Source organism: Pseudomonas hunanensis (assembly GCF_013393325.1).
In the GTDB taxonomy this organism is placed as follows: domain Bacteria; phylum Pseudomonadota; class Gammaproteobacteria; order Pseudomonadales; family Pseudomonadaceae; genus Aquipseudomonas; species Aquipseudomonas putida_P.
Genome location: NZ_QJRC01000097.1, coordinates 1 through 57,032 on the forward strand (window position 1 = coordinate 1; position 57,032 = coordinate 57,032).

Here is a 57,032-nt window from a genome sequence, read left to right on the forward strand (position 1 = left end):
CATCTTTAATGCAGCTATTGCCGGGGCCGCTTTGCGGCCCTTTCGCGACACAAGGCCGCTCCTACAGGGAATCGGTGCAACCTTGACTACCAGCGCCCCGCCGCATCCTGGTCACTCTGCTTCCCTTCCACCCACCGCGGCCCTTCCTCGGTATTCTCCTTCTTCCAGAACGGCGCCCGGGTCTTCAGGTAGTCCATGATGAAGTTGCAGGCATCGAACGCCGCCTGCCGATGGGCACTGGCCACACCGACGAACACGATCGGCTCGCCCGGCTCCAGCGCACCGATACGGTGCAGCACCTCCACCTTCAGCAGCGGCCAGCGCTGCTCGGCCTCGACCACGATCTTGGCCAGCGCCTTTTCGGTCATGCCGGGATAGTGTTCGAGGAACATCCCCGCCACTTCGCGGCCATCGTTGAAATCCCGCACATAGCCGACAAAACCGACCACCGCACCCACGCCGACGTTGGCCGCATGCATGGCATTGACCTCGGCCCCCGGGTCGAACGCGCCTTGCTGCACTCGCACTGCCATGTTCAGCCTCCGGTCACCGGCGGGAAGAATGCCACTTCATCACCCTCTTCCAGTGGCTCATCCAGCTTGCACAGCTCTTCGTTGCGCGCGCACATCAGGTTCTGCTCGGCCAGCACTTCGTACTGCCCGCCCTTGGCCACCAACGCCTGGCGCACATCGTCGAGCACCTTGAACGCCCCCTCCACACGTTCGGCATCCACGCCCAACAGCTCGCGGTAACGGGCGAAGTACATCACCTTGATCTTCATTACGCCTGCACCTTGTAGTGACCGCTCTTGCCGCCGAGCTTTTCCAGCAGGCGCACTTGCTCGATGACCATGCCCTTGTCCACCGCCTTGCACATGTCATAGATCGTCAGCGCCGCCACACTGGCTGCGGTCAGCGCTTCCATCTCCACACCGGTCTGCCCGGCCAGCTTGCAACGGGCGACGATACGCACAGCGTCCTGGCCCTCGGCACTGAGTTCGACCTTGACGCTGGTCAGCATCAATGGGTGGCACAGCGGGATCAGGTCGCTGGTCTTCTTCGCCGCCTGGATCCCGGCAATGCGCGCCACGGCGAACACGTCGCCTTTGGGGTGTTCACCGTCGACGATCATCTGCAACGTCTGCGGCAACATGCGCACCCGCGCCTCGGCGGTGGCCTCGCGCTCGGTCACGGCCTTTTCAGTGACGTCGACCATGTTGGCCCGCCCCTGGGAATCAAGATGTGTCAGCACTGCTCTGCTCCTGTGAAGGGAACAGCCAGTGTAAACCCGTGGGTCAGGTTTGAGCAGAGGGTTTGACCGCGAAGAGGCCGGGCGGCGAACCGCCCGGCGGCAAGGGTTACAGATGCGACTCGGCGTACTCGGCCAGCACCGAGCGTGGCACGCCCTGCAGGGTGATGTGCACGCCGTGGGGGAAGTCCTTGAAACGCTCGGTCAGGTAGGTCAGGCCCGAGCTGGTCGCGGACAGGTAGGGGGTGTCGATCTGCGCCAGGTTGCCCAGGCAGACCACCTTGGAACCGGAGCCGGCACGGGTAATGATGGTTTTCATCTGGTGCGGCGTCAGGTTCTGGCACTCGTCGATCAGGATCAGGCTTTGCTGGAAGCTGCGGCCACGGATGTAGTTCAGCGACTTGAACTGCAACGGCACGCGTTCGAGGATGTACTCGACGCTGCCATGGGTACTTTCGTCATCCATGTGCAAGGCTTCGAGGTTGTCGGTGATGGCGCCCAGCCACGGCTCCATTTTCTCCGCTTCGGTACCCGGCAGGAAGCCGATCTCCTGGTCCAGCCCCTGCACGCTGCGGGTGGCGATGATGCGCCGGTAGCGCTTGCTGACCATGGTCTGCTCGATGGCCGCAGCCAGGGCCAGGATGGTCTTGCCGGAGCCTGCGGCGCCGGTCAGGTTGACCAGGTGGATGTCCGGGTCGAGCAAGGCGAACAGCGCCAGGCTTTGGTGGATGTCGCGTGGTTTCAGGCCCCAGGCTTCCTGGTGCAGCAGCGGTTCCTGGTGCAAGTCGAGCAGCAGCAGTTCGTCGTTGCGGATGCCCTTGATCCAGCCGACGAAGCCCTGCTCATCGATGATGAACTCGTTGATATGCACGGCTGGCAAGTTGTCGATCATCTGCACCCGATGCCAGGTACGGCCACGCTCCTGGCGGGTATCGACCTTGCTGACGCGGTCCCAGAACGAGCCGGTGACCGAGTGGTAACCCTTGGACAGCAAGGACACGTCATCGACCAACTGGTCGGTGCTGTAGTCCTCGGCCGCAATGCCACAGGCGCGCGCCTTCAGGCGCATGTTGATGTCTTTGGTGACCAGCACCACGTCCAAGTCGGTGCGCCGGCTGCGTACGTCGAGCAGGGTGTTGATGATGATGTTGTCGTTGAGGTTTTCCGGCAGCAACTTGCTGGGCTCGTTGCGCGGGCTCATCAGGATCGACAGGAAGCCCTTGGGCCCGCTTTTGTTGCGCTGGATCGGCACGCCCTGCTCGACATCGCTGGGCGAAGCGTCACCAAGGGTCTGGTCGATCAGGCGGATGGCCTGCCGGCATTCGGCGGCGATGGTCTGTTTACCGGTCTTGAGCTTGTCGAGTTCCTCCAGCACCGTCATCGGAATGGCGACATGGTGCTCCTCGAAGTTCAGTAACGCGTTGGGGTCGTGAATCAGGACGTTGGTATCGAGCACATAGAGGATTGGCTTGCTGGAGGAAGGGTTGCGTCCTTGGTCATCCATACTCGGTCACCTTATGTCGAAGCCATACGGCGCGGTCTGTTGCGCCGCAAAGTGACTGCCGCTGTTCCCGTATCCGCGTTGTTACGGGCGGGAAGCGAACCTGGCAAGGTGGGCCTGGATGACGCCACCTGTGCTGCAGGAATCGGCTGTCTGGTTTCTTCATACCGCAAAAACCATGACCAAAAAAAGCATTTTTACGTGTTTTTGAACTTTATTTTTCTGATTGACGAAGCCCTCTTGGCGGCAGGGCCAGAGGGGTCTACGCTCAGAAGTCATACCCTCTATTCGCTATATCCATATTCTCGGCAACTCTCCCAGCCAATCCCGCTCTGGGCGGTATTGCGCAGCACCCATTCCACCGCCGGCTGCGCCTTGGGCAGGCTGTCATGGAACTGGATCACGCCCTTGCGCCACAGCAGCATCAGGGTCAGTACACGCTGCGCCGACGCCTCTGCGCTCAGTGCGCCGTCATCCTGGGCATCGATATCCCATAACGATACCCGCAGCTGTTGGCTGGCCATGAACGCCTCGCCGTCGGCCCGGCGCTGGCCATAAGGCGGGCGGAACAGCGGCACATACTGTTCCGGCAAGTCGGCCTGCACCCGCGCCTGGCTGCGCCGCAGCGAATCCTGCCAGTCGGTCCACTGCGCATGGGAGCGGTACTCCCAACCCTGGATGCCCACGCACTGGCCGCCATAGAGCCGGCGCAAGGCGTTCGCAGCCCCGCCATCCCGGCGTTGCTGCAGACGGTTGCCGAGCACGAAGAACGTGCCTTCGAGCTTCTGCCGGCGCAAGTAATCGGTGAGTAAATCGGTACTGCCACTCTCAGGCCCGGGCCCGCCGACGAAGGTCAGCAGGAACATACGGTCGTTCAATTCGTCGCCATTGCGCTCGCGCGAAGACAACCGCTCGATTTCGCTACTGGTCTGCGGCAACAACGCCGCCTTGCGCAGCTGCTCGTCCAGATAGCGCACATGAAACTGATGGCTTGGCTCGACCCAACCGGTATAGAACGTGCCGACATCAGCAGCGAACGTGGCTGCCTGCGTGCGCAACTCCGCCATCGACGTAACCGGGTAGCAGAACGACGCGTCCTGCTCGCAACTGCGCTGCGCCTGTTGATAACCTGCCCACAACCGCTGCCACATACGTGCCCGCACCTGGCGCACCTTCTGCAGGTTGATCTGCCGCAGCCCCAGCCTCGCCGCCAGCGCCGAGTCATCCAGCAACTCGCTTTCGTGCAGCACCTGGGCGAACGAAAGGATTTCCGCCCGCGAGGCCACGTCGAACAGCGCCGGGCTGTTCAGTTGCTCGGGCCACAGGCTGCGGTCCAGGCTGACCTGGGGTGAAGGGGCGGCTTGCACGGCCAGGCTCAGCAGAGCGGCCAGCAAGGCAAAGGCAGTGCGCACGGTCGAAGGCTCCGCAACGGCAAAACGCGAACTATAGCGCCTGCATCGGCCATGGTCTGTGACTATCGTCGCCATAGTTTGGACTTGCACCGCCCAGCCCGTAGAATCCTCGGCCAACGATGCCAGGAGCCGACCCGATGCTGACGGTGATTTCCCCCGCCAAGACCCTCGACTACGACACCCCGCCAGTAACCGAGCGTTTCACCCTGCCCCAGTACCTGGATGACTCCCAGGCGCTGATCCAGCAGCTGCGCGAACTGTCGCCAGCGCAGATCAGCGAACTGATGCACCTGTCCGACAAGCTCGCGGGCCTGAATGCCGCTCGTTTCGGCAGCTGGACCCCAGACTTCACCCCCGCCAATGCCAAACAGGCGCTGCTGGCGTTCAAGGGTGACGTGTACACCGGCCTCGACGCCGAAAGCCTGGCTGAAGACGACTTCAGTTACGCACAAGACCACCTGCGCATGCTTTCTGGCCTGTACGGCCTGCTGCGCCCGCTGGACCTGATGCAGCCCTACCGCCTGGAAATGGGCACCAAGCTGGCCAACGCACGCGGCAAGGACCTGTACGCCTTCTGGGGCACACGCATCAGCGAATGGCTGAACGAGGCCCTGGCCGAACAGGGTGATGACGTGCTGCTGAACCTGGCCAGCAATGAGTACTTCAGCGCGGTGAAACGCAGCGCGCTGAAGGCCCGGGTGATCAATGTCGATTTCAAGGACCTGAAGAACGGCCAGTACAAGATCATCAGCTTCTACGCCAAGAAAGCCCGCGGCATGATGAGCCGCTTCGTCATCCAGCAGCGCATCAGCGACCCAGAGCAGCTCAAGCAGTTCGATGTGCAGGGCTATTACTACAGTGCCGAGCAGTCCAAGCCGGACCATCTGGTGTTCCTGCGCGATCACCCTGCCGATTAAGCCTGCAAAGCCCTCTTCGCGGGCGTGTCCGCGAAGGGGCCATCAGCCAAGCCCCATCCCCTCCGCCCTGCAACAGGGCACGATGCAAATCGCCATCACGCCATAAATCAGGCGCCAACAAATCGACACGCCTACCTTTATCGCCAAACGCCATAAGACCGTTCATACCTTTTTTGACGAATTTTGAAAAATATTTTCCGATACTGGCATAAAAACATCTCGTAACAGTTACACCCTTGATACACGGGGGTGAAACACCCGCGTGCTATCAAATTGAAACTGCCTACAACTGAATAAATATTTAGAAATCTTTCATCCGAGCGAAACCGGCTCAGGAACTTCTGCTAGGAGCAATCGCTCATAGTGCCGTAACGATTTTCCTGCCTGTGGGCTGTGAGAGATGACTTACAGATGACAATGGCAGGTATCCACTACCGTGCCCTTACAACTTCGACAGGTACTACGGGAACACCCCAAGACCGTGTCCATGCTGGAGATACGCGCCCCTTAAAAATCGTCCTAGTGGTTGATTTCAAAGGATTTATCCACTTGAAAAAACAAGCACAGCAACGCGCCAAGTAGCGCATTGCAATAAAGACGGCTGCATTTCAGGGCACGTTTTTTAATTGATGGCTTTTTACTGCCAACTTTGAGCGCATAACTTTTTGCGCTCCGGATTTATTTTGCCTGCGCTCGGCGAAGTGTGCATTCGCCATGGATCCGTGCGCCCGAAAACTGTTGTTAATCAACCCAGCCCGGCACTCTGCGGAGGCGCCGGCGTGATAAACACATGAGGTGATAGCGATGCGTATCAGCATCTTTGGTTTGGGTTATGTGGGTGCAGTCTGTGCAGGCTGCCTGACGGCGCGTGGCCATGAAGTGATCGGTGTGGACGTGTCCAGCACCAAGATCGACCTGATCAACCAGGGCAAGTCGCCCATCGTCGAACCTGGCCTGGAAGCACTGCTGCAACAGGGCATCGCCAATGGCCGCCTGCGTGGCACCACCGACTTCGCCGAAGCCATCCGTGCCAGCGATGTGTCGATGATCTGCGTGGGTACGCCCAGCAAGAAAAACGGCGACCTGGGCCTTGAGTACATCGAATCGGTGTGCCGTGAAATCGGCTACGTGCTGCGTGACACCACCCGCCGTCACACCATCGTGGTGCGCAGCACCGTGCTGCCGGGCACCGTCAAGAATGTGGTCATCCCGATCCTCGAAGACTGCTCGGGCAAAAAGGCCGGCGTCGACTTCGGTGTCGCGGTCAACCCGGAATTCCTGCGTGAAAGCACCGCCATCAAGGACTACGACCAGCCACCGATGACGGTTATCGGCGAACTGGACAGCGCCAGCGGCGACATCCTCCAGGCCCTGTACGAAGAGCTTGACGCCCCGGTCATCCGCAAGCCGATCGAGGTGGCCGAGATGATCAAGTACACCTGCAACGTGTGGCACGCCACCAAGGTCACCTTCGCCAACGAAATCGGCAACATTGCCAAGGCGGTAGGCGTTGATGGCCGTGAAGTGATGGACGTGGTCTGCCAGGACACGGTGCTGAACCTGTCCCAGTACTACATGCGCCCAGGTTTCGCCTTCGGCGGCTCGTGCCTGCCCAAGGACGTGCGTGCCCTCACCTACCGTGCTGCCAGTCTCGATGTGCGCGCACCGCTGCTCGACTCGCTGATGCGCAGCAACGAATCGCAGGTGCAGAACGCTTTCGAGCTGATCGAAGCCCACGACAAGCGCAAGGTCGCCCTGCTGGGCCTGAGCTTCAAAGCCGGCACCGACGACCTGCGCGAAAGCCCACTGGTCGAGCTGGCCGAGCGCCTGATCGGCAAGGGCTACCAGTTGGACATCTACGACGAGAACGTCCAGTACGCCCGCGTCCACGGCGCCAACAAGGACTACATCGAATCGAAGATCCCGCATGTGTCGTCGCTGCTCAATGCCAACTTCCAGCAGGTGATCGACAACGCCGACATCATCGTCCTCGGCAACCGTGACGAGCAGTTCCGCGCGCTGGCCCAGCAAGCGCCAGCTGGCAAGCAAGTAATCGACTTGGTCGGTTTCATGAGCAAACCAACCTGCACCACCAGCCGTACCGAAGGCATCTGCTGGTAAGTGCCTGACCGGGCAGCGCAAGCCCTCCCCACTTGCGCTGCCCACCCTCCCCCGAATTCTCGACGGATGCTGAACATGCAAAGGCTCCAGACCGTGCTGTTGCAGTGCGCCGGGTGGCTGCTCTACATGAGCCTGCTCATGCTGATCGCCCTGGCCCTGCCAGCCGATATCTTCGACTCGCAATCGAAGCACTTCATCTTCCTGGTCGGCGCAGTCGGCATCTGGCGCTATTCCATGGGCGCCACCCATTTCATCCGCGGCATGATCTTCCTCTACGGCGTGTACCCGTACCTGCGCCGCAAGGTGCAGAAAATGGGCACTGCTGCCGACCCGTCGCACGTTTACCTGATGGTGACCAGCTTCCGCATCGAAGCGCTGACCACCGCCCAGGTGTACAGCTCGGTGATCCGCGAGGCGATCAACTGCGGCTTCCCCACCACCGTGGTCTGCTCACTGGTGGAAATGTCCGATGAGCTGCTGGTGAAAAGCCTGTGGGCCAAATACAACCCACCAGCCCATGTGAAGCTGGACATCGTGCGCATCGCCGGCACCGGCAAGCGCGATGGCCTGGCCTACGGCTTCCGCGCCATCTCACGCATGCTGCCGGACGAGAACGCCGTGGTGGCGGTGATCGACGGGGACACCGTGCTGGCCGATGGCGTGGTACGCAAGACCGTACCGTGGTTCAAGCTGTTCCCCAACGTCGGTGGCCTGACCACCAACGAATTCTGCGAGGTGCGCGGCGGCTACATCATGAGCGAGTGGCACAAGCTGCGCTTCGCCCAGCGCCACATCAACATGTGCTCGATGGCACTGAGCAAGCGCGTGCTGACCATGACCGGCCGCATGTCGATGTTCCGCGCCAGCGTGGTGACCAACCCCGAATTCATCGCCGATGTTGAAAGCGACTCGCTGATGCACTGGCGCCTGGGCCGCTTCAAGTTCCTCACCGGTGACGACAAGTCCAGCTGGTTCAGCCTGATGCGCCTGGGCTACGACACGTTCTACGTGCCGGACGCGGCCATCAACACGGTCGAGCACCCGCCGGAAAAAAGCTTCTTCAAAGCCAGCCGCAAGCTGATGTACCGCTGGTACGGCAACAACCTGCGGCAGAACTCCCGCGCACTGGGCCTGGGCCTGGGCCGCCTGGGGTTGTTCACCAGCATCGTGCTGTTCGACCAGCGCGTGTCGATGTGGACCAGCCTGCTGGGCCTGACCGTGGCGGTGATCGCCAGCCTCAAGTTCGGCCTGGCCTTCCTGCTGGTGTACCTGCTGTGGATCGGCATTACCCGCCTGATCCTCACCATCATGCTGCTGTGCTCCGGCCACAACGTAGGCCCGGCCTACCCGCTGATTCTCTATTACAACCAGATCATCGGCGCGCTGATGAAGATCTACGTGTTCTTCCGCCTCGACAAACAGTCGTGGACGCGTCAGCCCACCGCTCTCAAGCGTGACCTCGCCAGCTTTCAACAATGGTTCAACACCTGGTCCTCGCGGACCATGACCTTCTCGGCTGCCAGCATCTTCGTTGCTGTGCTGTTCATGGTCGTGTGAGCCCAACCCGGATCGGATCTAACAGGAACAAACCACCATGAATACCGCCGTGAACGTCAATGTCGTGCATGAGTCCGAAGCCCAGCGCCAACACGCCCGGGTACGCATTCCCGCCAAGCTGCGCTTCCTGGACGCCCAGCGCCAGACCCACGAAGTGAAGGTCGACGACCTTTCCGCCGGTGGCCTGAGCTTCCACACCAAGCAGCAGCTGACGGTAGGCGATGTACTGCGCGGGCGCCTGCAGTTCGTGGTCGACAACCTGGGCCTGTCGATCGACATCGAGTTCCAGGTGCGCTCGTACAACCCGGACAATGGCCGTACCGGCGCGCAGTTCCAGAACCTTGAACCACGCGACATCGCCACGCTGCGGCACATCATCACCAGCCACCTGTCCGGTGAGCTGATCAGCATCGGCGACGTGCTCAGCACCCTGCAGCGCGACAACTTCACCAAGGCGCGCAAGCAGAAGGACGGTGGTTCGGGCCTGAGCGCCTTCGGCCGGCTCAAGGCCGTTACCGTCACCCTCGGCGTGTTCGTGGTCGGCGTTGCAGCTTTTGGCTTCGTCGCCAAGTCGCTGTACGGCATGTACTTCGTCAGCCATGCCGAAGCGGGTGTGGTCGCGGTACCGACCACCACCGTCACCATGCCGCGCGACGGCACTGTGAGCAGCCTGGTCGAAAGTGGCGGGCAGATCGCCAAGGGCGCGCCACTGGCCAGCTTCACCACCAGCATGCTGGACATGCTCAAGGGCAACCTTGAAGACGCACAGCTGGAGCCGGCGAAGATCGAAGAACTGTTCGGCAAGCAGCTGTCCGGCACCCTCACCAGCCCCTGCGATTGCGTGGTCGCCCGCCAGTTGGTGGACGATGGCCAGTACGCAGCCAAAGGCCAGGCGATCTTCCAGCTGATCCCGCGCACCACCACGCCGATGGTCGAGGCCCGCTTCAGCTACCGCCAGTTCGACGAGGTCAAGCCGGGTACCCGGGTCAACTTCCAGGTCGCCGGCGAAGACGAAGTGCGCACCGGCCAGATCGTCAGCAGCACCAGCCTCAACAGCGAAGACCTGTCCTCCGACATCCGCGTGCAGATCAAGCCTGACACTGGAATGCCCGCCGAACTGGCCGGCCGCCCGGCTTCGGTCAACAGCGACCGTGGCCCGTCTATGAACTGGCTGATCGACAAAGCAGTGGCCCGTGGGCTGTAAGAGGAACTTGCGATGACTAGCATGCCGCCGTTGCGAGGGCTTTGCCCTCGATCGCGACACAAGGCCGCTCCTACAGGGTCCGAGTCGTTCTCCCATCTGTCGCCTGGCACTCAACCTGTAGGAGCGGCCTTGCGTCGCGATCGAGCGCGCAGCGCTCGCCCATTCGCATGGTGCACACTCGCCCTGGCCATTACCCTGGCCGGCTGTGCCGGCCTGCCTGACCAGCGCCTGGCCAACGAAGCCATGAAGCGCGGCGACACGGCTTTGGCCGAGCGCAACTACAAGGCCCTGGCCGACCTGGGCTACAGCGAAGCACAAGTAGGCCTGGCAGACATCAAGGTGGCCACCCGCGACCCATCGCAAATCAAGGAAGCCGAGGCCACCTACCGCGCAGCGGCGGCCACTTCGCCCCGTGCCCAGGCGCGCCTTGGCCGCCTGCTGGTGGCCAAGCCCGACAGCACCCAGGCCGAACGCGAAGAAGCCGAAACCCTGCTCAAGCAGGCTGCGAAGCAGGGCGAAAGCAATACCCTGATTCCGCTGGCAATGCTCTACCTCAGCTACCCGCAGAGCTTCCCCAAGGTCAATGCGCAGCAGCAGATCGACCAATGGCGCGCCGCCGGTAACCCGGAAGCGGGCCTGGCCCAAGTGCTGCTGTACCGCACCCAGGGCACCTACGACCAGCACCTGGGCGACGTGGAGAAAATCTGCAAGGCCGCCCTGAACAGCACCGACATCTGCTACGTCGAACTGGCCACCGTGTACCAGAAGCGTGGCCAGGCCGACCAGCAAGCCGCCCTGCTCGCCCAGTTGAAGTCCGCCTACGCCCGTGGCGCGGTGCCGGCCACTCGAGTCGACAGCGTTGCCCGGGTGCTGGCCGACCGCAGCCTTGGCCAGACCGACGAGAAAACCGCCAAGGACCTGCTTGAGCAGGTGGCCCCCGCCAACCCGGCATCCTGGGTCAGCCTGGCGCAACTGCTGTACGACTTCCCCGAACTGGGCGATACCGACCAGCTAATGGCTTACATCGACAAGGGCCGCGAGGCCGAACAACCACGCGCCGAACTGTTGCTGGGCCGCCTGTACTACGAAGGCAAAACCCTGCCAGCCGACGCGAAAAAAGCCGAGCAGCACCTGCAAGCCGCCGCCGACGCTGGCGAAATCAGCGCCCATTACTACCTGGGCCAGCTGTACCGCCGTGGCTACCTGGGCAATGTCGAGCCGCAGAAGGCCGTCGATCACCTGCTGGCCGCCGCCCGTGGCGGGCAGAACAGCGCCGACTATGCCCTGGCCCAGCTGTTCAGCGAAGGCCACGGCATCCGCCCGCAACCGGGCAACGCCTGGGTGTTCGCCCAGCTGTCGCAGGCCAACCCGACGCCGCAATCGAGCGAACTGCTGCAGCAACTCGACCAGCAACTCACGCCTGACCAGCGCAGCCAGGCCCAGCAACTGTTGGGCCAGGAAAAGCGCGCACGCGGCAGCATGGCGCAGGGCGCGAACAGCACCCTGGCCCTCGAAGCCCTGCAAGACGACGAAAAAGAAGTAGACGGTGAGGACTCGCTATGACGCTCAATCCCTTCGTGAAAGCCGGCATCGGCCTGAGCTTCGCCCTGCTGTGGTCCTGCCCGACCCTGGCGGAAATGACCGCTGAAAAGAATTTTGGCCTGGACGTGAAAATCACCGGCCAGTCGGAAGACGACCGCGACCTGGGCACCCGCCCTGGCGGAGACGTCAACGGCCTGGGCCTGGACCTGCGCCCTTGGGTGTACGGCGAGCGCGGTAACTGGAGTGCCTATGCCATGGGCCAGGCCGTCGCCGCCACCGACACCATCGAAACCGACACCCTGCGCCAGAACGACGACGGCACCAGCACCGAAACCGGCGACGATAGCCGCCAGCCGGACAAAAGCTACCTGGCCATGCGCGAGTTCTGGGTCGGCTACAGCGGCCTCACCGCCTACCCCGGCGAGCAACTGCGCTTCGGCCGCCAGCGCCTGCGCAGCGACGATGGCATGTGGCGCGACACCAACATCGAAGCATTGAACTGGACCTTCGACACCACCCTGCTCAAGGCCGACCTGGGCGTGGCCCAGCGCTTCAGCGAGTACCGCACTGACCTCACCGAACTGGCCCCGGAAGACAAGGACCGCACCCACATCTACGGCAACGTCGCCACGCAGTGGACGCCTGGCCATTGGGTTGGCGTGCGGGCACACCATACGCACGACAGCGGCAGCCTGAAAAACCCCGGCGAAACCGTCGACGCGCTGGACAAGACCCGCACTGGCGACTTGACCTGGCTGGGCCTGGAAGCCAACAGCGACGCCTACAACTGGCGCAACGACCACACCGTCAACTACTGGGGTAGCGTCACCTGGCTGACCGGTGACCGCGACACCCTCAGCAGCCAGGCCGTCGGCAACGATCAGGTTGCCACCGGCAAGCAGAGCGGCGACGTCAATGCCTGGGCCACCGACCTTGGCATTCGCCTGCGCCTGGACCCGCAATGGCAGGTCGGTGCGGCCTACGCCCGTGGCAGCGGCGGTGGTGGCGACGACGGCTCGAACAACTTCGAGCAGACCGGCCTTGAGAGCAACCGCTCCAACTTCACCGGCACCCGCTCGCGCGTGCACCGCTTCGGCGAAGCTTTCCGTGGCGAGCTGGGCAACTTGCAGGCAGCCACCCTGTTCGCCTCCTGGCAGCTGCGCGACGACTACGACGCTAGCCTGATCTACCACAAATTCTGGCGGGTCGACGGTAACCAGAACATCGGCTCCAGCGGCATCAACGCGGTGGTCAACGACAACGGCGTGAACCGCCCGTTGGTCGACGGCGAAAAAGACCTTGGCCAGGAAATGGACGTGGTCGTGACCAAGTACTTCAAGCAAGGCCTACTGCCGGCATCGATGAGCCAGGCCATCGACGAGCCGTCCGCTCTGGTGCGCCTGCGTGCCGGTGTATTCAAGCCGGGCGATGCCTACGGCAAGGAAGCGGACTCGTACATGCACCGCGCCTTCGTCGATGTGATCTGGCGCTTCTGAGGCCGGTAGGGGACTGACCGTTATGAACCTTCACCCGCACTTACGTCACAGCCTGTTGGCCAGCGCCTTGCTGCTGGCCAGCGGCCTGGCCGCTGCCGCAGAACCCCAGGTGATCGCCAAGGAGCTGCAGCAGGCCAAGACCTACACAGTGGCCAGCGCACCGATCGAACCGCTGCAGATGGACCCGCCAAAGCTGCCCGACTTGACCGGTTTCACCGCCGAGGCGGTGCAGAAGAAGATCGACCGTAGCCACAAAGGCAAGGTCAGCCTGCGCCGCATGTTCCAGGAGGACACCCTCAAGGAGTTCGTCGGCGGCGACAACAAGGCAGCCGAGTGGGTGCAGCGCCAGCACGGCATTCCGCAGGCGATCTTCGTCGATGACGGCCATGTCGACCTGGTCGAGCTGAGCAAGAAGGTGCCCAAACAGTACCTCAGCGAAGTCGAGCCCGGTGTGTACCTGGCGCGCCTGCCGATCGTGGTCGGGCAAAAGGGCATCCTCGAGATCGACGGCAAGGTCAAGCAGCTGCGCCTGTCCCAGGAGGGCGGTTCGTTCCTGGTCAACGACGGCAAGCTGTTCGTCACCGACACCCAGGTGACCGGCTGGCGGGAAAAGGACAATGGCCCGGCCACCTTCCGCTCGCCCAAGGAATTCCGCCCGTTCCTGCTGTCGTGGGGCGGCACCGAGACCTACATCATCAACACCAGGATGGCCAGCTTCGGCTACGCCAAGTCCAAGTCGTATGGCGTGAGCATTTCGCAGTACACGCCGAACATGGCCAAGCGCATGGGCCGCCCGGAACCCACCGGCTGGATCATCGGCTCGGAATTCAGCGACATGTGGTACGGCTTCTATTGCTACGAAACCCAGGATTTCGTGGTCAAGGACAGCACCTACCGCGACAACATCGTCTACGGCATCGACCCGCACGACCGCTCGCACCGCCTGATCATCGCCGGCAACACGGTGTACGGCACCAAGAAGAAGCACGGCATCATCGTTTCGCGTGAGGTCAACGACAGCTGGATCATCAACAACAAGAGCTACGACAACAAGCTCTCGGGCGTAGTGATCGACCGTAACAGCGTCAACAACTTGGTGGCCTACAACGAGATTTACCGCAACCACACCGACGGCATCACCCTGTACGAAAGTGGCGACAACCTGATCTGGGGCAACAAGCTGATCAACAACCGCCGCCACGGCATCCGCGTGCGCAACAGCGTGAACATTCGTCTGTACGAAAACGTCGCCATGGCCAACGGCCTGGTCGGCGTGTACGGCCACATCAAGGACCTGTCCGACACCGACCGCGATATTGCCCTCGACCCGTTCGACACCAAGGTGTCGCTGATCGTGGTGGGTGGCGAGCTGGCGGCCAATGGCTCCGGCCCGCTGTCGATCGACTCGCCGCTGTCGGTCGAACTGTACAAGGTGTCCATGCTCGCCCCACGCAAGGCCAGCGGCATCAGCCTCAATGGCGTGCTGGGCGAGCGCCAGGACGAAATCCTCGACCTGCTGGTACGCCAGCAGAAGGCTGTGCTGATCGACCCGGTCGAACGCCAGACCGAAATGATCGATTAAGGAAGCCCAGACCATGACTCCACACCTGATGAAACTGCTGGGCCTGTCCGCCGCCCTTCTGGCGATCAGCCAGGGCGTGCGCGCCGAAGACGTCAAGGCCCCGACCTTCAGCGCCGAGCCCTGCTGCCAGCTGTGCCCCGAAGCGCACGATGCCAGCCGCTACACCACCCGCTACCAGCAGAACTTCACCACGCTGGTGCAGGCCAAGGGTGACTGGCTGTTCCGTACCCGCGAAGACCTGCGCACCGAGTTCACCACCACCCCGGCCGGCTACAAGCGCCTGCAACAAGTGCACGACGCGTTCAAGAAGCGTGGCGTGGAACTGGTGGTGGTGTACCAGCCGACCCGTGGCCTGGTGAACCGCAACATGCTCAACCCGGCCGAGAAAGCCGCCTTCGACTACCCAAAGGCCCTGGGCAACTACCAGGCCATGCTCAAGCGCTTCGCCAGCATGGGCTACAACGTGCCCGACCTGTCGCCGCTGACCAACGAGCAACTGGCCGCCGCCGACCAGGGCAAGGACTTCTACTTCCGTGGCGACCAGCACTGGACGCCCTATGGCGCCGAGCGCGCGGCAAAAATCGTGGCCGACACCGTGCACAAGATGCCGGCCTTCGAAGGCATACCGCGCAAGGAATTCGAGACCAAGAAGTCCGGGCGCATGGGCAAGACCGGCACCCTGCATAACGTAGCCGGCCAGCTGTGCGGCACCAGCTACGCGGTGCAGTACATGGACCAGTTCGCCACCGAGCCGAAAGGTTCGAGCGGCGGCGACGACCTGTTCGGTGACGGCGGCAACGCGCAGATCACCCTGGTCGGCACCAGCCACAGTGGCAAGAACTACAACTTCTCGGGCTTCCTCGAGCAATACATCGGCGCCGACGTGCTCAACGTCGCCTTCCCTGGCGGTGGCCTGGAGGGCTCGATGATCCAGTACCTGGGCAGCGAGGAATTCCAGAAGCACCCGCCGAAGATCCTGGTGTGGGAGTTCTCCCCGCTGTACCGCCTGGACCAGGAAACCATCTGGCGGCAAATCCTTGGCCTGCTCGATGACGGCTGCGACGACCGCCCTGCCCTGATGAGCGCCAGCACCACCCTCAAGCCCGGCAAGAACGAGCTGATGGTCAACGGCAAGGGCGGCGTGATCAAAGACTTGATCAACCGCAACCTGCAGATGGACGTGAAGTTCGAAGACCCGTCGGTGAAGGTGTTGCAAGCCACCCTCTGGTACCTCAACGGCCGCCACGAGGACATCAAGCTGGAAAAACCGGAAACCTCCGACACCGACGGCCGCTTCGTCTTCCAAATGCGTGAAGACGAAGACTGGGCCAGCCAGGGCCTGCTGGCGTTCGAGGTACAGGGGCCGGAAAGCGGCACCCAGAAGGTCGAGGCCAAGCTCTGCAAACGCAACAACTTCGCCGTGCCTGCGCAGACCGCGCAGGCCGGCCAGTGAGGCGATCCATGACCCTATTGAAGCGAATTTCCAGCCCCGCCCTGCTCGCTTTGGCCCTGTTTGGCGGTGCCGCGCACGCTGCGCTGGTACCCCCGCAGGGTTACTACGAGGGGATCGAAAAGCTCAAGACCGGCGACGGCAATTTCCGCTGCGAAGCGGCGCCCAAGCCGTACACCGGCGCGTTGCAGTTTCGCAGCAAATACGAAGGCTCTGACAAGGCGCGGGCAACGCTCAATGTTGCCTCGGAAAAGGCCTTCCGCAAGTCGACCGAAGACATCACCACGCTTGAGAAAGGCGTGAGCAAGATGGTTGGCCAGTACATGCGCGATGGCCGCCCGGCGCAGCTCGATTGCACCTTGGCCTGGCTGGGCACTTGGGCGCGCGCCGACGCATTGCTGTCCACCGACTACAACCACACCGGCAAGTCGATGCGCAAATGGGCACTGGGCAGCATGAGCGGCTCGTGGCTGCGCCTGAAGTTCTCCCACTCGCAGCCGCTGGCCGCGCACCAGGCTGAAGCCGAAGTCATCGAAAAATGGTTCGCCCGCCTGGCTGAACAGACCGTGCGCGACTGGAGCGACCTGCCGCTGGAGAAGATCAACAACCACAGCTACTGGGCGGCCTGGTCGGTCATGGCGACCGCTGTCGCCACCGACCGTCGCGACCTGTTCGACTGGGCCGTGAAGGAATACAAGGTGGGCGCCAACCAGGTGGATGACCAGGGCTTTCTGCCCAACGAAATCAAGCGCAAGCAGCGCGCACTGGCCTACCACAACTATGCCCTGCCGCCACTGGCGATGATTGCCAGCTTTGCCCAGGCCAATGGCGTGGACCTGCGCAAAGAGAACAACTTCGCCCTGCAGCGTCTGGGTGAAGGCGTACTGGCCGGTGCCCGCGACCCGAGCCAGTTCAAGGCCCGCACCGGCGAGAAGCAGGACATGAAGGACCTCAAGGTCGACAGCAAGTATGCCTGGCTCGAACCCTGGTGCGAACTGTACCACTGCGTCGGCGACACCCTGCAGCGCAAGCACGGCATGCAGCCGTTCAACAGCTTCCGGCTGGGCGGCGACCTGACCCGGGTCTACGACCCGAACGCAGAGAGCAAGAAATAGATGTCGCCTGGGTTAGGGCCGCTTTGCGGCCCATCAGGAATGAAGTGACAACGGTTTCCTCCAGCTTTTTGCTGGGGGGTTTGGGGGGCGCTTTGCCCTGGATGCTGTGAACAAATTAGGAGAACCGGGATGGTCTTCTCGTCCAACGTGTTCCTGTTCCTGTTCTTGCCGATCTTCCTCGGCCTGTACTACCTGAGCGGGCAACGTTATCGCAACCTGCTGCTGCTGATCGCCAGCTACATCTTCTATGCCTGGTGGCGGGTGGACTTCCTGGCCCTGTTCGCCGGGGTCACCCTGTGGAATTACTGGATCGGCCTCAAAGTGGGTGCCGCCGGTGTGCGCACCAAGCCCGCCCAGCGCTGGCTGCTGCTTGGCGTGGGTGTCGACCTGGCGATTCTCGGCTACTTCAAGTACGCCAACTTCGGCGTCGAAAGCCTCAACGCGATCATGGCCTCGTTCGGCCTTGAGCCGTTCATCCTCACCCACGTGCTGCTGCCGATCGGTATCTCGTTCTACATCTTCGAGTCGATCAGCTACATCATCGACGTCTACCGTGGCGACACCCCGGCTACTCGCAACCTGATCGACTTCGCCGCGTTCGTGGCCATCTTCCCGCACCTGATCGCAGGCCCCGTGCTGCGCTTCAAGGACCTGGTCGAGCAATTCAACAACCGCACCCACACCCTGGACAAGTTTTCCGAAGGCTGCACCCGCTTCATGCAGGGCTTCATCAAGAAAGTGTTCATCGCCGACACCCTGGCCGTGGTCGCCGACCACTGCTTCGCCCTGCAAAACCCGACCACGGGCGATGCCTGGCTGGGCGCGCTGGCGTACACCGCACAGCTGTACTTCGACTTCAGCGGCTACAGCGACATGGCCATCGGTCTGGGCCTGATGATGGGCTTCCGCTTCATGGAGAACTTCAAGCAGCCATACATCAGCCAATCGATCACCGAGTTCTGGCGGCGCTGGCACATCAGCCTGTCGACCTGGCTGCGCGACTACCTGTACATCACCCTGGGCGGTAACCGCAAAGGCACCTTCAACACCTACCGCAACCTGTTCCTGACCATGCTGCTGGGCGGCCTGTGGCACGGTGCCAACTTCACTTACATCATCTGGGGCGCCTGGCACGGCATGTGGCTGGCCATCGAACGCGCGCTGGGCATCGACACCAACCCGCAGCGCTTCAACCCGGTCAAATGGGCCTTCACCTTCCTGCTGGTGGTGGTCGGCTGGGTGATCTTCCGCGCCGAGAACCTGCACGTGGCCGGCCGCATGTACGGCGCCATGTTCAGCTTCGGCGACTGGCAGCTGTCGGAACTCAACAGTGCCCAGCTGACCGGCCTGCAGGTGGCGACCCTGGTCATCGCCTACCTCACCCTGGCGTTCTTCGGCCTACGCGACTTCTACCGCAATGCCAAACCGACGCCCAAGGCAACCCCGGTGCAGGTGAACAGCGATGGCTCGATCGGCCTGGACTGGACCCGGGTGATGACCCGCGCCCTGATTCTGCTGCTGTTCGTCGCCTCGATCCTCAAGCTTTCGGCGCAGAGCTACTCGCCGTTCCTGTACTTCCAGTTCTGAGGCCGATGACATGAACCGCACATTACGCATCACTTATTCCCTGTCGTTCCTTGGCTTGCTGGTGGGCATGGGCGTGTGGTCCACCGGTGGCCTGCAAAGCTTTCAGCGCACCGAGCAGATGACACTGCTCAACGGCAAGCTGGCCAAGGCCGCCGAGACCCACTACGACGACGAGTTCCCGATCAAGCGCCTGGGCACGAACCTTTGGGCGGCCATGGACTTCAAGCTGTTCAACGAGGGCCGCCCCGGTGTGGTGCTGGGCCGCGACCAGTGGTTGTTCAGCGACGAAGAGTTCAAGCCCACCGCCGGTGCCGAACAACTGATGCAGGAAAACCTGGCGCTGATCCGTGGCGTGCGCGACACCTTGCAGCAGCACGGTAGCCAGCTGGTGCTGGCGATCATCCCGGCCAAGGCGCGCCTCTATTCGGAATACCTGGGCAAAGAGCAACCGGCCAGCCTGCACGATGACCTGTACAACCAGTTCCACGCCCAGGTACGCCAGGCCAACGTGTTCGCCCCAGACCTGCAAGCGGCCATGGAACAAGCCAAAGCCCGCGGCCAGGTATTCCTGCGCACCGACACCCACTGGACACCAATGGGCGCCGAAGTCGCCGCCCAGACGCTGGCCGAGGCGGTAAGCCGGCAGAACCTGCTCAACGGTGACCCGCAAACCTTCGTCACCGAAGCTGGCAGCACCGCGCCCTACAAAGGCGACCTGACCAACTTCCTGCCACTGGACCCTTTGTTCAGCAACCTGTTGCCGGCCCCGGACAACCTGCAGCAGCGCACCACCCGCCCGGTCGATGCCGAGGGTGACGCGGGGGACGCACTGTTCGCCGATAAGCAGATTCCGGTTGCGCTGGTGGGTACCAGCTACAGCGCCAACCCGCACTGGAACTTCCTTGGTGCCCTGCAGCAGGCCCTGAACAGCGACGTCGCCAACTACGCAGAAGACGGCCATGGCCCGCTGCTGCCAATGCTCAAGTACCTGCAAAGCGATGCCTTTAAAAACGCCGCACCGCAAGTGGTGGTGTGGGAATTCCCCGAGCGTTATCTGCCCATGAAAAACGACCTCAGCAGTTTCGATCCGCAGTGGATCGCGCAGCTGAAGAACACCCGTAAAACCGAAGAAAACCTGGCCTTGTCGTCCAACCAGACGCGCCACTGATCGATAGAGAGGAAACGCACATGACTACCAAGACTTCCATTGCCAAAGCCCTCACCCTCGCGGCCGGCCTGTCCCTTGCTTCCATGCAGGCCTTCGCCGGCGCGGATGCCGCGCTGTATGGCCCGAGCGCGCCGAAAGGCTCGACCTTCGTGCGCCTGTACAACGCGGCCAGCGCACCGGCCGCCGCCTCGGTCGGCAACACCCAGATCAAGCAGGTTGGCGCCCAGGCCAGCAGCGACTTCAGCTTCCTGCCAGGCGGCGACTACACAGCCCAGGTCGGCGGCAAGAGCGTGCCGGTCAAGCTGGCCTCGGACAAGTACTACACCCTGGTCAACAGCAGCAGCGGCAACCCGCAGTTGATCGAAGAACCACCGTTCAAGAACAAGCAGAAAGCCCTGGTGCGCGTGCAGAACCTGAGCGACCAGCAGCTGACCCTGAAAACCGCCGACGGCAAGACCGAAGTGGTCAAGCCGGTGGCCGCAAACGGCCGGGGGGAACGCGAAATCAACCCGGTCAAGGTCAACCTGGCGCTGTACCAAGGTGACAAGAAAGTGGGTGACGTGAAACCCGTCGCCCTGGAGCGCGGCGAAGCCGCCGTGCTGTATGTAACGGGTTCCGGCAACGCCTTGTCGCCGGTGTGGGTAACTCGCCCCGTGGCTAGCAACTGATCCCCCTGCCTTTAACGACTATTGGAGAAACATGATGATCCCGGTAATTCTTTCTGGTGGTAGCGGTTCGCGTCTGTGGCCTCTGTCGCGCAAGCAGTTCCCAAAACAGTTCCTGGCCCTGACCGGCGAACACACCCTGTTCCAGCAAACCATCGAGCGCCTGGCGTTCGAAGGCATGGACACACCGATCGTGGTCTGCAACAAGGACCACAAGTTCATCGTCCAGGAACAGCTGGCTGCGCTGAAGCTGGAAACCCAAGGCATCCTGATGGAGCCGTTCGGCCGTAACACCGCGCCGGCCGTGGCCATGGCCGCCATGAAACTGGTCAACGAAGGCCGCGACGAGCTGATGCTGGTGCTGCCAGCCGACCACGTGATCGACGACCAGAAGGCCCTGCAGCGCGCCCTGGCCCTGGCCACCATCGCCGCCGAGCGTGGCGAGATGGTGCTGTTCGGCGTGCCGGCGACCAAGCCGGAAACCGGCTACGGCTACATCCGCTCCAGCCAGGATGCCCTGCTGCCCGAAGGCGTGGCACGCGTGGCCCAGTTTGTCGAGAAACCCGATGAGAAACGCGCCGCCGAGTTCGTCCAGGCCGGTGGCTACTTCTGGAACAGCGGCATGTTCCTGTTCCGCGCCAGCCGCTTCCTCGAAGAGCTGAAAAAGCACGACGGCGACATCTACGACACCTGCGTGCTGGCGCTGGAGCGCAGCGAGGAAGACGGCGATGTGCTGAGCATCGACGAAGCCACCTTCGCCTGCTGCCCGGACAACTCCATCGACTACGCGGTGATGGAAAAAACCCAGCGCGCCTGCGTAGTGCCGATGTCGGCCGGCTGGAGCGACGTGGGCTGCTGGTCATCGCTGTGGGAAGTGCACGAGAAGGACGACAACGGCAACGTCACCAAGGGCGACGTGGTGGTGCAGGACAGCCGCAATTGCATGATCCACGGCAACGGCAAGCTGGTGTCGGTGATCGGCCTGGAAAACATCGTGGTGGTCGAAACCAAGGACGCCATGATGATTGCCCACAAGGACAAGGTCCAGGGCGTCAAGCAGATGGTCAAGACCCTGGACGAGCAGGGCCGCACTGAAACCCAGAACCACCTGGAAGTGTATCGCCCGTGGGGCTCGTACGACTCGGTGGACATGGGTGGCCGCTTCCAGGTCAAGCACATCACCGTCAAGCCGGGTGCCAGCCTGTCGCTGCAGATGCACCACCACCGCGCCGAGCACTGGATCGTGGTGTCCGGCACCGCCGAGGTCACCTGCGACGAGAACGTGTTCCTGCTGACCGAAAACCAGTCGACCTACATCCCGATCGCATCGGTGCACCGCCTGCGCAACCCAGGCAAGATCCCGCTGGAGATCATCGAAGTGCAGTCCGGCAGTTATTTGGGCGAGGATGACATCGAGCGCTTCGAGGATGTGTATGGCCGGACATCGACGCCGGTGGAGCGAGGTGTTTCGGTCAAGACGATTGCGCAGTAAGTAAACCCCTGGGGCCGCTTTGCGGCCCTTTCTCGACACGAGGGCGAAGCCCTCGCGCTTTTGAGCCCTCCCCCATTTCAGGCTACGATGGTCAGACCCCGCGCAACCAAGGTCTTCAAGCCCAATGATCATCGGTGCCTTCCTCATCCTCACCTGGCTGGTGCTGCTGTTGCGCTACCCGGCCAAGGCCTTGCCGATTTCGCTGGCCGCCGTTTGCGGCCTGGGCCTGGTAGCCCTGTTCGTTGCCTGGCAGGAAAACCGCGAAGCCTCGCAATTGGCCCGCCTGGACCTGCGCCTGAGCTACGCTCCCGAGCAGTGCCCTGCCGACCGCGCCCTGCAGGTACGCATGAAAAACGGCAACAAGGCCCCGCTCACCGAGCTTCGTTGGCGGGTAGCGGCGTATGCGCCGGGCGATACCGTGAACCTGGCCGAGAATACCTACAACGCCCCGCGTTACCGTGGACCGGGTGAGTTGCAGCCGGGAGCCGAGTGGAAAGATTGCCTGCCGGTGCCGCCGCTGCGCTCCGGGTACCGGCCACAGACCCTGGAATTTCGTGCCGAGCACCTGCAAGGTACATTCGCCAATTAATCGAAGGCCTCTCCCATGCCCACTGTCCTGATCACAGGTTGTTCCAGCGGCATCGGCCGCGCCTTGGCCGACGCTTTTCGCGATGCCGGCCACCACGTCTGGGCCACTGCCCGCAAGCCTGAAGATGTCGAGCAACTGAGCGCCGCCGGCTACACCGCCCGGCAGTTGGATGTGAACGACGGCGAGGCGCTGGCCCGCTTGGCCGACGAACTGGAAAGCCTCGACATCCTGATCAACAACGCCGGCTACGGCGCCATGGGCCCGTTGCTCGATGGCGGCGTGGATGCCCTGCGCCAGCAGTTCGAAACCAACGTCTTCGCCGTAGTCGGCGTTACCCGTGCGCTGTTCCCGCTGCTACGCCGCTCACGGGGCCTGGTGGTGAACATCGGCAGCGTCTCCGGCGTGCTGGTCACGCCATTCGCCGGTGCCTACTGCGCCTCGAAAGCCGCCGTGCATGCGCTGAGCGATGCCTTGCGCCTGGAGCTGGCACCGTTCGGTGTGCAGGTGATGGAAGTGCAGCCGGGGGCGATTGCCACGCAGTTCGCCAGCCATGCCCAGCGCCAGGCCGAGCAGGTGCTGGCGGCGGATTCACCGTGGTGGCCGCTGCGCGAGCATGTGCAGGCACGGGCGCGGGCTTCGCAGGACAGGCCGACTTCGGCGGCGGTGTTTGCCCGGGGGGTGTTGGCGGCAGTCGGCAAGTCGCCGGTACCGGGGGTGGTGCGGTTGGGCAATGGCAGTACGGCGTTGCCGTTAATGGCCCGGTTGCTGCCAAGACGGTTGCTAGACTGGGCATTACGCAAGCGCTTTGGCCTGCTACGCCCCCTCTGAGTTTTCGGGTGCCCTGGGGCTGCTTTGCAGCCCATCGCGACACAAGGCCGCTCCTACAGGCAGTCGCGGTCTCCTGTAGGAGCGGCCTTGTGTCGCGATGGGCCGCACAGCGGCCCCGCTTTCTAGGCTTTGTTCGCTGGCTGCTCATCAAACGCCTGCCAGCCACCGCCCAAAGCCTTGTACAAACCCACCAAGGCCTGCGACACCGCTGCCGAGCTGTCGATCCACTGCTCCTCGCTGGCCAGCAATGCCCCTTGCACTGTCAGCACATTGAGAAAGTCCACTGCCCCTTCCACATACTGGCGCTGGGCGGTTTCCAGGGCGATGCGGTTCTGCCGCACGGCCTCGGCCAAATGGTCACGGCGTAACTGGCTGGCGTTGTACAGGCGCAGCACATCGTCAATTTCATGCCAGGCCCCCAGCACCACCTTGCGGTAGTTCAGCGCGGCCTCCTGCTGCTGCGCCTCGCGCAGTTCCAGGGTGCCCTTGAGCCGGCCACCCTCGAAGATCGGCAGCGACAGCTGCGGCCCGAAAGCAAACCGACGCGAATCCCAGCCACCGAAATCAGACAGCTGCATGGCCTGGAAACCGACACTGCCCGACAGCCGGATGCTCGGGTAGAAATCTGCCTTGGCCACACCGATGCTGGCGGTGGCGGCATGCAGGCGGGCCTCGGCCTGGCGGATGTCCGGGCGGCGCTCGGCCAGTTCGGACGGCAAGCCAATGGCAAACTTCTGCTGCGGCGCGGGCAGCTCACCGCCCTGCAGCAATTCGGCCTGCAAACTGCGTGGCGGTTCGGCAGCGAGCAGGCTGAGGGCGTTGATCAGGTCATCACGGCGGGCTTCCAGGCTGGGCAGTCGCGACTCGATCGACGCGACCTGAGCGCTGGCCTGGGCCACATCCAGGCGCGTGGCAACGCCTTCGGCCTGGCGGTCTTCGGACAGCTTCAGGCTGTGCCGGGCAACCTTGAGGTTGTCCTGCGTCACATCCAGGGTGTGCTGCACCGCGCGCAGCTGGATGTAGTTGCCGGCGGTTTCCGACAGCAGGGCAAGCAGCACCCCACGGCGGTCGTTCTCAGCCACTTCGACGCTGGCATCGGCAGCCTCGACCTGGCGTCGTACGCGGCCCCAAAGGTCCAACTCCCAACCTGCCACCAGGTCGCCTTGCCAGAGGTTGTACGCCGCTTTACCCGCTTTGCCGGACGGGTCGCTGAGGCCTTCGGCGCTGTTACGCGCGCGGCTGTAGCCGGCGTTGGCGTCCACCGACGGCATTTCGTCGGCGGCCACGGTGCTGCGCAGGGCACGGCTTTGCAGCAACCGTGCGCTGGCCATCTGCAGGTCGAGGTTGCGTTCGGCGACGCGCTGGATCAAGGCGCTGAGCTGGGCATCGTGAAAGGATTCCCACCAGCGCAACTCCAGCGGTTCGGCCTGCGGCTGGCTGGCCGCTGCCTCACCCTGCAGCGGCGCCCACTGTTGCGGTGCCTGGCTGTCGGGGCGCAGAAAGTCCGGGCCCATGGTGCAGCCGGCCATCAGTACGGCCAGCAATAAAGGGCTCAAGCGAAATGCCGATTTCATCGTGCACTTACCTCTTTGCCGTCCAACTTGTCACCACGGGTGTCGATGGTCGCTTCCACCGACATGCCCACACGTAGACGGCTGAGCAGCGGCTGCCCATCATCGAAGACGATTTTCACCGGGATGCGCTGCACCACCTTGGTGAAGTTGCCGGTGGCGTTGTCCGGTTTCACGGCAGCGAAGGTGACGCCGGTGGCAGGAGCGATACTTTCTACATGGCCGTGCAGCTTTTCGCCGGAGAAGGTATCGACGCTGATGCTCACCGGCTGGCCCGGTTGCACGTGGGTCAGCTGGGTTTCCTGGAAATTGCCGACCACATAGGCCTGTTGCAACGGCACCACCGACAGCAGGCGGGCGCCTGGGTTGACGTAGGCGCCGACGCGCAGGGCGCGCTCGCCGACCATACCGTCCACCGGTGCAGTGATGCGGGTGTAGGACAGGTCGAGCTGAGCCTTTTCCAGCCCCGCTTCGGCACGTTTGAGCTGGCCATCGGCGCTGGCCACCTGAGCGGTGAGAATGTCCACTTGCTTGCGCGCCGCCACCAGCGCCGCCTGGGCATTGGCCAGGCGAGCACGGGCCTGGTCGACACCGCTGCGCGCCTGTTGGGCGTTCTGCACGGTACCGGCGCCCTGCTCGGCCAGGCGGCTGTAGCGGTTGACTTCATGGTCGGCGAACGCCGCTTCGGCCTGGGCCGCTTTGACAGCAGCCTCGGCCTGGGCAATCAGCGCCGCCTGGCGCTCCAGGGTGGCACGGGCATCGGCGCTTTGCGCCTGGGCTACCAGCAACTGCGCCTGCGCGGCATCCAGCGCGGCCTGGTAGTCACGGGCATCGATGGTCGCCAGCAACTGGCCTGCGGTGACGTGCTGGTTGTCTTCCACCAGCACGTCCTTGATGAAACCGGCGACTTTGGGCGCGACCACGGTGTAGTCGGCGATCACATAGGCGTCATTGGTGCTCTGGCGGTGGTCACTGCCCAACATCCAGGGGCCGACGATGCCAGCCAGGACGGCCACGGCCAGCACCGAGCCGATGAACAGGGTTTTGCGGTTGTTGGTCATTTCAGCGGTTCTCGAATTCATCCAGGGTTCAGGCCACCGCACGCGGCGGATAGACCCGGGTAGGCACGAAAGGAATCAGGCAGATCAAGGCCACGGCAATGCAGGCCATGACGAGGTACAGGTCGGCCGAGGTCAGGACCAACGCCTGGTCGTGGATGCGCTTGGCCAGGCCTGCAGCGCTGTCGTCGACCAGCGGGGCGTTGCCCAGGCTGTCCACCAGGTGGTTGGAATGGAAGTGCCGGCGCAGGGTGCCAAGGGCGTCCAGCAGGCCACCGGCGATCACGGCGGCCAAGCCCTTCACGGTGTTGAACCAGCTGGAGGCGAACGGGCCTTCCTGCGGGGTCATGCCATTGGTGGACAGCATCAGCAACGGCAGCACGGCCATCGGCTGGCCGAACACCTGCAGCAGGTAGAACGGGTAGAAGTCGCCACGGATCCATTCGCTGGTCAGCAGGCTGCTGCCGACACAGGACACCGCCAGCATCGCCAGGCCGATACCCAGCACCCAGCGGCAGTCCACTGCACGGATGTTGCACAGTGCCGCCGTCAGCGGCAGGGCGATCAGTTGAGGCATGGCCACCAGCATCATCAGCGGGCTGGTCTGTGCCGGGCGGTAGCCTTGGATCTGCGCCAGGTAGGCCGAAGGAATGCTGCCCACGCCCGAGAGCACGATCAGCACACCGGCCAGTGTCACCAGCGCGAAACTCAGGTTGCGCCGCTGCAACATGCGCAACTGGAAGAACGGCAGCGGTTCGGACCACTCGTTGAACATGAACAGCACCAGCAACACCAGGCCACCGCCCAGCAGCCAGCAGATCAGCGGCGAATCGAACCAGCCCCAGCGGTCGCCCAGCGACAGGCCCAGTACGATGCAACTGATGGCGGGGAGGCCGAGCAGCACGCCACGCCAGTCGAACTGCTTGAAACGTTCCAGGCGCAGCGGGTCCTGCGGCAGGCCCCAGCCGACGCAGACGATGGCCAGCAGCGAGGGCAGAATGATCTGCCAGAACGCCCATTGCCAACCGACATACTCGGTCCACAGCCCCGCCAACGGCGTGCCAAGGTTGGGGCCGAAGGTGGCAGTCAGGGCATAGCAGGCCAGGCCGTAGACCTTGATGCCCGGTGGCAGGAAGCGCAGGGCCACACTCATCAGCATCGGTGGCAAGGCCCCCGAAGCAAAGCCCTGCAGCACGCGCAGCAGCATCAGGCTGTGCAGGTTGGGGGCGAACGGTTGCAGCAAGCCGAGCACGGCGAACAGGCCGATGGCGCTCATGGTGAAGCGCCGCAGCGAGAAGGTGGTGGCCAGCCACGGCGCAAAGGCCATGGCCGAGACCGAGGCGGCGCTGTACACCGCCAGCAGCCAGGCACCTTCGTCAGCACCGATGCCCATGGCACCGCGGATATCGGCGAGGGAAATCTTGGTAACCGACTCGTTGAGGCCTGCGCACAGCACGGCCAGCAACACACCGAACAGCCCCACTACCACCTGCAGGCCAAACGCCGTCTGCGCAGGCGCGGCCGGCGCGGGGGCGGCGGCCAGCGCCGCAGGGGGCGCGGTCAGGGAACTCATGGGAATACATCTCCAGCAACAATTTCAGGGCTGGAGCAAGTTTAAGAAGGTCGAATGCTGACGAAAACTGACTTGTTGGCAGTTTTATATTGCGTCAGACGCAATCAATGGCGACATCACGGGTCAATGCGCCCACACGCTTTCAACGTCTGGCGCAGCCAACGGTGTGCGGGGTCGTTGTCGAAACGCGGGTGCCACGCCTGCTTCACATTGACTTTCTCCAACGGCACCGGGATTTCGAACGAGCGCAATGGCAGCTTCAGCCGCTGCACACTGTTGAGGATGTTGGCGGGTATCGGCAGGATCAAGTCCGAATCCGGCAGCGAGAACATCGCCGAGTGAAAGCTGGTGGTGATCAGGGCCACCCGCCGCTCTACCTTGTGGTTGGCCAACGCCACATCGATCGGCCCATTGGCCCGGCCGCGCCGCGATACGCTGATCTGCGGGTAGGCGGCAAAACGCTCTGGGGTGATCGGGGCGTCGAAAATCGGGTGCCCCACACGCGCCAGGCCCACGAAGTAGGTGCTGAACAGGCTCTGCACCTTGATTTCCGGGCCAAGTTCAACGGCCGAGCTGATGATCAAATCGATATGCCCGTTGCGCAGCACCGCATCATCGTCACCGCTGCCCTCCGGGACGAACCGCAACACGGTACGCGGCGCCTGGGCCAGCATCATGCTCAGCAATTGGGCGCCGTACAGGGCGATGAACAGGTCATTGGTGCGTATGTTGAAGGCACGGTCCAGGTTCACCAGGTCTACATCGTCGCGGCTACGGAACACCTGCCCGGCTTGCTCTACCAACCCATGCACCTGCTCGCGCAGGGCCAGCGCCCGCGGCGTGGGCACCAGGCCACGACCGGCACGCACCAGGATCGGGTCACCCATGGCTTCGCGAATGCGCCCCAGTGTCCGGCTCATGGCCGCCGGGCTCAGGTTCATTCGCTGAGCTGCGCCGACCACGCTGCCCTCGTCGAGCAGGACATCGAGGGCGACGAGCAGGTTCATGTCCGGGAGTTGCATGGCCGTTTTCCGTTACAGCTGTGGGAATGGCGATGGTAACAGGTTGCTCGATTGCACCAGACGCAATGCGCTCGTGCGTTGTGGGGCATTTATTCACTGACCGTGTTCGGCCTTAAATAGAGCATTGGCAGGATCGGCCCTTTCGCGGGCGTGCCCGCGAAAGGGCCGATCCTGCAGATACACCCGCCAGCCATTGCCAAGGATCCTACATGCCCAGCTCCGTCCTGATCGCCATCGACGCCTCCCCGGCTTCCAGTGCCCTGCTGGCCCTCGCCCGCCGCTACTGCCGCCCTGGCGAGCACGAATTGCACGTGCTGCTGGCCATCGATTCCACCTTCGCCGTGCATGAGCAACCAGCGCCCTATACCACCGAAGAGCTGGAGGAATACCCCGCCGCCTGCGAGGAACAGCAGCATGCCGACCACGCCGTGACCGAGGCCGTGCGCGAACTGCAGCAAGCCGGCTTTGCCAGCCGGGGTTGCATGGTGGCTGGGCAGCCGGTCGATGTGATCGTGATTAAGGCGCACGAACTCAATTGCGAGCTGATCATCATGGGCCACCGTCACCTGTCGCGGCTGGGACGGTTGCTCGACCCTTCCATCAGCGCGAAGGTGATTGACCAGGTGAAGGTGCCGGTGTTGGTGGGGGCGGCGGGGTAGAAATCACAGAAGATTGGACGCTTGGCTCTGAGCTTCATTTGGGCATGCAGGTGCTCGCCATGATTTTTACAGCGCCTTTGAGATCGAGCGCCGCGCGGGCGGCGCTCGATGTTCCTGACTACAAATCTCTCAAGGCGAACTCGGCTTCACCACCACCGTACACGTCGTCCCCGCCGCCAGCAAAAACCCTTCCGGCACTTCATCGATGTGAATACGCACCGGCACCCGCTGCGCCAGCCGCACCCAGTTGAACGTAGGGTTCACATCGGCAATCAGCTCGCGGCTTTGCGGGTTGTCGCGGTCGTAGATGCCACGGGCGATGCTCTCCACATGCCCCTTGATGCGCTCGCCGCTCATCATCTGCAGCTCGGCCTGGTCACCCACCTTCACGTGCGGCAGCTTGGTCTCTTCGAAGAAGCCGTACACCCAGAACGAGTTCTCATCGACCACCGCCATCACCGCCTCACCGGTACGCGCATAGTCGCCCTTGTGGATGTTCAGGTTGGTCACATAGCCATCCACCGTGGCCACGATATGCGTGCGCTTGAGGTTCAGTTCGGCTGCGGCCAGTTCAGCAAGGGCTTGCTGGTAATCGGCTTGGGCAGCGTTGGCAATGTTGCTGGCATCGTCGCGGTTTTCCTTGGAGATCACCAGGTTGTCCATGTCGGCCCGGCGCTTGGCGTTGACCTTGCGCATTTCCCAGGTGGCCTTGCGCGAGGCGACCAGCGCCTTGGCCTGGTCGACCGCCAACTGGTAGTGCTCGGGGTCGATCTGGATCAGCAGGTCGCCCTTCTTCACCCGCTGGTTGTCCTTGACCGGTACGTCCACCACGTAGCCGGGCACGTCGGCGGCGACGTTGATGATGTCGGCACGCACGCGGCCGTCGCGGGTCCATGGGGTGGTCATGTAGTGCAACCACAACTGGCGACCGATGGCCACGGCAGCGACCAGCACCAGCAGGGTGGCGATCAGGCTGAAGAACTTTTTCATCGAAGGTTTCTCACCAGTAGACAGTAAGCGCCATGGCGCCGAACAGGCAGACGAACAGGCTCAGGCGCAGCAGCGCCGGGTGCCAGAAGAAACGGTAGCCATCATGGCTGGCGATGAACCGGTCCAGGCCCCAGGCCAGGCCCAGGGCGAACAGGAACATCAAGGTCATGGTGGGCATGTACACGCCATGGAAGGCGATTTCACGGGGCATGGTGCAATCCTTTCGCCGGTGCCAGTGGCGACTGTGGGTCCAGCAGGGAAGAACGGATGAAGTGCAGGTAGCTTTGCGCACGGCGCAGCACCGAGGTGTCGAAGTGCCGGGCGAACGGCTCGTCGGTGGCCTGCACGCGGGCGATGGCATGGTCCACGGCCACCAATGCACGCTCGTGGTTGCTGGCGCTTGGCTGCAGGAACAACCGCGCCAGGGCACGGCCCATGACGCGAATCGCCTGGCGCCACGGCTGCGACTCTGCGTAGGCCGGGTGCACCGGCGCACGGGCCTGCTCCTTGCGCAACTCGATCACGGCGTGGCCGATTTCCAGCACGGTGAACATCCAGCCCATCAACTGGCTCTGCACCTGCGGCTTGCCCGCCGCCAGGCCATAGGCCTGGTGCAACAGGTCGCGGGTGCGGCTTTCGAACGCCGTGCCGATGCCGCGCAGGCGACCACTGATGGCGAACAGCACCTGCTCGCGCAGCTCTTGTTCCAGGCGGCTCCACAACCAGCGGCTGTTGGGCGGCAGGATGATCGCCCCGGCGGCGGCACAGACGAACATGCCGATCACCATGCCGATGTAGTCGTTGATGAAGGTGTAGGGGTCATACACGGTGAGGTTGTTCGGCACCGAGCCAATCGCAAAAAACACCAGCAAGCCGATGCCGTAGCCGGCATAGGCCGGGCGCGACGACAGAAACGCGCCCAACACGAACACGGGTGCCAGCACCATGCACAGCAGCGGGAAACCGTCGATCCAGGGGAACACGAAGAACGTTTCGAAGAACCCGACAAAAGCACCGATGGCCGTGCCGCAGGCCATCTGGAACGACATGCGCTTGGGGTTCGGCGACGCCGCCGAAAGGCCCACGGTGACGGTGGCGATCAGGGTCATCATGGCGCCGCTGGGCCAGTCACTGAGTAGCCAGTAGCTACCCAGCAGCAACAGCACCGCCGAGGCACGCACACCGGCGGCCAGCGACACCAGCCAGCTGGTCTGCGCCACGTAGGGCTCGTCCCACTGCTCGCGCTGGTGCGTGTGCGCGGCCAGCGAGGCATGGGTTTCGGCGTAGCTGAACATCTCGTCGACGAAGCGATACAGCAGTTCGAACGCGGTGTGAAAGTCGAGCAAGTCGGATTCACTGGGGTCGGTCGCCAGGTATTCGGCCCGCAAGCCGCGCACCTGGGCCTGCAGGCCTTCCTTGTAGGCGGCCAGCTCCAGGGTCAGGCGCAGTGCATCGGCGTCGGTCAACGCCCGCCCCACGTAGGGCTGCAGCAGCTCCACCAAGGTATTCAGGCCCGGCTCGATGGCACTGACAATCTGTAGCGGGCCACGGGCACGCAGCCGCTCCAGCAAGCGGTGCAGGGCGTTGAAGCGCGTGGTGATGGCCATGAACTCACTGTTCATCCGCACCAGCCGACCACTGCGCCGGCGCATGTGCGGGTCTTCGAAGGCGGTGACGTTGCGCAAGCTTTCAAGGCCTACGGCCTCTGCCACGAAACGCACGTTGCTGCTCTCGAAACGGTCCTTTTGGCTATCGCCACGCAGGGCCTCGACCACCACACCGGCGAACACGCCAAAGCGCTGGTACAGGGCGTTACGCATCGCGGCGCTGGCCGACTGCGGCAGGATTGCGGCACTGACGAAGGTCGACACCAGAATCCCCAAGGCAATCTCCAGCACCCGCCATACGGCTGCCATGAACGCCTGGTCAGGGTGCTGCAGTACCGGCAGGCCGATCATCGCGGCGGTGTAACCGGCCAGCACGAAGCCATAGGCGCGGAAGGTGCGGTAGCGCATGGCACCGGCCGAGCACAGGCCCACCCACAGCGCCAGGCTGGGCAGGAACAGCTCGGTGTTCTGCGGGAAGATGGCGATCAGTGCCACCATCATCGCCGAGCCGGCCAGGGTGCCGAGCACCCGGTAGAAGCTTTTGGCGAACACATGCCCGCTTTGCGGCTGCATGACGATGAACACGGTGATCATGGCCGTGCGTGGTTGCGGCAGCTCAAGGCGCATGGCCAGCCACAACGTGATGAACGCGGCGGCCAGCACCTTGAAGATGTACACCCAGGTCACGCCGTCGGTGCGTGCCCAGGCAAAGAAGCCCCGGCGCCATTCCAGGCTTTGCAGCCAGCGCACGGGCAAACTGGAAGTGCTCATTCGGCGTTATCCGGCTTCTTGTCGAAAATGGCCAGGGTAGCCGGGGTTTTCGGCGCAGCCTGGCGTTCCTCCTTCGGCACATCCTGGCCGGCCTGCAGGCCGCCGCCCAGGGCGGTGACCAGCTCGGCATGGGCGACCAGGCGGGCGGCCTGCACCTGTTGCTGCACCTGCTGCTGGCGGAACAGCAATGTCTGCGCATTGAGCACGTTCAGGTAGTCGGTAAGGCCGCGCTGGAAGGCGACCATGGCGATGTCGTAGGTTTTCTGAGCTGCGGCGACGGACTCGGCCGCGAAGTGCGACTGCTCTTTCATCGACTCGCGGCGGATCAACTGGTCGGAAATGTTCTTCAGCGCACCAATCACGGTCTGGTTGTAGCGCGCCACCGCTACGTCGTACCCCGCCGAGGCCACGCCCAGCTCCGAACGCAGGCGGCCACCGTCGAAGATCGGCAAGCTGATCGCCGGGCCGACGTTGTAGTTGAACTTGCGCCCGGTCAGGAACTCCAGCGGGCCACCACCGGTAGCCATGAAGCCCAGGCTGCCGACCAGGTCGACGTTGGGGAAGAAGCCGGCATGGGCAACATCGATGCCACGCGCTTGAGCGGCCACCTGCCAGCGGCTGGCGACCACATCGGGGCGCTGGCCGACCAGTTCGGCAGGCAGGTTCGAGGGCAGCTTCAGCGGCGCGGCCAGGGCCAGGGTCGGGCGCTGCAACTGTGCGCCCTCCCCCGGGCCTTTGCCAGCCAACGCCGCCAGCTGGTTGCGGGTCAGGGCAATTTCTTCGTCGAGGCTGTCGAGCTGGCGGTGGGTTTCCGGCAGCGGCGCTTCGGCCTGGCTGACCTCGAAGTGAGTGCCGATGCCGGCATCCAGACGACGCTTGGCCAGCGCCAGGATCTGCTCCTGCTGCTCCAGTTCGGCCTTGACGATATCGCGCTGGGCAAAGTGCAGGCTCAGTTGGATGTAGGCGCGCACCACGTTGTTCTGCAGCTCCAGTTGCGCCTGGCGGGCTTCGGCCACGCTCATGTGCGCCTGGTCCACGGCCTGCTCACTGGCGTTGCGCTCGCGCCCCCACAGGTCGAGGGCGTAGCTGAAGCCAATGGCAGCGTTGTTGTCCCAGGTGTTGGCGCCCGACAGCGCGCCAGGGCCGTAGAACTGGTCTTCAGGCCAGTTGTGGCGCTTGAGCGTGGCCTGGCCGTTGGCCTGGAGCTTTTCCGCCGACTCGACCACGCCAGCCATGGCCTTGGCTTCGCGCACCCGCGCCGCGGCCATGGCCAGGCTTGGGCTGCCGGCCACGGCCAGGGCAATCCAGCGGTCCAGCTGCGGGTCGCCATAGGCGTGCCACCACTGCTGGTCAGGCCAATGGGCGTCGGTCGCGGCTTCGCGTATGGCCGCGTCGGTGGTCAAGGTATTGGCTTGCAGCGTCTTGCTTTGCGGGGCGATGCCCCAGGTTCCGATACAGCCACTCAAGGTGAGGGCAAGGGCACAGGCACTGAACGCATTGAGCGTTCTGATGATGCGACGCGGCACAGCTGCGATTTCCCGAGGAAGAGGTGAAGGGGCCGGGCAATTCTAGGGGGCGACAGCACTGGCGATAAGCGCAGATTCCTGCGAATCTTTGTTACCAAAACAGCGATAATCCGCCTTTGGTCGAAGGTAACTTTTCAGCTTTTTTGCGTTACTTCGTGACACAATTTTGTCCTCTACATCGAGAGTGACCCATGGACACCCTGCAAAACATGCGTGCTTTCAGTTGCGTAGCCCAGCTTGGCAGCTTTACCGCTGCTGCCGCGCAACTGGATACGACCACCGCGAACGTGTCGCGGGCGGTCTCCAACCTGGAAGCCCATCTGCAAACAAGGCTGCTCAACCGTACCACCCGCCGCATTGCGCTGACCGAGGCCGGCAAGCGTTACCTGATGCGTTGCGAACAGATTCTTACCTATGTGGAAGAAGCCGAAGCCGAAGCCAGCGATGCCCACGCCCGCCCGGCCGGGCAGTTGAAGGTGCACTCGATGACCGGGGTGGGCCAGCACTTTGTGGTCGATGCCATCGCCCGCTACCGCGAGTCGCACCCGGACGTCACCTTCGACCTGACCATGGCCAACCGCGTGCCCGACCTGCTCGACGAGGGTTATGACGTGTCCATCGTGCTGGCCACCGAACTGCCCGATTCGGGGTTCGTGTCACAGCGCCTTGGCATCACCTACAGCATCGTCTGCGCCTCGCCCGGCTACATCGCCCGCCACGGCACTGCGCACAAGCCCGCCGACCTGCTCAAGCATGCCTGCCTGCGCATGGTCAGCCCGGTGATCCCGCTGGAAAAGTGGCTGTTCGACGGACCGGAAGGCCAGGAGATGGTCAACATCACCAGCTCGCCGTTCATGGTCAACACCGCTGATGCCATGAAGACCGCGATCCGCAGCGGCATGGGCGTAGGCGTGCTGCCGATCTATTCGGCCATCGACGGCCTGCGTGACGGTAGCCTGGTGCGAGTGTTGCCCGAGTACCGCCTGCAGGAACTGAACCTGTACGCCATCTACCCATCGCGGCAGTACCTGGATGCCAAGATCAAGACCTGGGTCGAGTACCTGCGCAACTCGCTGCCAGAGATTCTCGCGGCCCATGAGGCGGACCTGAAAACCCATCAAGTGCTCATCGCCAACTAAAAAGCTGCTGCATGGCGGGGGTGGACAATGGTAGGTTGCTAACCAATGTCCACCCCCGCCTTGCAGAGAAGTTGCCCGATGAAAAAGACTGTCCTGGCCTTCAGCCGTATCACCCCGGCCATGGCCGAGCGCCTGCAGCAAGACTTCAACGTGATTCTGCCCAACCCCAAGCTCGGCGACATCAACGCCCAGTTCAACGAAGCCCTGCCCGAGGCCCACGGCCTGATCGGCGTTGGCCGCAAGCTGGGCCGTGCACAGCTTGAAGGCGCGGCCAAGCTGGAGGTGGTGTCCAGTGTTTCGGTCGGCTATGACAACTACGACTTGGACTACTTCAACGAACGCGGCATCGCCCTGACCAACACCCCCGACGTGCTCACCGAAAGCACCGCCGACCTGGGCTTCTCGCTGATCATGGGCTGTGCCCGCCGCACCGCCGAACTGGATGCCTGGACCAAGGCCGGCAACTGGCAGGCCACCGTAGGCCCGGCCCATTTCGGCAGCGATGTGCATGGCAAGACGCTGGGTATCGTCGGCATGGGCAACATCGGCGCTGCCATTGCCCGCCGTGGCCGGTTCGGTTTCAACATGTCGGTCATCTACGCTGGCAACAGCCGCAAGACCGCGCTTGAGCAAGAACTTGGGGCGCAGTTGCGCAGCCTGGAGCAGTTGCTGGCCGAAGCGGACTTCGTGGTCATTGTGGTGCCGTTGTCCGACGCCACCCGCAAGCTGATTGGCGCCCGCGAGCTGAAACTGATGAAGCCGAGTGCCTTCCTGATCAACATCGCTCGCGGGCCGGTGGTGGATGAAGCGGCGCTGATCGAAGCCCTGCAGAACGGTACCCTTCGTGGGGCTGGTCTGGATGTGTACGAGAAGGAGCCGCTGAGCGATTCGCCGCTGTTCAAGCTGCCCAATGCGCTGACCTTGCCGCACATTGGTTCGGCCACTGCCGAAACCCGTGAGGCCATGGCCAATCGGGCGATGGACAACCTGCGCGCGGCGCTGCTGGGCGAGCGGCCGCGGGACCTGGTGAACCCGCAGGTGTGGAAGGGCTGATAGCGCTCTATTGCCTGCACCGGCCCTTTCGCGGGTAAACCCGCTCCCACAGGTCCAGAACGCTGTGGGAGCGGGTTTACCCGCGAAAGGGCCGGTGCAGGCAACGCATGTCCTATTTGGCCACCACAACACCGCCAGCCACCCGGACCCGAGGCTTGCGAAACACCAGCACATTCCCCGCCATCACCGCCACCAGCCCCAACAAGGCCGGTGCCGTCCACTGATACCCCTCGGCCACCGCCGACACATTCAACGCCACCAACGGAAACAGCACCGTGCAGTAGGCCGCGCGCTCTGGCCCCATGCGGCCGACCAGGGTCAGGTAGGCGGTGAAACCGATCACCGAACCCGGAATTACCAGGTACATCAGCGAACCGATGTAGCGGGTGTTCCACTCCATGTTGAAAGGAATGCCGCTGACCAGGCAATAAACCATCAGCATGGCCGCCCCGTAGACCATGCCCCAGGCATTGGTGGTCATGGGCTTGAGCCCGGCCTTCTGCTGCATGCTCGACAGCATGTTGCCCGCCGAGAAGCACAGCGTGCCGAGCAGCGCCAGGCCAAGGCCGTACAGGGTTTCACGGCTGGCCGCATGATGGGACAGCTCGGGCCAGAACAGAAGCCCCAGCCCAAGCAGGCCCAGGGCACCACCGCCCAGTACATTGGCGGCGATTTTCTGGCCGAAGAAGACCCGCGCATTAAGTGCGTTCCACAGGGTTGCAGTGGAGAACACCACGGCGATCAGACCACTGGCGATCCACTGGCTGGCAGTGAGAAAGCACATGAAATTGACGCAGAACAGGCAAAAGCCCTGTGCCAGGCAGATCAGGTGGCCACGGCGGTTCATCGGTTGCAAGCGCCGGGTGAGCAATAGGATGGCGAACAGGATCAGGCCGGCCAGGGCGAAGCGATAGACGATCGAGACCGGGATGGCGACCACGCCCAGCTGGAGCTTCAAGGCGATCCAGGTAGTGCCCCAGATCAGGACGGTGAGCAGGTAGAGTGACAGGTTCATGGCGGCAGTTCCTTGGGCCTTTCAGGATCGGTGCCCGGCGCTTCGCGGGTAAACCCGCTCCCACAGGGATCACCAGTGTTAGATAGATGGGCCTTTACCGGCTTGCACAAACTTGCGCTTTTCTTGCGCCAGTAGATGTCACGCTGTGCAGGGCGCAGTAGGATGACTGGCAAGAGGAACCCGCCATGACGCCACTCACCCAGTTGCAAGTGTTCAACGCCATGCATGCCTCGCCCCACGCCCGGCTGGAGCTGAGCGCGCACCTGGGCGACGGGCTGGCGGCGGCGTTGTGGAGCAACCGTGACGATGCTCGTGATTACCAGGCACCGACCCATCACACCCTGTCGTGCTACATCGCCGACGGCACCGGCACCTTCCGCCGCCAACGCCCGGCCGACAAGGGCGCACCCGGCAAGCTGTGCGTGATGCCGGCCGGGCAGGAATCGAACTGGGTGGTCAATGGCGCGATCCGGCTGTCACACCTGTATGTCAGCGAGGCGCAGTTCGCCCTGGGCTGCGTGCGCCTGCTCGACCGTGAGCCACGGGAGCTGCAACTGCAGGAGGCGACCTTTCTGGACGATCCACAGCAGGCGGCACGCTTTCGCCAACTGATCCAGCTGGACTGGGACGAGCCCGGCGAACGCCTGCTGGCCAGCAGCCTGGCACACGAAATCGTCGACCATGCGCTGCTCAGCCAGGTCGGGCTGCGCCAAGGCCTGCGCCTGAAAGGTGGGCTGGCGCCGAACCTGCGCCGGCAGTTGGTCGAGTACATCGAAGCGCACCTGGACCAGCCGATTACCCTGGGTGAACTGGCCTTGCGCTGCAACTTGTCCGAATACCACTTCGCGCGCATGTTCCGCGCCAGTTTCGGGTTACCGCCGCATCAGTATTTGCTAGCCAGGCGGCTGCAACGGGCTTGTGAGCTGTTGCGACTGGGGGAAATGCCGCTGGGCGAAATTGCCCTGTTGTGCGGGTTTGCCAGCGCCAGCCATTTCAGTAACCGCTTCCGGCAGGCCCTTGGCGCAACGCCTGGGGAATATCGCTCGGCCATTCGCGGCTAAAGCCGCTCCCACAGAGTAACGCGATCCCTGTAGGAGCGGCTTTAGCCGCGAAGAGGCCGGCACAGGCTGTACTTAAAACTCAAAGGTACTCGACAAACTCACCTGCCGCGCATCTCCAATCGCCACAAAGTACTGGTTCACCGCCGAGCTGTAGTAAACCTTGTCGAACAGGTTCTTCACGTTGAGCTGCAGGCGCACGTTGTGTTCATCGAGCTTGGTCTCGTAGCTGGCGAATGCATCCGCCACGGTGTAGGACGGCAGGTCGAAGGTGTTGGTCGAGTTACCCGACCGCTCGCCCACGTAGCGCGCACCCGCACCTACCCTCAGCTTGTCGCCACCGAACAGGCTGCCGAAGTCGTACACAGCCGACAACGAACCACTGTGCTTGGCTACGTTCTGCAGGCGGTTGCCTTGCAGGTCCGGGTCCTTGGTAACCTTGGCATCCGTGTAGGCATAGCTGCCAATCAAGCTCCAGCGATCAGTCAGCTGGCCGGTCAGGTCAAGTTCCACGCCTCGTGAATTGACTTCACCCGCGTTGCTGTAGACCGTCTCGCTGGTGCTGGCGTCGAAGTTCGAAACCAGGACGTTGCGTTTGGTGATATCGAACAGCGCCAGGGTGCCTGTGATGCGGCCCGGCATATCGAGCTTGGCCCCCAGCTCCCACGACTTGCCCTCTTCCGGGGCTACCGACGAGTCGAGCACGATATTGCCGGTCAGTGGCGCAATGGTGGAGTTTGGCTTGAACGATTCGCTGTAGCTGCCATAGAACGACAGCTGGTCGTCGACCTTGTAGACAATGCCGGCGTGAGGCACCCAGGCCTGGCCACTGATGTCGGTATTGACGTGGAACGGGCGGCCGCGACCGGCGTACTGGTCGTACTGCTGGAAGCGCGCGCCGGCCACCAGGATCCAGTGCTCGTCCAGGTGCAAGGCGTCCTGCACGAACAGCGCATCGGTGCGCAGCTTGTCGGTCTGGTCGCTGTCACTGGCGCGCACCGTGCTGCCTTCCACTTCCTGACCGTAGACTGGGTCCACATAGCTGAACGTGGACTTGGCCGTCTGGCGAATCAGATCACCCCGGAAAATCTTGCGGTCTTCGTGGTCGATGCCGAACAGCAAGTCGTGCTGCATGCCGGCCACTTCCACGTTGCCTGCCAGGCTGACGGTCGCGAACTGGTCACGGCTCATGGCGTTGTGGGTGCCGTCGATGCTGCGTGTCAGCGTGCCTTTTGCTTCGTTGACGGCCGTCACCCGCACCTGGCTGGCATCGTAGGTTTCACGGTTGAAGCTGTAGCCGAAGTGCAGCTTCCAGTCATCGGCCAACTGATGGTCGACTTCCAGGCGATACAAGTCGGAGCGCCCTTCCATGTCGTTGAAGGGCTCGTCCAGACGACGCGTGGCGGGGATGTTCAGCGGGTGGCCGTTGTTGCCGAACGCGGTACCCCGATCGAACGGGTAGAGAAACTCGCGGTGCTCGTAAGCCACCACCACCTGGGTATCTTCGCCCAGCCAGGCCAGCGACGGCGCCACCAGCGATTCGCGGTGCACGCCGTAGTTACGCCAGTAGTCTTCGTCCTCGTGGTCGACGACCAAGCGGTAGGCGAAGTTGCTGTCGCCCAGCGCGCCAGTGCTGTCGAGCCCGCCGCCACTGCCGTTCTTGCCACTGCCGTAGGTCGAGCCACGCACGGTCAGGGCGTTGTACTGCTGCAGTTGCGGGCGCTTGCTGACCACGTTGATCACCCCACCCGGGTCCTGAATGCCGTACAGCAGCGAAGCCGGGCCCTTGAGCACTTCGACCCGCTCGGTGCTGGCGTTGAGGCTGCGGCCCTGCACGATGGGCATGCCATCGCGCATGATCGAGCCATCGCGGTTGTCGCCGAAACCACGCTTCATCACCGTGTCGGACGTGCCACCGAAGTTATTGCCCTGGGTAATGCCGCTGACATTGGCCAGGGCGTCATCGAGGTTACGCGGCGCCTGATCACGGATGACCTGCGCCGGTACCACGTTGATCGCCTGGGGGATGTCCTGGTTAGGGCCCTGCCCGCGCATGATCGAGGCGCTAGCCGGGGGCTGATAGCTGTAGTCATCCAGTTGCGAGGTCACCGTTGTGGCCTGCAGGTTGAGGGCACCGGAGGTGTCGGCAGCTTCGAGGGTGAAGGTGCGTGCATCGACGCGGCGCCAGGCCAGCCCGGAAGTACCCAGCAGCTGTTGCAGGGCCTGTTCGGCGCTGTACCGGCCATTTAGCGCAGGCGCCTGCACGCCTGGTAGCTCAAGGGTGTAGACCACGCTCCGGCCGGTGGTACGACTGAAAGCGTTGAGTGCCTGGGCCAAGGGCTGGGCTGGCTGGGCGAAGGCGTAGGCCTGCTGTTGCTCGGCGGCGCAGGCCAGGGGGGCGACAGCGATGGCAGGCAGCGTAGCAAGGCCTAGCCAGAGAGGGACGCAACGCGGGGAGAACTTCATGGACGCTGACCTGTGAGAGGGATATTACTGCGAATGAATCGCACTTCCACTCATTACACGGATGCCACGTCCTGTTACCTCACCCGCTATCTGAAAAATATTTTCCTGTGCCGACCGCTTCGCCGACAACTACCGAATCAGGGTCAAACGCCCCAACACCGTCTGCCGCGAAAAGCCCATCACATTGCCCAACGAATCCAGCGCCAGCAACGGCTCGGCCACCGGGAAACTGCCGCTGACCTTGCGCTGCCCCAGTTCGCCATCCAGCAGCAGGATGCGCCCTGGGTAATAGCGCCCAAGGTCCTCGAGCACCTGCGCCAGCGGCACCTGGTAGTAGTTCAGCCAGCCTTCCCGCCAGGCCAGGCGGTTATCACTGTCCACCGCCAACGTGTCGCCCGCGCGCCCTGCGCGATAGGCCACCTGCTGGTTGGCAGTCAGTTCACGCACCAACGCGCCCGGAACAGGGCTAACCCCCACGCGCCCACTGCGCACCGTGACCAGCGCTCCCTCACCCTGCTCGCGCACCTCGAACTGGGTACCGAGGACTCGCACCTCGCCACCGGCAGCTTCGACCATGAACGGCTCGCCGGTATGGGTCACCTGGAAGAACGCTGCGCCATGCAGCAGCCGCACACGGCGCTCGCCCTGGTTGAAATCGACCGCAATGGCGCTACCTGCATCAAGCGTGACCTGCGACTGGTCAGCCAAGGTCACCTGGCGCACCTGCCCGTTACTGCTGTAGTCCGCTTGCAGGTCCTGCAACCAGTAACCCGGGTGCCAACCACCTGCAATACCTAGGGCCAGTACCATGCAGGCTGCCATCGCCAGTGCTGCCACCCGCCGCCACCGGCCACGGGGCGCTGGCCTGGCCATGGCATCGAGGTAGCGGTGCAGGGCTTGCTGTTCTTCGTCGGCCAACCGCTGCGCCGGGGCGGCACTTTTCTGCCACAGCGCCTGCGCCTGTCGGTAGGCTGCACGGTGCCCTGGGTCGGCCAGCAACCAGCGCTTGAACGCCGCCCCTTCGGCTTGTGCGGGCTGCTCGTTGATGCGGCTGAGCCATTGCAGGGCGGCCTGGGATTGCGCCTCGGTGATGGGGGGCATGCTGCTCATCGACGGGCGCTCCCTGGCCGGCGTGGGGTGGGCGCGGGTTCGGCAATACTCGCCTTGCACGCTTCAAGGGCGCGCATCATATGCTTTTCCACAGCACTCTGGGACAGTTGCATGGCTTTGGCGATCTCGCCGTACTTGCAGCCGTGAATGCGGTTGAGCAAAAAGATCTGCCGGGTGCGCTCGGGCAAGGCACGCAAGGCGGCTTCGATTCGCTGCAAGTCGTGGTCGATCTCCACGGCCTGCTCCGGGGCATGGCCCATGGCCGCTTCATCTACCTGCAGAGCAACTTCGGCCACGCGTTCGCGGCTACCCTCGCTGCGCAAGTGGTCGATGGCCAGGTTACCGGCGCACCGCAGCAAGTAGGTGTCCAGCGCTTCGACCTTGACCTCGGGGCGGCGCCAGAAGCGTAGAAAAAGCTCCTGGACCAGGTCCGAAGCGGTAGCCCGGCAGCCGACCCTGCGGCTGACCAGCGCCTCCATGCGCGCGCGCTGGGCCTGGAACACCTGGACGAAACGAGCACGCGCGCCTGCGCTGTCGGCGTCAGGCTCTATGCTATCGCTCTGCTCGCTCACAGCGTCACACGGCAAACACGGCAAGCAACGGGCCCAGCACCCCACTGGCGGCGGCCAGGCCCAACAGCAGGCGCGGCTGGTATGGCAGGCCAAACACCCACAGCGTCACCCCGGCCATCGTCACCGCCGTCCACTCCACCAGGCCATGAGCCCAGCCACGCAGGTGCACGCTGAGCGCCAACGACAGCATCAGCAGCAGCCAACCCACGACACGCAACAGGCGCAGCTGCCCTGGGCGCGGCTTGCGCCCAAGCAGGTCGCTAAAGTGCTTTTCCATGGCAAGGCAGAGGGCGACGAAGCCTGCGAATGCGATCAGTGCGTTACCCAGCATCAGCTCGCCTCCGCCGTTTCAGTGCTCGTTTTTTTTGCCGCACGCGCGGCGCGCTTGGCTACGGGCTTGGGGCTGCGCAGCATCTTGCTGGCCAGCCAGGCCAGGAACAGGCCAGTGCCCAGCGCAGTCAGGTCGAAGCCGGCCATGGCCCAGTCACCTTCCGGCAGTGAATGGTTCAAACCCCGATCGGTCGTCAGGCCATTGAGCAGCGGCAACAAGGTAAAGGCCAGCGCGCCCAACGCCAGTTGCTCGCCCCAGGCCCTGCGCCCACTGCGCAAAACGGCGTGCACCAGCGACAGCCCCCAGGCGATGAAGAATGCATTGACCTCCCAGTCCGACCTGCCTTCGACACCCATGGGCATCAGCCGGTTGGCCCAGAAGAAGCCCGCCACCGCCAGTAACAGGCCGCTCATGCTGGCAATATTGAGCACTTCGACCAGGCGTAGCTCGCCTGGCATGTGTGCGCTTTTGGCGTGCTTGAGCTGGCGCTTGCCCAACCACATCACCAGCCCGGTGCCGATCACCGCAGTACCGGCCACGCCAAAGAAGAAGTACAACCAGCGCAGCCAGGGCCCGGCGAAGTTACCCATGTGCAACCCGGCGAAACTGAACGCGGTCATCATTGCCCCGCTCTCCGGCTTGCCCTGGCTCAGCAGCGCACCACTGGCGCCATCGAAAGTCCAGTTGGCGCTGCGCCGATAAGCCACGTGGTCGGCGGCCGATTGCGTAAAGGTGACGCGGGCATTGCTGTCGCCTGGGTTCTGCACCTGGATGTTGCCAATGCGCGCCCCCGGCTGCAGTGCCTGCACCTTGGCGTACAAACTCGGCAGCGCTACCAGAGGTGTAGCCACTTGGGCAGCCTTGGGCGCATCGTTACGGCCGAACAGGTCATTGAAGTATTTGTCGGTGTCATTGCCGTAACTGGCCATGATGCCTGCCGGCATCACCATGTACATGAACAGCACCAGGCTGCTGTAGCTGATCATCAGGTGAAACGGCAGCACCAATACGCCAATAGCATTGTGCCCATCCAGCCAGGAGCGCTGGCCCTTGCCAGGGCGGAAGGTGAAGAACTCCTTGAAGATCTTCTTGTGGGTGATGATGCCGGTGACCAGCCCCAACAGCATGATGAAAGCGCAGAATGTCGACAGCCAACGGCCAAACGGATGAGGCATCTGCAGCTGGAAATGGAAGCGGTAGAAGAACTCACCACCGCGGCTGTCGCGTGCCTCCACCGGCTGGCCGGTCTGGGTATCGAGGGTTTTGCTGACAAAGCCACGCGGCCCGCCATTGGGGTCGCGGTAGCCCACGCTCAGGGCCGCTTCACGCGCATTGGGCATACGGATGAACCAGGTACCCGAATGCCCGGCATTGTCCTGCAGGTAGCGTTGCGCCACCCCCAGGCTGTTGACCGGGTCCAGGGCGTGGCTGCGCACTTCGGGCTGCGACCAGTGAGTGATTTCTTCCTTGAAATACGACAGCGTGCCGGTGAGGAAGATGGCGAACAACAGCCAGCCGAAGATCAAGCCGGTCCAGGTGTGCAGCCAGGCCATGGCCTGGCGGAAGCCTTCTTTCATGGGTTCTGCATCCAGTAGGCAACGCCGCTGATCATGCCCAGCAACAGGCTTGGCGCCAGCACGCCCAACCACGCACGCCAAGCGCTGCGGCAGGCAAAGCACCAGATGAACGCCAGCAGGTAGAAGACGAACGACAGCAGCAGGCCGGTGAGCGTGGCATCCACCTTTGGCATTGGTGCCAGCAAGGCAATGCAGACGCTCGCCAGGGACGCCAGCAAGTAGCCGCCCAGCAGTGCGGCGAGGCTGCGAGAGGTCACGGCCAGGCGATAGCTGAGCGGGAGGCCGGCGGTTTTGCGCGTCATGGCGAAGGTCCGGGCGTTTTCGGGGTTGCAATAATAATGATTTCAATTCTCATAAGCAAAGCCCCAAGACGAGTGACGATTGCCGAGTAGCGCGACCGCCCATATAATGCGAACAATTCTTACTACCAGTTGCGCGATCGAGCGCCGGAGTATCACGGTGCCCAGCGCGCTCTCTTCCACGGTCGAAGGCCTTTACCACGCCCATCACAACTGGCTCACCAGCTGGTTGCGCCGCCGCCTGGGCTGCCCGCAGAGTGCCGCCGACCTGGCCCAGGACACCTACCTGCGCCTGCTGCAGGCCCGCGAAACACCGCAACTGATCGAACCTCGCGCATTTCTCGCCACCGTGGCCAAGCGTGTGTTGTGCAACCACTTCCGCCGCCAGGAGCTGGAGCGCGCCTACTTGCAGGCCCTGGCCCAAATACCGGAAGAAGTGGCACCCAGTGAGGAGCAGAAGGCGATCATCTTCGAGACCCTGCTGGAACTCGACCGCCTGCTGGACGGCCTGCCTCCATTGGTCAAACGTGCCTTCCTGTTGGCCCAGGTCGACGGCCTTGGCCAAGGCGAAATCGCCCGTGAGCTGGGTATTTCCCTGGCCACGGTAAAACGCTACCTGAGCAAGGCAGCCATGCGCTGTTACTTTGCCCTGTGAACGCCTCGTTCTCTGCGCAGGTTGCGGAGCAGGCCGTGCACTGGCTGATCGAATCTCAGGGCGATGACTTCGGCCAGGTACAGCAACTGGCGCTTGAGCATTGGCTCCAGGCCAACCAGGAGCACCAGCGAGCCTGGGCCCATATCCAGCAGGTCAACCAGCGGCTGCGCGGTGTGTCGTCGCCCGTGGTGCATGCAACGCTGCAAGCCCCGCCTTCGCCGGCCAGGCGCCGGGCACTCAAGGCGTTGCTGTTGGTCGGTGTGGCGAGTGCCACCGGGCTTGGCCTGCAACAGCACGATCCGCTGCCTGGATTGATGGCCGACTACCGTAGCCCGCTCGGCCAGCGTCGGCGCATGCAGCTGGTTGATGGCAGCGTGCTGCAACTCAATACCCGCAGTGCCGCAGACGCGCGCTTCGACAGCCAGCAGCGACAGCTGCGTCTGTTCGAAGGTGAACTGGCGTTGCAAGTGGCCAGCGATGCACGGCCATTGCTGTTGCGCACCGCTGAAGGGGCGCTGCGCCTGGACAGCGGGCGCTTCAACGTGCGCCAGTTCGACGGTTACAGCCTGGTATCGGTATTCGAGGGGGCTGCCAGCGCGGCTGGGCAGCCACTGCGGGCCGGGCAACAGGCCCGCTTCACCGGCGCCTGGCGATCGGTGACGCCGCTCGACCCTAATGTCGGGGCCTGGGTAGACGGCATGCTGGTGGCGTCGCAGATGCGCCTGGCGGACTTTCTTGCCGAACTTGGGCGCTATCGCCATGGGCAGTTGGGGTGTAGCGAACAGGTTGCCGACTTGCGTATTTCTGGATCGTATCCGCTGGATGACAGTGAACGCATCCTGCAGATGCTGGAGGTGGCGCTACCGGTGCGGGTGCGACGGTTCACCCGGTACTGGGTGACGGTCGAGCCGAAGATCGGGTAGAGCCGTACGTACATTTTTTCAATCAAGTGAGCCATTTTTCCAACCTCGCGTGACAGACATGGCAGAACCCCTCTTTCAGGACCCGACCCATGCCGTTGCGCCACAGCCCGTTCGTCCACGCCCTGCTGTTCACCACCACCCTCGGCCTGGCCACGCCTGCCGCCTATGCCGAAACCCGCAGCTACCATATCGCCGCCGGCTCGCTTGAAGACGCCCTCAACCAGTTTGGCCGCGAAAGCGGGGCGCTGATCTCGTTCGGCTCGCAACTGACCCAAGGCATCCACACTCAAGGCCTGGACGGCCAGTACGACGTGCGACAGGGCCTCGATGCACTGCTGCGCGGCAGCGGCCTGCAGGTGCGGCAGGAAACCGACAACGCCTTCAGCCTGCAGCCCATCGATACCCCCGCTGCGGGTGCGCCGGTCGAGCTCGGTGCTTCCACCGTGGTCGGCGACTGGCTGGCCGAGGCCCGGCAGGACAATGTGTTCGAGCACCCCGGTGCCCGCGACGTAGTGCGTCGCGAGGAATTCGAGCGCAACGGCGCCACCACCGCCCGCGAAGTGCTCAACCGTATCCCCGGTGTCAACGCCCCCGACAACAACGGCACCGGTAGCCACGACCTGGCGCTGAACTTCGGCATCCGTGGCCTCAACCCACGCCTGGCATCGCGCTCCACCGTGCTGATGGACGGCATCCCGGTGCCCTTCGCCCCGTACGGCCAGCCGCAGCTGTCGCTGGCACCACTGAGCATGGGCAACATGGACGCCGTGGATGTGGTGCGCGGTGGCGGCGCGGTGCGCTACGGCCCGCAGAACGTTGGCGGCATCGTCAACTTCGTCACTCGGGCGATCCCTGAACAGGCCACGCTCAAGGCCGCCATGCAGAACCAGATCAGCCCGTCTTCCAGCCACGATGGCTTCAAGAACAGCGCCAACCTGCTGGTCGGCGGCACCAATGCCAACGGCCTGGGCGGCGCCCTGCTGTACTCTGGCACCCGTGGCGGTGACTGGCGCGAACACAGCGACACGCAAATCGACGACCTGATCCTCAAGGGCAAGCTGCAACTGGACGAAGCCAACAGCCTGCACGCCATGGCCCAGTACTACGAGGGTGAAGCCGACATGCCCGGCGGCCTGAGCACTGCCGATTTCGCTGCCGACCCGTACCAGTCGACGCGCCTGAAGGACAAGTTCTGGGGCCGCCGCACCCTGTTCAACTTCGGCTACGACTACAAGCAGGACGACCGCCAGTTCAGCGTCAACAGCTTCTTCACCAAGACCCTACGCAGCGGTTACCTGGACCAGGGCAGCTTCGTCTCGCTGTCGCCACGCGAGTACTGGGTACGCGGCATCGAAACCCGCTTCTCGCAGGGCCTGGCCCTTGGCGACAGCTGGCACGAGCTGGGCATCGGCTACCGTTACGTCAACGAAGCCGGCCACGAACTGCGCTTCCGCGAGCCGGTCAATGGCAGCCTGCCGACCACCGCCAGCCGCAATGACCGCGACACCCGTGGCAGCACCGAAGCCCACGCCATCTACCTGGATGACCGCATCGACATCGGCCGCTGGACCATCACCCCCGGTGTGCGCTACGAGATGATCGACTCCGAGCAAAGCAACAAGCTCAACGGCCAGCGCTACCAAGGCAGCTACAACACCGCGCTGCCGGCGCTGAACGTGATGTACCACCTGACCGACAGCTGGAACTTGTACGCCAACACCGAGGGCTCGTTCGGCAGCGTGCAGTACAGCCAGATGCCCAACCGGGTCAGCAGCGGCGAAGTGAAACCGGAAAAGGCGCGAACCTGGGAAGTGGGTACCCGTTATGACAATGGTGACCTGCAGGCCGAGATTGGCGCGTTCCTGATCAACTTCGACAACCAGTACGAAAGCAACCAGACCAACGACTCGGTGATCGCCCGCGGCGAAACTCGCCACCAGGGCATCGAGACCAGCGTGCGCTACGCGCTCGACGGCCTGAGCCCCGCCCTGGCCGGTTTCGATGTGCATGCCAGCTATGCGTTCGTCGACGCCACTATCCGCGAGGACGGGCCGAACAAAGGCAACCAAGTGCCGTTCTCGTCACGCCACAAGGGCAACCTGGGCGTGGGCTACACCGATGGCCCTTGGCAGCTGAACCTGGACGGCAGCTTCCAGAGCAGCCAGTACGCAGACAACGCCAACACCAGCACCGAAAGCGCCGACGGCAGCACCGGGCGCATTCCGGGCTACATGCTGGTCAGCACCCGCGCCGGGTACGACTTTGGCCCGCAGCTGTCGAACCTGAAAGTGGCGGTTGGGGTGAAGAATCTGTTCAACCGCGAGTACTACACGCGCTCTTACGATGACAACAACAAAGGGAAGTACGTGGGTGAGCCGCGTACCTTGTATGTGCAGACGTCGGTGGAATTCTGATCGACTGCAAATGGGGGGCCGCTTTGCCGCCCCATTTGCAACAAGACATTTATTTTCAAAAAGGGCTTGAATTCGTTTCGTGGTTGCCTGACCTTAGAGTCAAGAGGCGCAGAAATTCCAAGGGTCTCAAGGGCCTAGGCGCGCCTCCATGCGAGCAAGCTGAATAAGGATTGAATCATGCAAATCCAGGTCAACAGCAGCAACCATTTCGAAGGCAACGCCCGGCTTGATCAGTGGGTCCGCAGCACACTGCAGAACTCGCTGGAACGTTACGAAGAAGACCTCACCCGTATCGAGGTTCACCTGCGCGACGAGAACGGCGCCAAGCCCGGACCGCATGACAAACGCTGCCAGATGGAGGCTCGCCCCAAAGGCCACCAACCGATTTCGGTGACCCACACCGCCACTTCGCTGGACCAGGCAGTGGACGGTGCAGCCACCAAGCTCAGCCACGCGCTGGAACACTTCTACGGCAAGCTGCGCAGCAAGCGCGGCGCCCTGGAACTGAGTGACCCAGACGCCTGATTGGCAATGCAAAACGCCCGGCCTAGAGCCGGGCGTTTTTATTTGCAGCGATCAACGGCACTGAACCAACCCGCCGTTTTGCCAGTCAACTTCTGCACTCATTCGCTGCAGAAGCCTGAACATGAACAACCCATTCGAACTCATCAGTGCCGCATTTGCCCCCGAATACCGGGTCAACCTGAGCATCGAAAACCTCGATGGCAGCATCATGCTGACCCTGTCCGACGACGCAGGCGTGGTCGCCAAGCGCCTCATCACCCAGGCCCAGCGCAACGACCCGGTGCGCCTGCAGCGGGTAATCGACAGCATCCGCCTGGGCCTGGCCATCGAACTCAGCCAGAACCCCATGCAGGTGCTGGCCGCATTGACCCGCGATGCCCGCCACCACCCACGCCATGTCGTGGCCAACTGAGGGCTACTTGCCCTCCTCCACTTCCTTGCCGTTGGCATCCAGCACCTTGGTCGAGGGGTAGCGGTACGAGGCGTAGCGCACCACCAGAATCGAGAAGGCCAGCAACAAGATGCCGCCGCACAGGTACAACAGCCCTTCGTCCGGCGCCTTGTGGTGCGAGACATCGCCGATCAGCAGACGGGTCAGCGCGGTAATCGCCACGTACAACAGGAAGCGGATCGGCATGTGGTTGGTCTTGAAGTAGATACCGACCATCGCCCCCAGCTCCAGGTAGATGAACAGCAGCAGGATGTCATCGACACTGACCCCACCCTTGCCAAGCATGTCCAGGAAGGTCACCACTGCCGCATAGGCGGTAATCGCGCCAATGCCGAACAGCGCCAGGTAATGGAAGGCCTCGACGCACAGGTTGCCCAGCGAGTCCGCCGAGCCGTGCAGGCCCTTGCGCAGCTTTTCTGCCCACTTGATGTTCACGATGTTCCATTCCCCGATACGTCTTTAAGGATGATGCGTCACCGATGTGACGCTTGTGCCATGCAGTTAAAGGGCCAGGCCCTTGGCTTGGAAGGCGACCGATTGCCGCAAGGCACCTGTGTACTAGGCTTTTGCCGTGAGAATCTGGTTGCGTGGTGATGGCAAATGCCATTACTGTATATAGATACAGTAACCAGCAACACAACCAGCAAAAAGGCATAGAGGTGATGAATGGCCGTCGAAGTGGTGTACCGCAGCAGCCGCGACCCGGAGCGCTTGTTCATGGATAAGGCCGAAGCAGACCGTCACGACAAGATGCTCGAACTGGCCGAGCGCCTGGCCGAAGTGCTGCACAAGGCAGTGCCGTCGCTGAGCGAGCAACAGGTCGAGGAAGCCGGTATCTACATGGCCAAGAACCGCGATGTGTTCGCTCGGGCCTTCAAAAGCCAGCCGGATGCCCTGGCCGAGTTGCTAGAGGGTGGCGCTGCCGAGTGATAGCGACGTTGCTGCTTCGCGGGTAAACCCGCGAAGAGGCCAGTAGAGCCAACATCAACAGTCAGCCGTAGAGCAACCGCTCCGCCAACATCTGCGCCACCCGCGCCGGCGAACGTTTTTCCGCCTGCGCATGGCCAAACACTTCGGTCAGCCGTGACGGTATCCGCGCCAGGTGCGCGGTGATGGTGCCCAGGTCCTCGCCACGATGGGTCAGCGCCACGTAGATCAGCCCACCGGCATTGATAACGTAGTCAGGCGCATACAGTATCCCCCGCGACTCCAGCTGGTCTGCCACCTGCAAGGTGGTCAGCTGGTTGTTGGCCGCCCCCGCCACTGCCGCGCAACGCAGTTGCATCACGCTCTGCCCGTTCAGCACCGGCCCCACACCGCAGGGGGCGAAGATGTCGCAAGGGGTACTGATCAGTGCATCGTTGGTCACAGGCTTGGCATCGAACTGTTCCATCGCCAGCCGCACCCGCCCGGGGTCCAGGTCGCTGACCAGCAGTTCCGCGCCCACCGCATGCAGTTGCTCGGCCAGTGCATAACCGACATTACCCAACCCCTGCACCGCCACCCGCAGGCCCCTGAGGTCATCGCTGCCCAGGCGGAACGAGGTCGTGGCGCGGATGCCAGCGAACACCCCCATCGCCGCATGCGGCGAAGGGTCGCCCGAGGCAGTGGTGCTGGTCACATGGGGAGTACTCTGGGCGATGCAGTCCATGTCCAGGGTCGAGGTGCCGCTGTCCACGGCGATGATGAAGCGCCCATGCAAGGTATCGATGAAGCGGCCAAAGGCCTCGAACAGCGCGGCACGGTTTTCCACGTGCGGGTTGCGCATGATCACCGCCTTGCCGCCACCTAGCGGCAAGCCGGCCAATGCCGCCTTGTAGCTCATACCTTGGGCCAGGCGAATGGCGTCGGTCATGGCACTTTCGTCATCGGCGTAAGGCAGGTAGCGGCAACCGCCCATGGCCGGGCCCAGGTGCTCACTGTGGATCGCCACCACCGCCTTAAGGCCCGTAGGTGGGTCGTTGAACAAATGCAGTGACTGGGTCCGGGTACTTTGCATCAGTGCGAACATCGACAGGCTCCCCCACGAGGTGCTCCTTCCAGTATAGGCACGGCCCCGGCATTGACGCCGCCGCCGGACCACTGGACGAAACCACGCGTCACAGCTAATACTCAAACGTGTGTGGAGATGCCCCATGAAGCCACGTCAAGCCTGCCTGGCCTGCCTGGAACGCGAGCCTGTCGCCCTGCTGGAAGCCGCATTGTGGATTGCCGCCGAGCACGATCGTAGTGTCGAGCCCGCGGCCAGCCTTGCCACCCTGAACGAGCTGCAGCGCGAGATAAGCGCCAACCTGCCGATGCTGCCAGTGTGCGAACTGGCCCAGCCACTGCTGCGCCAACTGATTGCGCTGGGCTTTCAGCAGGATGAATACCACCCGTTACGCCCGCATGCGGCGATGATGGACAAAGTACTGCAGCGCCGCCGCGGCCAACCGCTGACCCTGGCCATTCTTTCCCTGGAGCTGGCCCGGCGCTTGTCCATACCGCTGGAGGGCGTGGGCTTTCCTGGCCATTTCCTGCTGCGCGTGCCGGGTGCCGACCACCTGCTCGACCCCTGTGGCGGTCGGCGCTTGTACCCGAGTGACTGCCGCGAACTGCTGGCGCGCCAGTTTGGCCCGCATGTGGCGCTGACGGCAGAGCACATGCGCAGCGCTACGCCGCTGCAGATGCTGCAACGCCTGTCGCGCAACCTGCGTCAACTGCACATCAGCAACGATGACCACCTGGCCGCGTTGATCGACGCCGAGCGGGTCATGCAGTTGGGCCCGGTGCAAGTCAGCGATTACGTGACCCGCGCTTCGCTCTACCAACAACTGGATTGCCCGCAGGCCGAGCGCTTCGACCTGGAGCATGCGTTGCTGCTGACGGAAGACCCGGTCCAGCGCCTGAAGCTGTCCGAGCGAATCGGCAAGCTTCCGGCGGCGAACCGTTCACTTCACTGAGCCGGGCTGTCCGGCTGCTGGGCGGGGTGGGCCTTGGCGAACGCCGGGTGCGCGGCCGCCAGTGCGGCAACCCGCAGGATGCGCGGGAAGCTGTCGAGGTCGATGTTGAAGCGCTCGGCCGCATACAACTGCGGGATCAGGTACACATCCGCCAACCCAGGCGTATCGCCAAAGCAGAAGCCGTGATCGCCAATCAGTCGCTCCACTGCTGCCAGCCCCTGGCTTATCCAGTGACCGATCCACTGATTGACCTGCCCTTCGTCCTGACCCGCCTGGCGCAGCCGGTTGAGCACGCTGACGTTGTGCAACGGGTGAATGTCGCAGCCGATGATTGCCGCCACACCACGCACCTTTGCCCTTTCCACGGCCGTGGTCGGTAGCAACGCAGGTTGTGGATAAACCTCTTCCAGGTACTCGATGATGGCTGGCGACTGCACCAGCAACTCACCGCCGTCAGTGCGCAAGGCTGGCACGCGGCCCTGCGGGTTGACGGCGGTATAGTCCGCACCGCGCTGCTCCCCCTGCAGCAGGTTGACTGGCAGGGACTGGTAAGCCAGCCCCTTCAATGCCAAGGCAATGCGCACCCGGTAGGACGAGGTGGAACGGTAATAGGTGTACAGCTCCATGCCCCTGCCTCCTTAGTTGGCCGCGATGACCGTGCCACGGCATTCGCCGAAGCCGATGCTGGCTACGCCGTCACGCGTGCAGCGGGCACGCAGGATAATTTCGTCGCCGTCTTCGAGGAACTTGCGCACCTCGCCGCTGGCCAGCTCAATCGGCAGCTTGCCGCCTTCGGTGATCTCCAGCAGGCTGCCGAACGAACCCGGCGTAGCACCCGACAGCGTGCCCGAACCGAACAGGTCGCCCGGCTGCAGCTGGCAGCCGTTGACGCTGTGGTGCGCCACCAACTGCGCCACGGTCCAGTACATGCTGCGGGTGTTGCTCAGGGTCAGGCGGTGCGGGGCAACACCTTGCTCGCGCATGCGCTCGGTCAGCAGCAACACTTCGAGTTCAATATCGAATGCACCGGCGGCCTGGTCACGCTTGTCCAGCAGGTACGACAGCGGCTGCGGGTCGCCTTCCGGGCGTGCAGGCTGGGCGCAGCGGAACGGCTCCAGCGCTTCGGCGGTAACCACCCAGGGCGATATGCTGGTGATGAAACTCTTGGACAGGAACGGCCCCAATGGCTGGTATTCCCATGCCTGGATATCGCGCGCCGACCAGTCGTTGAGCAGGCACAGGCCCGCTACGTGTTCGGCGGCATCGCCAACCGGGATCGCCTGGCCCATGTCATTGCCCTGGCCAATCCAGATGCCCAGTTCCAGTTCGTAGTCCAGGCGTGCGCATGGGCCGAAACTTGGCTCGGTGTGCCCAGCCGGGAGGGTCTGGCCTTTTGGCCGGCGTACATCGGTGCCGGACGGGCGAATGGTCGAGGCACGGCCGTGATAACCGATCGGCACATATTTGTAGTTGGGCAGCAGCGGGTTGTCGGGGCGGAAAAGCTTGCCCACGTTCTTGGCGTGCTCGATGCCTACGTAGAAGTCGGTGTAGTCCCCGACCTGCGCTGGCACATGCAGTTGGCAGTCGCTGGCTGGATACAGTGCCGGCTGCAGAGCAGCCTGGTGCTCGCTGTGCTCGCCAAGCAGCACCTGCAGACGCTCGCGCAGGGCGACACGGGCGCTGCGGCCCAATGCGAAGTAAGCGTTCAGTGCCCCACCCCGAGTAGCCTCGACGGCGGCCTTGGCTTCCCCCGCGAACAGGCCGGCGGCCAACACCGCTTCCAGGTCGAGGATCGCGTCGCCGATGGCCACGCCACAGCGCCGGGCTTCACCCGGCCGGCTGAAGATGCCCAATGGCAGGTTCTGCAGCGGGAAGTCGCTGTGCCCGTTGGCGTGCTCGACCCAGCTACGGGCATTGGCAGTGTGGTTCATCGGTTATCTCCGGTTCGGGTTGAAGGTGCTTGGCAAGGTTGCCCAGCAACTATCGTAGTCGGCCTGCAATTGCGGGCATTCAAGGGCTTGCAGGCTCGGGCGCAGCACCTGGCTGGTCTCGAACATGAAGGCCATGGTGTTGTCGATCTTGTGCGGCGCCAGGTCGGCGGCAATGGCTTTTTCGCAGGTTTCGGCGTCGGGGCCGTGGGCGCTCATCACGCCGTGCAGCGAGGCACCGCCAGGCAGGAAGCCCTCGGCCTTGGCGTCGTAGGCACCATTGATCAAGCCCATGAACTCGTTCATCAGGTTGCGGTGGAACCATGGCGGGCGGAAGGTGTTCTCGGCCACCATCCAGCGTGGCGGGAAGATCACGAAGTCCATGTTGGCCAGGCCATGCACGCTGGTCGGCGAGGTCAGCACGGTAAAGATCGAAGGGTCCGGGTGGTCGAAACTGACCGTGCCGATGGTATTGAAGCGGCGCAGGTCGTATTTGTACGGCACGTTGCTGCCGTGCCAGGCCACCACGTCCAGCGGCGAGTGCTGCAGCTCGCAAGCCCAGTGTTCGCCCAGGAATTTCTGCACCAGTTGCACCGGCGCTTCGGCCTCTTCGTAGTGCGCCACCGGGGTGAGGAAATCGCGTGGGTTGGCCAGGCCATTGCTGCCGATCGGGCCCAGGTCTGGAATACGCAGCAGCGCGCCGTGGTTTTCGGCGATGTAGCCACGGGCCTGGCCGTCGAGCAGTTCCACACGAAACTTCATGCCACGCGGGATCACCGCAATTTCAAGCGGCTCGACTTCCATTACGCCCAGTTCAGTGGCAATGCGCAGGCGGCCCTGTTCCGGTACCAGCAAAAGTTCACCGTCGGCGTTGAAGAACACCCGCTCCATGGAACGGTTGGCGCGGTAGATGTAGATGCTCACGCCAGCCGGTTTTTCCGCTGCGGCGTTGGCCACCATGGGCAACCAGCCCTCGATGAAATCGGTCGGTTCGGCGGGAATCGGCTGTGGGCTCCAACGCAGGCGGTTGGGGTTGATGCCCCCCAGCGGCCCGCTCAGCGGCTGACGCGCCAGGCGCTCGAAACGAGGGTGCAAGGCAGACGGGCGAATGCGATACAGCCAGGTGCGACGCAGCTCGCTGCGGGCCATGGTGAACGCCGTGCCCGAGAGCAGCTCGGCATACAGCCCATAGGGTGCCTTCTGTGGCGAGTTCTGCCCGACCGGCAAGGCCCCTGGCAGCGCTTCGCTGGCAAACTCGTTGCCGAAGCCGCTGAGGTAGTGAAGGTCGGGTGAGGTGTCGCGATTCATCGATGCCTCCGGGCTCTGGCCGAGCCGTTGCGGGCAGCTGGCTGCTGGCCCGATGTGGGGTGGCAGCGCGTCTGCATTGTTTTTATCGTAATCAGATTACGAATAACGTAATTTGCTCCACGCATGGCGTCAAGCTATAAAGGCCCGACTTGAAGAATCCAGAAGAAGATGTCCATGACCAAAGCCAGCTCCCCCGCCGACAACGGCAAGCAGAAAGTCCGCTCGGCGGAGGTCGGCACCGACATCCTCAAGGCCCTTGCCGAGTTGTCCCCGTCCACCTCGCTGTCACGCCTGGCGGAACATGTGCAAATGCCGGCAAGCAAAGTGCACCGTTACCTGCAAGCGCTGATCGCCAGCGGCTTTGCCGAACAGGATGCCGCCACCAACCATTACGGCCTGGGACGCGAGGCATTGCGGGTGGGGCTGGCGGCGCTGGGCAGCATCGATGTGCTGAAAACTGCCGCACTGCCGCTGTCGCAACTGCGCGACGAACTTAACGAGAGCTGCTTCATTGCCGTGTGGGGCAACCAGGGCGCGACCGTGGTCAGCATTGAACCGGCGGTGCGTGCAGTTACCGTGGTGACGCAGATGGGCTCGGTGCTGCCGCTGCTCACCTCCTCCACCGGCCTGGTGTTCGCCGCCTACCTGCCCGAGCGCGAAACCGTCGAGTTGCGTGACCGCGAACTGGCCGCCCTGCAGCACCACGCCGATGATTACCAGCCGGTGCTGGCAGGCATTCGCGAACGTGGCCTGCACCATGTGCACGGCCTGCTGATGCCGGGCGTGGATGCCCTGTCGGCGCCGGTGTTCAATGCCATGGGGCAGGTGGCGGCGGTGATGACCGTGGTCGGGCCGACATCGATCTTCCACGCCGACGAACATGGCCCAGCGGCGCAACGGCTACTGGCGGCAGCGCGGGAAACCAGCTGGCGCATGGGCTATTCGCCCGCTACCTGAGCGCTAGCGGCACTATTGCCCGATACGTAAAGGTGAATGTCATAAGCAGCTATTTTTC

Annotated in this window: 52 protein-coding genes; 27 read left to right on the top strand and 25 right to left on the bottom strand. The window is 63.3% G+C overall.

Annotated elements, in window-relative coordinates; genetic code table 11:
• Positions 1-86 precede the first annotated feature (86 nt).
• The 5 genes from moaE to DM807_RS21145 form a co-directional block, all read right to left on the bottom strand.
• Complete coding sequence (gene moaE / locus DM807_RS21125; protein ID WP_012274094.1) at positions 87-533, bottom strand: molybdopterin synthase catalytic subunit MoaE; 447 nt, start codon at positions 531-533, stop codon at positions 87-89.
• 2 nt (positions 534-535) lie between these two features.
• A complete protein-coding gene (gene moaD / locus DM807_RS21130) occupies positions 536-781 on the bottom strand; it encodes a molybdopterin converting factor subunit 1 (RefSeq protein ID WP_060493259.1) in 246 nt (81 codons plus the stop codon).
• Positions 781-1,251: a cyclic pyranopterin monophosphate synthase MoaC gene (gene moaC, locus DM807_RS21135; RefSeq protein ID WP_016489004.1), complete on the bottom strand. Its 471-nt coding sequence runs from the start codon at positions 1,249-1,251 to the stop codon at positions 781-783. The genes moaD and moaC overlap by 1 nt, the downstream gene beginning before the upstream one ends.
• Before the next feature lie 106 nt (positions 1,252-1,357).
• Positions 1,358-2,752, bottom strand: coding sequence for a PhoH family protein (locus tag DM807_RS21140; protein ID WP_012274097.1), 1,395 nt, complete (start codon positions 2,750-2,752; stop codon positions 1,358-1,360).
• A gap of 281 nt (positions 2,753-3,033) precedes the next feature.
• Complete coding sequence (locus DM807_RS21145; RefSeq protein WP_060493260.1) at positions 3,034-4,161, bottom strand: polysaccharide deacetylase family protein; 1,128 nt, start codon at positions 4,159-4,161, stop codon at positions 3,034-3,036.
• Between the two features lie 137 nt (positions 4,162-4,298).
• Between DM807_RS21145 and yaaA the strand changes: the two genes are divergently transcribed.
• From yaaA to DM807_RS21220, 15 genes are all read left to right on the top strand, one after another.
• Positions 4,299-5,078 (top strand): peroxide stress protein YaaA, encoded by a 780-nt coding sequence (yaaA, locus tag DM807_RS21150; protein WP_012274099.1) that lies wholly within the window; start codon positions 4,299-4,301, stop codon positions 5,076-5,078.
• Positions 5,079-5,882: 804 nt separating this feature from the next.
• The gene (locus DM807_RS21155; protein ID WP_012274100.1) at positions 5,883-7,199 is read left to right on the top strand and encodes a nucleotide sugar dehydrogenase; all 1,317 of its coding nucleotides are present in this window, start codon (positions 5,883-5,885) and stop codon (positions 7,197-7,199) included.
• A 75-nt stretch (positions 7,200-7,274) separates the two neighbouring features.
• Positions 7,275-8,756, top strand: a complete 1,482-nt coding sequence (locus DM807_RS21160; protein ID WP_041166586.1) for a glycosyltransferase family 2 protein — start codon at positions 7,275-7,277, stop codon at positions 8,754-8,756.
• 37 nt (positions 8,757-8,793) lie between these two features.
• A complete protein-coding gene (locus DM807_RS21165; RefSeq protein ID WP_012274102.1) occupies positions 8,794-9,960 on the top strand; it encodes an alginate biosynthesis protein Alg44 in 1,167 nt (388 codons plus the stop codon).
• Between the two features lie 12 nt (positions 9,961-9,972).
• On the top strand, positions 9,973-11,523 hold the full coding sequence (gene algK / locus DM807_RS21170; protein WP_012274103.1) for an alginate biosynthesis TPR repeat lipoprotein AlgK: 1,551 nt from the start codon (positions 9,973-9,975) through the stop codon (positions 11,521-11,523).
• Positions 11,520-12,998 (top strand): alginate export family protein, encoded by a 1,479-nt coding sequence (locus DM807_RS21175; protein WP_012274104.1) that lies wholly within the window; start codon positions 11,520-11,522, stop codon positions 12,996-12,998. Before algK ends, DM807_RS21175 begins: the two co-directional genes overlap by 4 nt.
• 22 nt (positions 12,999-13,020) lie before the next feature.
• Positions 13,021-14,580: a mannuronan 5-epimerase AlgG gene (algG, locus tag DM807_RS21180; RefSeq protein ID WP_179027881.1), complete on the top strand. Its 1,560-nt coding sequence runs from the start codon at positions 13,021-13,023 to the stop codon at positions 14,578-14,580.
• A 13-nt stretch (positions 14,581-14,593) separates the two neighbouring features.
• Positions 14,594-16,033 carry an alginate O-acetyltransferase gene (locus DM807_RS21185; protein WP_012274106.1) on the top strand — a complete coding sequence of 480 codons (1,440 nt, stop codon included), beginning with the start codon at positions 14,594-14,596 and terminating at the stop codon, positions 16,031-16,033.
• A gap of 8 nt (positions 16,034-16,041) precedes the next feature.
• Positions 16,042-17,145: a mannuronate-specific alginate lyase gene (locus tag DM807_RS21190; protein ID WP_012274107.1), complete on the top strand. Its 1,104-nt coding sequence runs from the start codon at positions 16,042-16,044 to the stop codon at positions 17,143-17,145.
• 129 nt (positions 17,146-17,274) lie between these two features.
• Positions 17,275-18,732: an MBOAT family O-acyltransferase gene (locus DM807_RS21195; protein WP_179027882.1), complete on the top strand. Its 1,458-nt coding sequence runs from the start codon at positions 17,275-17,277 to the stop codon at positions 18,730-18,732.
• Positions 18,733-18,742: 10 nt separating this feature from the next.
• Entirely contained in the window at positions 18,743-19,900 is a 1,158-nt protein-coding gene (locus tag DM807_RS21200) for an alginate O-acetyltransferase (RefSeq protein ID WP_012274109.1), read from the top strand.
• Positions 19,901-19,920: 20 nt separating this feature from the next.
• Positions 19,921-20,568, top strand: a complete 648-nt coding sequence (locus DM807_RS21205) for an alginate O-acetyltransferase AlgF (RefSeq protein WP_012274110.1) — start codon at positions 19,921-19,923, stop codon at positions 20,566-20,568.
• A 34-nt stretch (positions 20,569-20,602) separates the two neighbouring features.
• Entirely contained in the window at positions 20,603-22,057 is a 1,455-nt protein-coding gene (locus tag DM807_RS21210) for a mannose-1-phosphate guanylyltransferase/mannose-6-phosphate isomerase (protein WP_041166587.1), read from the top strand.
• A 124-nt stretch (positions 22,058-22,181) separates the two neighbouring features.
• On the top strand, positions 22,182-22,646 hold the full coding sequence (locus DM807_RS21215; RefSeq protein ID WP_012274112.1) for a hypothetical protein: 465 nt from the start codon (positions 22,182-22,184) through the stop codon (positions 22,644-22,646).
• A 15-nt stretch (positions 22,647-22,661) separates the two neighbouring features.
• Complete coding sequence (locus DM807_RS21220; protein WP_012274113.1) at positions 22,662-23,474, top strand: SDR family oxidoreductase; 813 nt, start codon at positions 22,662-22,664, stop codon at positions 23,472-23,474.
• A gap of 122 nt (positions 23,475-23,596) precedes the next feature.
• Here DM807_RS21220 and DM807_RS21225 read toward each other — a convergent pair whose 3' ends face one another.
• The 4 genes from DM807_RS21225 to DM807_RS21240 form a co-directional block, all read right to left on the bottom strand.
• A complete protein-coding gene (locus DM807_RS21225) occupies positions 23,597-25,048 on the bottom strand; it encodes an efflux transporter outer membrane subunit (RefSeq protein WP_060493264.1) in 1,452 nt (483 codons plus the stop codon).
• Positions 25,045-26,106 carry an HlyD family secretion protein gene (locus DM807_RS21230; protein WP_179027904.1) on the bottom strand — a complete coding sequence of 354 codons (1,062 nt, stop codon included), beginning with the start codon at positions 26,104-26,106 and terminating at the stop codon, positions 25,045-25,047. The genes DM807_RS21225 and DM807_RS21230 overlap by 4 nt, the downstream gene beginning before the upstream one ends.
• Before the next feature lie 28 nt (positions 26,107-26,134).
• Positions 26,135-27,676: an MFS transporter gene (locus tag DM807_RS21235; RefSeq protein ID WP_060514841.1), complete on the bottom strand. Its 1,542-nt coding sequence runs from the start codon at positions 27,674-27,676 to the stop codon at positions 26,135-26,137.
• A gap of 116 nt (positions 27,677-27,792) precedes the next feature.
• On the bottom strand, positions 27,793-28,698 hold the full coding sequence (locus DM807_RS21240) for a LysR family transcriptional regulator (RefSeq protein ID WP_012274117.1): 906 nt from the start codon (positions 28,696-28,698) through the stop codon (positions 27,793-27,795).
• Positions 28,699-28,907: 209 nt separating this feature from the next.
• Here DM807_RS21240 and DM807_RS21245 point away from each other — a divergent pair, with 209 nt between their 5' ends.
• Positions 28,908-29,357, top strand: a complete 450-nt coding sequence (locus DM807_RS21245) for a universal stress protein (protein ID WP_179027883.1) — start codon at positions 28,908-28,910, stop codon at positions 29,355-29,357.
• A gap of 129 nt (positions 29,358-29,486) precedes the next feature.
• Here the strand turns inward: DM807_RS21245 and DM807_RS21250 are convergent, their stop codons facing one another.
• From DM807_RS21250 to DM807_RS21265, 4 genes are read right to left on the bottom strand one after another with little or no spacing between them, the layout of a single operon-like run.
• A complete protein-coding gene (locus DM807_RS21250) occupies positions 29,487-30,347 on the bottom strand; it encodes an efflux RND transporter periplasmic adaptor subunit (RefSeq protein ID WP_012274119.1) in 861 nt (286 codons plus the stop codon).
• 10 nt (positions 30,348-30,357) lie between these two features.
• On the bottom strand, positions 30,358-30,558 hold the full coding sequence (locus DM807_RS21255) for a DUF1656 domain-containing protein (protein WP_009685040.1): 201 nt from the start codon (positions 30,556-30,558) through the stop codon (positions 30,358-30,360).
• The gene (locus DM807_RS21260; protein WP_012274120.1) at positions 30,548-32,725 is read right to left on the bottom strand and encodes an FUSC family protein; all 2,178 of its coding nucleotides are present in this window, start codon (positions 32,723-32,725) and stop codon (positions 30,548-30,550) included. Before DM807_RS21260 ends, DM807_RS21255 begins: the two co-directional genes overlap by 11 nt.
• Positions 32,722-34,251, bottom strand: a complete 1,530-nt coding sequence (locus tag DM807_RS21265) for an efflux transporter outer membrane subunit (RefSeq protein WP_012274121.1) — start codon at positions 34,249-34,251, stop codon at positions 32,722-32,724. Before DM807_RS21265 ends, DM807_RS21260 begins: the two co-directional genes overlap by 4 nt.
• Before the next feature lie 191 nt (positions 34,252-34,442).
• Here DM807_RS21265 and DM807_RS21270 point away from each other — a divergent pair, with 191 nt between their 5' ends.
• Together DM807_RS21270 and DM807_RS21275 are read left to right on the top strand one after the other, a co-directional pair.
• Positions 34,443-35,390 carry a LysR family transcriptional regulator gene (locus DM807_RS21270; RefSeq protein ID WP_012274122.1) on the top strand — a complete coding sequence of 316 codons (948 nt, stop codon included), beginning with the start codon at positions 34,443-34,445 and terminating at the stop codon, positions 35,388-35,390.
• A gap of 78 nt (positions 35,391-35,468) precedes the next feature.
• Positions 35,469-36,443: a 2-hydroxyacid dehydrogenase gene (locus DM807_RS21275; protein ID WP_060493266.1), complete on the top strand. Its 975-nt coding sequence runs from the start codon at positions 35,469-35,471 to the stop codon at positions 36,441-36,443.
• Positions 36,444-36,555: 112 nt separating this feature from the next.
• Here DM807_RS21275 and DM807_RS21280 read toward each other — a convergent pair whose 3' ends face one another.
• The gene (locus DM807_RS21280) at positions 36,556-37,458 is read right to left on the bottom strand and encodes a DMT family transporter (RefSeq protein ID WP_060493267.1); all 903 of its coding nucleotides are present in this window, start codon (positions 37,456-37,458) and stop codon (positions 36,556-36,558) included.
• A gap of 185 nt (positions 37,459-37,643) precedes the next feature.
• On the opposite strand from DM807_RS21280, the gene DM807_RS21285 reads away from it, so the two are divergent.
• Positions 37,644-38,519, top strand: a complete 876-nt coding sequence (locus DM807_RS21285; protein WP_179027884.1) for a helix-turn-helix domain-containing protein — start codon at positions 37,644-37,646, stop codon at positions 38,517-38,519.
• A 72-nt stretch (positions 38,520-38,591) separates the two neighbouring features.
• Here the strand turns inward: DM807_RS21285 and DM807_RS21290 are convergent, their stop codons facing one another.
• The 6 genes from DM807_RS21290 to DM807_RS21315 form a co-directional block, all read right to left on the bottom strand.
• The gene (locus DM807_RS21290) at positions 38,592-40,982 is read right to left on the bottom strand and encodes a TonB-dependent siderophore receptor (RefSeq protein WP_179027885.1); all 2,391 of its coding nucleotides are present in this window, start codon (positions 40,980-40,982) and stop codon (positions 38,592-38,594) included.
• A 129-nt stretch (positions 40,983-41,111) separates the two neighbouring features.
• Complete coding sequence (locus tag DM807_RS21295) at positions 41,112-42,092, bottom strand: FecR family protein (RefSeq protein ID WP_060493269.1); 981 nt, start codon at positions 42,090-42,092, stop codon at positions 41,112-41,114.
• Entirely contained in the window at positions 42,089-42,664 is a 576-nt protein-coding gene (locus DM807_RS21300) for an RNA polymerase sigma factor (protein WP_012274128.1), read from the bottom strand. The genes DM807_RS21295 and DM807_RS21300 overlap by 4 nt, the downstream gene beginning before the upstream one ends.
• Positions 42,665-42,668: 4 nt before the next feature.
• Entirely contained in the window at positions 42,669-42,995 is a 327-nt protein-coding gene (locus tag DM807_RS21305; RefSeq protein ID WP_012274129.1) for a DUF3325 domain-containing protein, read from the bottom strand.
• The gene (locus tag DM807_RS21310; RefSeq protein WP_179027886.1) at positions 42,995-44,572 is read right to left on the bottom strand and encodes a PepSY-associated TM helix domain-containing protein; all 1,578 of its coding nucleotides are present in this window, start codon (positions 44,570-44,572) and stop codon (positions 42,995-42,997) included. The genes DM807_RS21305 and DM807_RS21310 overlap by 1 nt, the downstream gene beginning before the upstream one ends.
• Positions 44,569-44,874, bottom strand: coding sequence for a DUF3649 domain-containing protein (locus tag DM807_RS21315; protein ID WP_012274131.1), 306 nt, complete (start codon positions 44,872-44,874; stop codon positions 44,569-44,571). The genes DM807_RS21310 and DM807_RS21315 overlap by 4 nt, the downstream gene beginning before the upstream one ends.
• Positions 44,875-44,980: 106 nt before the next feature.
• Here DM807_RS21315 and DM807_RS21320 point away from each other — a divergent pair, with 106 nt between their 5' ends.
• The 5 genes from DM807_RS21320 to DM807_RS21340 all read left to right on the top strand — a co-directional run bounded on the left by DM807_RS21320 (position 44,981) and on the right by DM807_RS21340 (position 49,800).
• On the top strand, positions 44,981-45,526 hold the full coding sequence (locus DM807_RS21320; RefSeq protein WP_171577219.1) for a sigma-70 family RNA polymerase sigma factor: 546 nt from the start codon (positions 44,981-44,983) through the stop codon (positions 45,524-45,526).
• Entirely contained in the window at positions 45,523-46,449 is a 927-nt protein-coding gene (locus tag DM807_RS21325; RefSeq protein WP_179027887.1) for a FecR domain-containing protein, read from the top strand. Before DM807_RS21320 ends, DM807_RS21325 begins: the two co-directional genes overlap by 4 nt.
• Positions 46,450-46,538: 89 nt before the next feature.
• Complete coding sequence (gene fecA / locus DM807_RS21330) at positions 46,539-48,863, top strand: TonB-dependent Fe(3+) dicitrate receptor FecA (RefSeq protein WP_069942690.1); 2,325 nt, start codon at positions 46,539-46,541, stop codon at positions 48,861-48,863.
• 177 nt (positions 48,864-49,040) lie between these two features.
• Positions 49,041-49,388: an HPF/RaiA family ribosome-associated protein gene (locus DM807_RS21335; RefSeq protein ID WP_012274135.1), complete on the top strand. Its 348-nt coding sequence runs from the start codon at positions 49,041-49,043 to the stop codon at positions 49,386-49,388.
• Positions 49,389-49,509: 121 nt separating this feature from the next.
• Positions 49,510-49,800, top strand: a complete 291-nt coding sequence (locus DM807_RS21340) for a DUF3509 domain-containing protein (protein WP_012274136.1) — start codon at positions 49,510-49,512, stop codon at positions 49,798-49,800.
• Between the two features lie 3 nt (positions 49,801-49,803).
• Here DM807_RS21340 and DM807_RS21345 read toward each other — a convergent pair whose 3' ends face one another.
• A complete protein-coding gene (locus DM807_RS21345; RefSeq protein ID WP_012274137.1) occupies positions 49,804-50,274 on the bottom strand; it encodes a phosphate-starvation-inducible protein PsiE in 471 nt (156 codons plus the stop codon).
• 231 nt (positions 50,275-50,505) lie between these two features.
• Here DM807_RS21345 and DM807_RS21350 point away from each other — a divergent pair, with 231 nt between their 5' ends.
• The gene (locus tag DM807_RS21350; RefSeq protein ID WP_012274138.1) at positions 50,506-50,769 is read left to right on the top strand and encodes a YebG family protein; all 264 of its coding nucleotides are present in this window, start codon (positions 50,506-50,508) and stop codon (positions 50,767-50,769) included.
• Positions 50,770-50,830: 61 nt separating this feature from the next.
• Here DM807_RS21350 and DM807_RS21355 read toward each other — a convergent pair whose 3' ends face one another.
• Complete coding sequence (locus DM807_RS21355) at positions 50,831-51,850, bottom strand: Leu/Phe/Val dehydrogenase (protein ID WP_012274139.1); 1,020 nt, start codon at positions 51,848-51,850, stop codon at positions 50,831-50,833.
• Between the two features lie 124 nt (positions 51,851-51,974).
• On the opposite strand from DM807_RS21355, the gene DM807_RS21360 reads away from it, so the two are divergent.
• A complete protein-coding gene (locus DM807_RS21360; RefSeq protein ID WP_012274140.1) occupies positions 51,975-52,781 on the top strand; it encodes a SirB1 family protein in 807 nt (268 codons plus the stop codon).
• On the opposite strand, the gene maiA is transcribed toward DM807_RS21360, so the two are convergent.
• Genes maiA through hmgA form a run of 3 tightly spaced genes read right to left on the bottom strand, consistent with a single transcriptional unit; the run spans position 52,775 to position 56,017 of the window.
• Positions 52,775-53,407 (bottom strand): maleylacetoacetate isomerase, encoded by a 633-nt coding sequence (maiA, locus tag DM807_RS21365; protein ID WP_012274141.1) that lies wholly within the window; start codon positions 53,405-53,407, stop codon positions 52,775-52,777. The genes DM807_RS21360 and maiA overlap by 7 nt on opposite strands.
• A gap of 12 nt (positions 53,408-53,419) precedes the next feature.
• Positions 53,420-54,712 carry a fumarylacetoacetase gene (fahA, locus tag DM807_RS21370; RefSeq protein ID WP_012274142.1) on the bottom strand — a complete coding sequence of 431 codons (1,293 nt, stop codon included), beginning with the start codon at positions 54,710-54,712 and terminating at the stop codon, positions 53,420-53,422.
• A 3-nt stretch (positions 54,713-54,715) separates the two neighbouring features.
• Positions 54,716-56,017 carry a homogentisate 1,2-dioxygenase gene (hmgA, locus tag DM807_RS21375; RefSeq protein WP_179027888.1) on the bottom strand — a complete coding sequence of 434 codons (1,302 nt, stop codon included), beginning with the start codon at positions 56,015-56,017 and terminating at the stop codon, positions 54,716-54,718.
• Positions 56,018-56,191: 174 nt separating this feature from the next.
• On the opposite strand from hmgA, the gene DM807_RS21380 reads away from it, so the two are divergent.
• A complete protein-coding gene (locus tag DM807_RS21380) occupies positions 56,192-56,974 on the top strand; it encodes an IclR family transcriptional regulator (RefSeq protein WP_041166588.1) in 783 nt (260 codons plus the stop codon).
• Positions 56,975-57,032: the final 58 nt, after the last annotated feature.

What these genes read in the sequence shown, in the direction of transcription:
- DM807_RS21140 (WP_012274097.1), bottom strand. Translation starts at nt 2,752, where the DNA reads ATGGATGACCAAGGACGCAACCCTTCCTCCAGCAAGCCAATCCTCTAT.
- DM807_RS21305 (WP_012274129.1), bottom strand. Translation starts at nt 42,995, where the DNA reads ATGCTGGGTAACGCACTGATCGCATTCGCAGGCTTCGTCGCCCTCTGC.
- DM807_RS21315 (WP_012274131.1), bottom strand. Translation starts at nt 44,874, where the DNA reads ATGACGCGCAAAACCGCCGGCCTCCCGCTCAGCTATCGCCTGGCCGTG.
- DM807_RS21160 (WP_041166586.1), top strand. Translation starts at nt 7,275, where the DNA reads ATGCAAAGGCTCCAGACCGTGCTGTTGCAGTGCGCCGGGTGGCTGCTC.
- DM807_RS21190 (WP_012274107.1), top strand. Translation starts at nt 16,042, where the DNA reads ATGACCCTATTGAAGCGAATTTCCAGCCCCGCCCTGCTCGCTTTGGCC.
- DM807_RS21295 (WP_060493269.1), bottom strand. Translation starts at nt 42,092, where the DNA reads ATGAGCAGCATGCCCCCCATCACCGAGGCGCAATCCCAGGCCGCCCTG.
- DM807_RS21185 (WP_012274106.1), top strand. Translation starts at nt 14,594, where the DNA reads ATGACTCCACACCTGATGAAACTGCTGGGCCTGTCCGCCGCCCTTCTG.
- DM807_RS21195 (WP_179027882.1), top strand. Translation starts at nt 17,275, where the DNA reads ATGGTCTTCTCGTCCAACGTGTTCCTGTTCCTGTTCTTGCCGATCTTC.
- DM807_RS21340 (WP_012274136.1), top strand. Translation starts at nt 49,510, where the DNA reads ATGAACAACCCATTCGAACTCATCAGTGCCGCATTTGCCCCCGAATAC.
- DM807_RS21310 (WP_179027886.1), bottom strand. Translation starts at nt 44,572, where the DNA reads ATGAAAGAAGGCTTCCGCCAGGCCATGGCCTGGCTGCACACCTGGACC.
- yaaA (WP_012274099.1), top strand. Translation starts at nt 4,299, where the DNA reads ATGCTGACGGTGATTTCCCCCGCCAAGACCCTCGACTACGACACCCCG.
- DM807_RS21255 (WP_009685040.1), bottom strand. Translation starts at nt 30,558, where the DNA reads ATGCCCCGTGAAATCGCCTTCCATGGCGTGTACATGCCCACCATGACC.
- DM807_RS21270 (WP_012274122.1), top strand. Translation starts at nt 34,443, where the DNA reads ATGGACACCCTGCAAAACATGCGTGCTTTCAGTTGCGTAGCCCAGCTT.
- DM807_RS21285 (WP_179027884.1), top strand. Translation starts at nt 37,644, where the DNA reads ATGACGCCACTCACCCAGTTGCAAGTGTTCAACGCCATGCATGCCTCG.
- DM807_RS21350 (WP_012274138.1), top strand. Translation starts at nt 50,506, where the DNA reads ATGGCCGTCGAAGTGGTGTACCGCAGCAGCCGCGACCCGGAGCGCTTG.
- DM807_RS21245 (WP_179027883.1), top strand. Translation starts at nt 28,908, where the DNA reads ATGCCCAGCTCCGTCCTGATCGCCATCGACGCCTCCCCGGCTTCCAGT.
- moaD (WP_060493259.1), bottom strand. Translation starts at nt 781, where the DNA reads ATGAAGATCAAGGTGATGTACTTCGCCCGTTACCGCGAGCTGTTGGGC.
- DM807_RS21260 (WP_012274120.1), bottom strand. Translation starts at nt 32,725, where the DNA reads ATGAGCACTTCCAGTTTGCCCGTGCGCTGGCTGCAAAGCCTGGAATGG.
- fecA (WP_069942690.1), top strand. Translation starts at nt 46,539, where the DNA reads ATGCCGTTGCGCCACAGCCCGTTCGTCCACGCCCTGCTGTTCACCACC.
- DM807_RS21175 (WP_012274104.1), top strand. Translation starts at nt 11,520, where the DNA reads ATGACGCTCAATCCCTTCGTGAAAGCCGGCATCGGCCTGAGCTTCGCC.
- DM807_RS21360 (WP_012274140.1), top strand. Translation starts at nt 51,975, where the DNA reads ATGAAGCCACGTCAAGCCTGCCTGGCCTGCCTGGAACGCGAGCCTGTC.
- DM807_RS21205 (WP_012274110.1), top strand. Translation starts at nt 19,921, where the DNA reads ATGACTACCAAGACTTCCATTGCCAAAGCCCTCACCCTCGCGGCCGGC.
- algG (WP_179027881.1), top strand. Translation starts at nt 13,021, where the DNA reads ATGAACCTTCACCCGCACTTACGTCACAGCCTGTTGGCCAGCGCCTTG.
- DM807_RS21225 (WP_060493264.1), bottom strand. Translation starts at nt 25,048, where the DNA reads ATGAAATCGGCATTTCGCTTGAGCCCTTTATTGCTGGCCGTACTGATG.
- DM807_RS21335 (WP_012274135.1), top strand. Translation starts at nt 49,041, where the DNA reads ATGCAAATCCAGGTCAACAGCAGCAACCATTTCGAAGGCAACGCCCGG.
- DM807_RS21165 (WP_012274102.1), top strand. Translation starts at nt 8,794, where the DNA reads ATGAATACCGCCGTGAACGTCAATGTCGTGCATGAGTCCGAAGCCCAG.
- DM807_RS21290 (WP_179027885.1), bottom strand. Translation starts at nt 40,982, where the DNA reads ATGAAGTTCTCCCCGCGTTGCGTCCCTCTCTGGCTAGGCCTTGCTACG.
- DM807_RS21240 (WP_012274117.1), bottom strand. Translation starts at nt 28,698, where the DNA reads ATGCAACTCCCGGACATGAACCTGCTCGTCGCCCTCGATGTCCTGCTC.
- maiA (WP_012274141.1), bottom strand. Translation starts at nt 53,407, where the DNA reads ATGGAGCTGTACACCTATTACCGTTCCACCTCGTCCTACCGGGTGCGC.
- moaE (WP_012274094.1), bottom strand. Translation starts at nt 533, where the DNA reads ATGGCAGTGCGAGTGCAGCAAGGCGCGTTCGACCCGGGGGCCGAGGTC.
- DM807_RS21275 (WP_060493266.1), top strand. Translation starts at nt 35,469, where the DNA reads ATGAAAAAGACTGTCCTGGCCTTCAGCCGTATCACCCCGGCCATGGCC.
- DM807_RS21380 (WP_041166588.1), top strand. Translation starts at nt 56,192, where the DNA reads ATGACCAAAGCCAGCTCCCCCGCCGACAACGGCAAGCAGAAAGTCCGC.
- DM807_RS21215 (WP_012274112.1), top strand. Translation starts at nt 22,182, where the DNA reads ATGATCATCGGTGCCTTCCTCATCCTCACCTGGCTGGTGCTGCTGTTG.
- fahA (WP_012274142.1), bottom strand. Translation starts at nt 54,712, where the DNA reads ATGAACCACACTGCCAATGCCCGTAGCTGGGTCGAGCACGCCAACGGG.
- hmgA (WP_179027888.1), bottom strand. Translation starts at nt 56,017, where the DNA reads ATGAATCGCGACACCTCACCCGACCTTCACTACCTCAGCGGCTTCGGC.
- DM807_RS21200 (WP_012274109.1), top strand. Translation starts at nt 18,743, where the DNA reads ATGAACCGCACATTACGCATCACTTATTCCCTGTCGTTCCTTGGCTTG.
- DM807_RS21220 (WP_012274113.1), top strand. Translation starts at nt 22,662, where the DNA reads ATGCCCACTGTCCTGATCACAGGTTGTTCCAGCGGCATCGGCCGCGCC.
- DM807_RS21235 (WP_060514841.1), bottom strand. Translation starts at nt 27,676, where the DNA reads ATGAGTTCCCTGACCGCGCCCCCTGCGGCGCTGGCCGCCGCCCCCGCG.
- DM807_RS21280 (WP_060493267.1), bottom strand. Translation starts at nt 37,458, where the DNA reads ATGAACCTGTCACTCTACCTGCTCACCGTCCTGATCTGGGGCACTACC.
- DM807_RS21210 (WP_041166587.1), top strand. Translation starts at nt 20,603, where the DNA reads ATGATCCCGGTAATTCTTTCTGGTGGTAGCGGTTCGCGTCTGTGGCCT.
- DM807_RS21155 (WP_012274100.1), top strand. Translation starts at nt 5,883, where the DNA reads ATGCGTATCAGCATCTTTGGTTTGGGTTATGTGGGTGCAGTCTGTGCA.
- DM807_RS21250 (WP_012274119.1), bottom strand. Translation starts at nt 30,347, where the DNA reads ATGAAAAAGTTCTTCAGCCTGATCGCCACCCTGCTGGTGCTGGTCGCT.
- DM807_RS21320 (WP_171577219.1), top strand. Translation starts at nt 44,981, where the DNA reads ATGCGAACAATTCTTACTACCAGTTGCGCGATCGAGCGCCGGAGTATC.
- algK (WP_012274103.1), top strand. Translation starts at nt 9,973, where the DNA reads ATGACTAGCATGCCGCCGTTGCGAGGGCTTTGCCCTCGATCGCGACAC.
- DM807_RS21230 (WP_179027904.1), bottom strand. Translation starts at nt 26,106, where the DNA reads ATGACCAACAACCGCAAAACCCTGTTCATCGGCTCGGTGCTGGCCGTG.
- DM807_RS21355 (WP_012274139.1), bottom strand. Translation starts at nt 51,850, where the DNA reads ATGTTCGCACTGATGCAAAGTACCCGGACCCAGTCACTGCATTTGTTC.